Source organism: Paludisphaera borealis, from assembly GCF_001956985.1.
GTDB classification, from domain to species: domain Bacteria; phylum Planctomycetota; class Planctomycetia; order Isosphaerales; family Isosphaeraceae; genus Paludisphaera; species Paludisphaera borealis.
In genome coordinates this window covers 3,109,448-3,167,118 of record NZ_CP019082.1, presented here as the reverse complement: position 1 = coordinate 3,167,118, position 57,671 = coordinate 3,109,448, and the positions used below count along the sequence as shown (strand labels likewise).

Annotated in this window: 41 protein-coding genes and 2 tRNA genes (2 of these 43 running past the window's edge); 18 read left to right on the top strand and 25 right to left on the bottom strand. The window is 66.5% G+C overall.

Features of this window, described 5'->3' with window-relative positions:
* A protein-coding gene (locus BSF38_RS12220) for a fatty acid desaturase family protein (protein WP_076345961.1) crosses the window boundary here: on the top strand, positions 1-861 show its 3' portion. Its footprint begins 201 nt before the window's first position; 861 of the gene's 1,062 nt are visible here — the last part of the coding sequence; the start codon falls outside the window, past its left edge; its stop codon occupies positions 859-861.
* Between the two features lie 32 nt (positions 862-893).
* On the opposite strand, the gene BSF38_RS12215 is transcribed toward BSF38_RS12220, so the two are convergent.
* On the bottom strand, positions 894-2,279 hold the full coding sequence (locus BSF38_RS12215; RefSeq protein ID WP_076345959.1) for a PhoPQ-activated pathogenicity-related family protein: 1,386 nt from the start codon (positions 2,277-2,279) through the stop codon (positions 894-896).
* Positions 2,280-2,492: 213 nt separating this feature from the next.
* Complete coding sequence (locus BSF38_RS12210; RefSeq protein WP_076345957.1) at positions 2,493-4,250, bottom strand: rhomboid family intramembrane serine protease; 1,758 nt, start codon at positions 4,248-4,250, stop codon at positions 2,493-2,495.
* 114 nt (positions 4,251-4,364) lie between these two features.
* Here BSF38_RS12210 and BSF38_RS12205 point away from each other — a divergent pair, with 114 nt between their 5' ends.
* From BSF38_RS12205 to BSF38_RS12190, 4 genes are all read left to right on the top strand, one after another.
* Positions 4,365-5,150 carry an MlaE family ABC transporter permease gene (locus BSF38_RS12205; RefSeq protein ID WP_076345955.1) on the top strand — a complete coding sequence of 262 codons (786 nt, stop codon included), beginning with the start codon at positions 4,365-4,367 and terminating at the stop codon, positions 5,148-5,150.
* 131 nt (positions 5,151-5,281) lie between these two features.
* Entirely contained in the window at positions 5,282-6,397 is a 1,116-nt protein-coding gene (locus tag BSF38_RS12200) for an MlaD family protein (protein ID WP_076345953.1), read from the top strand.
* A 119-nt stretch (positions 6,398-6,516) separates the two neighbouring features.
* Positions 6,517-8,241 carry an ATP-binding protein gene (locus BSF38_RS12195; RefSeq protein WP_076350810.1) on the top strand — a complete coding sequence of 575 codons (1,725 nt, stop codon included), beginning with the start codon at positions 6,517-6,519 and terminating at the stop codon, positions 8,239-8,241.
* A gap of 400 nt (positions 8,242-8,641) precedes the next feature.
* Positions 8,642-9,319, top strand: a complete 678-nt coding sequence (locus tag BSF38_RS12190) for a tetratricopeptide repeat protein (RefSeq protein WP_145952091.1) — start codon at positions 8,642-8,644, stop codon at positions 9,317-9,319.
* A gap of 15 nt (positions 9,320-9,334) precedes the next feature.
* On the opposite strand, the gene BSF38_RS31340 is transcribed toward BSF38_RS12190, so the two are convergent.
* The 6 genes from BSF38_RS31340 to BSF38_RS12160 form a co-directional block, all read right to left on the bottom strand.
* Positions 9,335-11,365 carry an RNA polymerase sigma factor gene (locus BSF38_RS31340; RefSeq protein ID WP_076345949.1) on the bottom strand — a complete coding sequence of 677 codons (2,031 nt, stop codon included), beginning with the start codon at positions 11,363-11,365 and terminating at the stop codon, positions 9,335-9,337.
* Between the two features lie 422 nt (positions 11,366-11,787).
* Positions 11,788-13,989, bottom strand: a complete 2,202-nt coding sequence (locus BSF38_RS12180; RefSeq protein ID WP_076345947.1) for an RNA polymerase sigma factor — start codon at positions 13,987-13,989, stop codon at positions 11,788-11,790.
* Between the two features lie 127 nt (positions 13,990-14,116).
* The gene (locus BSF38_RS12175) at positions 14,117-16,018 is read right to left on the bottom strand and encodes an ABC transporter permease family protein (RefSeq protein WP_076345945.1); all 1,902 of its coding nucleotides are present in this window, start codon (positions 16,016-16,018) and stop codon (positions 14,117-14,119) included.
* Between the two features lie 257 nt (positions 16,019-16,275).
* Entirely contained in the window at positions 16,276-16,740 is a 465-nt protein-coding gene (locus BSF38_RS12170; RefSeq protein WP_076350808.1) for an acyl-CoA thioesterase, read from the bottom strand.
* Positions 16,741-17,024: 284 nt separating this feature from the next.
* Positions 17,025-17,097, bottom strand: a tRNA-Met gene (locus tag BSF38_RS12165).
* Between the two features lie 499 nt (positions 17,098-17,596).
* Positions 17,597-17,669 (bottom strand) — tRNA-Met (locus tag BSF38_RS12160).
* A gap of 343 nt (positions 17,670-18,012) precedes the next feature.
* On the opposite strand from BSF38_RS12160, the gene BSF38_RS12155 reads away from it, so the two are divergent.
* Both BSF38_RS12155 and BSF38_RS12150 read left to right on the top strand, forming a co-directional pair.
* Entirely contained in the window at positions 18,013-18,897 is an 885-nt protein-coding gene (locus tag BSF38_RS12155) for a tyrosine recombinase XerC (RefSeq protein WP_076345943.1), read from the top strand.
* A gap of 552 nt (positions 18,898-19,449) precedes the next feature.
* A complete protein-coding gene (locus BSF38_RS12150; protein WP_076345941.1) occupies positions 19,450-21,018 on the top strand; it encodes a sigma-54-dependent transcriptional regulator in 1,569 nt (522 codons plus the stop codon).
* Positions 21,019-21,072: 54 nt separating this feature from the next.
* On the opposite strand, the gene BSF38_RS12145 is transcribed toward BSF38_RS12150, so the two are convergent.
* The 5 genes from BSF38_RS12145 to BSF38_RS12120 all read right to left on the bottom strand — a co-directional run bounded on the left by BSF38_RS12145 (position 21,073) and on the right by BSF38_RS12120 (position 27,924).
* Complete coding sequence (locus BSF38_RS12145; protein ID WP_076345939.1) at positions 21,073-22,596, bottom strand: succinate CoA transferase; 1,524 nt, start codon at positions 22,594-22,596, stop codon at positions 21,073-21,075.
* Between the two features lie 138 nt (positions 22,597-22,734).
* Positions 22,735-24,504: a biosynthetic-type acetolactate synthase large subunit gene (gene ilvB, locus BSF38_RS12140; protein ID WP_076345937.1), complete on the bottom strand. Its 1,770-nt coding sequence runs from the start codon at positions 24,502-24,504 to the stop codon at positions 22,735-22,737.
* Between the two features lie 253 nt (positions 24,505-24,757).
* Positions 24,758-25,084 (bottom strand): hypothetical protein, encoded by a 327-nt coding sequence (locus BSF38_RS12135; RefSeq protein WP_076345935.1) that lies wholly within the window; start codon positions 25,082-25,084, stop codon positions 24,758-24,760.
* 1,379 nt (positions 25,085-26,463) lie between these two features.
* Positions 26,464-27,471 carry a GNAT family N-acetyltransferase gene (locus BSF38_RS12125; RefSeq protein WP_076345931.1) on the bottom strand — a complete coding sequence of 336 codons (1,008 nt, stop codon included), beginning with the start codon at positions 27,469-27,471 and terminating at the stop codon, positions 26,464-26,466.
* A 144-nt stretch (positions 27,472-27,615) separates the two neighbouring features.
* Positions 27,616-27,924, bottom strand: a complete 309-nt coding sequence (locus tag BSF38_RS12120; protein WP_076345929.1) for a Rieske (2Fe-2S) protein — start codon at positions 27,922-27,924, stop codon at positions 27,616-27,618.
* A 221-nt stretch (positions 27,925-28,145) separates the two neighbouring features.
* On the opposite strand from BSF38_RS12120, the gene BSF38_RS12115 reads away from it, so the two are divergent.
* Positions 28,146-29,702 (top strand): phytoene desaturase family protein, encoded by a 1,557-nt coding sequence (locus BSF38_RS12115; RefSeq protein ID WP_076345927.1) that lies wholly within the window; start codon positions 28,146-28,148, stop codon positions 29,700-29,702.
* On the opposite strand, the gene BSF38_RS12110 is transcribed toward BSF38_RS12115, so the two are convergent.
* Entirely contained in the window at positions 29,657-30,490 is an 834-nt protein-coding gene (locus BSF38_RS12110) for an RING finger protein (RefSeq protein WP_076345925.1), read from the bottom strand. The two genes, BSF38_RS12115 and BSF38_RS12110, sit on opposite strands and share 46 nt — an antisense overlap.
* A 117-nt stretch (positions 30,491-30,607) precedes the next feature.
* Positions 30,608-31,366: a 4'-phosphopantetheinyl transferase family protein gene (locus BSF38_RS12105; RefSeq protein ID WP_076345923.1), complete on the bottom strand. Its 759-nt coding sequence runs from the start codon at positions 31,364-31,366 to the stop codon at positions 30,608-30,610.
* A 157-nt stretch (positions 31,367-31,523) separates the two neighbouring features.
* Here BSF38_RS12105 and BSF38_RS12100 point away from each other — a divergent pair, with 157 nt between their 5' ends.
* On the top strand, positions 31,524-32,333 hold the full coding sequence (locus BSF38_RS12100) for a class I SAM-dependent methyltransferase (RefSeq protein WP_076345921.1): 810 nt from the start codon (positions 31,524-31,526) through the stop codon (positions 32,331-32,333).
* A 31-nt stretch (positions 32,334-32,364) separates the two neighbouring features.
* On the opposite strand, the gene BSF38_RS12095 is transcribed toward BSF38_RS12100, so the two are convergent.
* Positions 32,365-32,754: a hypothetical protein gene (locus BSF38_RS12095; protein WP_145952089.1), complete on the bottom strand. Its 390-nt coding sequence runs from the start codon at positions 32,752-32,754 to the stop codon at positions 32,365-32,367.
* Between the two features lie 292 nt (positions 32,755-33,046).
* On the opposite strand from BSF38_RS12095, the gene BSF38_RS12090 reads away from it, so the two are divergent.
* The 4 genes from BSF38_RS12090 (at position 33,047) to BSF38_RS12075 (ending at position 39,106) form a co-directional block, all read left to right on the top strand.
* Positions 33,047-34,405: an APC family permease gene (locus tag BSF38_RS12090; RefSeq protein ID WP_076345917.1), complete on the top strand. Its 1,359-nt coding sequence runs from the start codon at positions 33,047-33,049 to the stop codon at positions 34,403-34,405.
* 25 nt (positions 34,406-34,430) lie between these two features.
* Positions 34,431-35,642 carry a leucine-rich repeat domain-containing protein gene (locus BSF38_RS12085; RefSeq protein WP_083712892.1) on the top strand — a complete coding sequence of 404 codons (1,212 nt, stop codon included), beginning with the start codon at positions 34,431-34,433 and terminating at the stop codon, positions 35,640-35,642.
* Positions 35,643-36,051: 409 nt separating this feature from the next.
* Positions 36,052-37,077, top strand: a complete 1,026-nt coding sequence (locus BSF38_RS12080; protein ID WP_076345915.1) for a HEAT repeat domain-containing protein — start codon at positions 36,052-36,054, stop codon at positions 37,075-37,077.
* Between the two features lie 451 nt (positions 37,078-37,528).
* Positions 37,529-39,106 (top strand): hypothetical protein, encoded by a 1,578-nt coding sequence (locus tag BSF38_RS12075; protein ID WP_076350804.1) that lies wholly within the window; start codon positions 37,529-37,531, stop codon positions 39,104-39,106.
* Positions 39,107-39,189: 83 nt separating this feature from the next.
* Here the strand turns inward: BSF38_RS12075 and BSF38_RS12070 are convergent, their stop codons facing one another.
* A complete protein-coding gene (locus tag BSF38_RS12070) occupies positions 39,190-39,678 on the bottom strand; it encodes a hypothetical protein (protein ID WP_076345913.1) in 489 nt (162 codons plus the stop codon).
* 296 nt (positions 39,679-39,974) lie between these two features.
* Between BSF38_RS12070 and BSF38_RS12065 the strand changes: the two genes are divergently transcribed.
* The 3 genes from BSF38_RS12065 to BSF38_RS12055 all read left to right on the top strand — a co-directional run bounded on the left by BSF38_RS12065 (position 39,975) and on the right by BSF38_RS12055 (position 41,814).
* A complete protein-coding gene (locus BSF38_RS12065) occupies positions 39,975-40,220 on the top strand; it encodes a hypothetical protein (protein ID WP_076345911.1) in 246 nt (81 codons plus the stop codon).
* A 156-nt stretch (positions 40,221-40,376) separates the two neighbouring features.
* Complete coding sequence (locus tag BSF38_RS12060; RefSeq protein ID WP_076345909.1) at positions 40,377-41,489, top strand: DUF1559 domain-containing protein; 1,113 nt, start codon at positions 40,377-40,379, stop codon at positions 41,487-41,489.
* 106 nt (positions 41,490-41,595) lie between these two features.
* A complete protein-coding gene (locus BSF38_RS12055; protein ID WP_076345907.1) occupies positions 41,596-41,814 on the top strand; it encodes a hypothetical protein in 219 nt (72 codons plus the stop codon).
* Here BSF38_RS12055 and BSF38_RS12050 read toward each other — a convergent pair.
* From BSF38_RS12050 to BSF38_RS12020, 7 genes are all read right to left on the bottom strand, one after another.
* A complete protein-coding gene (locus BSF38_RS12050) occupies positions 41,811-42,566 on the bottom strand; it encodes a metallophosphoesterase (RefSeq protein WP_099091974.1) in 756 nt (251 codons plus the stop codon). The two genes, BSF38_RS12055 and BSF38_RS12050, sit on opposite strands and share 4 nt — an antisense overlap.
* Complete coding sequence (locus BSF38_RS12045; protein WP_076345903.1) at positions 42,563-45,205, bottom strand: DEAD/DEAH box helicase; 2,643 nt, start codon at positions 45,203-45,205, stop codon at positions 42,563-42,565. Before BSF38_RS12045 ends, BSF38_RS12050 begins: the two co-directional genes overlap by 4 nt.
* Positions 45,206-45,391: 186 nt before the next feature.
* A complete protein-coding gene (locus BSF38_RS12040) occupies positions 45,392-47,332 on the bottom strand; it encodes a YXWGXW repeat-containing protein (RefSeq protein WP_076345901.1) in 1,941 nt (646 codons plus the stop codon).
* 157 nt (positions 47,333-47,489) lie between these two features.
* Positions 47,490-48,293 carry an ExeA family protein gene (locus BSF38_RS12035; RefSeq protein WP_076345899.1) on the bottom strand — a complete coding sequence of 268 codons (804 nt, stop codon included), beginning with the start codon at positions 48,291-48,293 and terminating at the stop codon, positions 47,490-47,492.
* Between the two features lie 44 nt (positions 48,294-48,337).
* The gene (locus BSF38_RS12030) at positions 48,338-49,183 is read right to left on the bottom strand and encodes a CpsD/CapB family tyrosine-protein kinase (RefSeq protein WP_076345897.1); all 846 of its coding nucleotides are present in this window, start codon (positions 49,181-49,183) and stop codon (positions 48,338-48,340) included.
* Positions 49,170-49,574 carry a hypothetical protein gene (locus tag BSF38_RS12025; protein WP_145952088.1) on the bottom strand — a complete coding sequence of 135 codons (405 nt, stop codon included), beginning with the start codon at positions 49,572-49,574 and terminating at the stop codon, positions 49,170-49,172. The genes BSF38_RS12030 and BSF38_RS12025 overlap by 14 nt, the downstream gene beginning before the upstream one ends.
* Before the next feature lie 445 nt (positions 49,575-50,019).
* Positions 50,020-51,528: a hypothetical protein gene (locus BSF38_RS12020; protein ID WP_237170858.1), complete on the bottom strand. Its 1,509-nt coding sequence runs from the start codon at positions 51,526-51,528 to the stop codon at positions 50,020-50,022.
* Between the two features lie 2,009 nt (positions 51,529-53,537).
* Between BSF38_RS12020 and BSF38_RS12010 the strand changes: the two genes are divergently transcribed.
* Positions 53,538-55,022, top strand: a complete 1,485-nt coding sequence (locus BSF38_RS12010) for a matrixin family metalloprotease (protein WP_083712891.1) — start codon at positions 53,538-53,540, stop codon at positions 55,020-55,022.
* Positions 55,023-55,125: 103 nt separating this feature from the next.
* Here the strand turns inward: BSF38_RS12010 and BSF38_RS30685 are convergent, their stop codons facing one another.
* Entirely contained in the window at positions 55,126-55,539 is a 414-nt protein-coding gene (locus BSF38_RS30685; RefSeq protein WP_145952087.1) for a hypothetical protein, read from the bottom strand.
* 130 nt (positions 55,540-55,669) lie between these two features.
* Here BSF38_RS30685 and BSF38_RS12005 point away from each other — a divergent pair, with 130 nt between their 5' ends.
* Positions 55,670-57,671, top strand: the 5' portion of a protein-coding gene (locus BSF38_RS12005) for a hypothetical protein (RefSeq protein WP_145952086.1). Its footprint extends 41 nt past the window's final position; 2,002 of the gene's 2,043 nt are visible here — the first part of the coding sequence; the start codon lies at positions 55,670-55,672; the stop codon falls past the right edge of the window.

The following is a 57,671-nucleotide window of genomic DNA, read 5'->3' as shown; positions in this document are numbered from 1 at the left end:
TCGGCCTTTGCGGGCCTGGCGGTGGTGGGAATCGTGGTGGTGGCGGTGTTTCAGCACCGACTGTCGGGGCTTGGGCACGAAGGGTCGCACTACGCCTTGTTTCGCAACCGGCTGGCCAACGAGCTGGCGTCGGACGTCTTCTGCATGTTCCCGTTGATGGCGATGACCCAGCGGTTTCGGGTCACGCACCTGGGGCACCACCAGTTCCTCAACGACCCCGTTCGCGACCCGGACGCGGCCCGGCTGCATTTCGACGGCGACCGGTATCCGTTCCCGATGCCCAAATCGCGGTTCTGGTATCGCTACGTGGCGCTGTCGGCCTGGCTGCCCTCGCTGCTGCGATACCTCTACGGACAGGCCAAGAACGCCAACGTGACGGCCGGCCTACGCGAGCCGAAGGGGGTGTATCGGTTCCGCGTCGGCCGCTGCCTGCGCGGGGCGTACTGGCTGCCGATGCTCAGCTTCGTGCACCTGACGGGCTCGTGGCCGATCTTCTTCCTGTTCTGGGTCGTCCCGCTGGTGACGGTTTATCCGTTCTTGATGCAGCTTCGCGAGATCGCGCATCACAGCAACGCGACGGATGAAGGGGAGTTCACGCACTCGCGCAACTTCCACTGCAACCCGATCTTCAACTTCTGCGTCTTCCCGTACGGACAGGACTACCACCTGACGCACCACGTCTTCGGGCTGATGCCGCACTACAACCTCGCCCGGGCGCACACGATCCTGCTGCGATACCGGCCGTACCGCGAGCAGGCGGTTTCGTGCCACGGCTACTTCTTCCGAAGGTGGGGCAAGCCCGGGCCGACGGTTCTGGACGTGATGGCGAAGAAGCGCGGGCCGGAGTCGGCCCGCGCCTGAGCCATGGCAGGCGAGCGGGGGAGTGCGCCGTCTCAGCGCGACGCGCCCGCGCCGACGGGTTCGAGCACCTTTTTCTTGGGCTTGCTGGTCTTGGCCGCGGGAGCGCCCGGCTCGAAGAACGAGGTGGTCAGTCGATACGGGATGCCGTCGATCTCGTATTCCAGATCGGCGAAGACGGCCTTGTTGCCCATCTCCGGCGCGGCGACGACCGTGGAGACGATCGGGCCGGGCGCGAGCGAGGTCGACGTCCACTTCGATCCCCGGAAGTCCCGCTTCTCGGCCTCCGCGGTCCAGAGTCGGGCCGACTTGGGCGCGGGGTCGGCGTTGATCTTGAGGGTGTACTCGCCTTTCGGGGAGGATTCGAGCTTCCAGTCAAGCCGGGGAAGCTTCCGGCCGGTGACGTTGGCACGGAAGAAAACCGAGAGGCCGTTGATGGCCCATTCGCGGTTGGATTCGAGGCCGTGGCCCGCGTTGGGCAGCTCGACAAGGTACTTCGGCCCGACCAGGCCGTCCCAATAGAGGTCGAGGGCGTTCAGCGTCCAGTAGGGGTCGTTGGCGCCGTTGATCAGCATCTTGGGCTTGGCCAGCCGCTCGCGGAAGGTGTAGGGATCGACCATCTCCCAGAGCTTCGTGCCGGGCCCGGTCTGGGCTTGCTCCATCAACCCTCGCTGGACGTAGTCGTCGATCTGCTCGCTGTAGGCGCCCCAGACGTCGAGCTGGTTGGGCCCTTGCGGACCCATGTTGAGCATGACGATGACCATCGGCGCGATGGCGATCACGCGGTCGTCGACCGCTCCGGTGAGCCAGGTCGTCCAGCCGCGCTTCGACGCGCCGGCGACGACGAACCGCTTGACGTCGAACTTGCCCCCTTCCTTCGCCCACGCCTGGACGGCGTCCATGGCCTTGACGGCGCTTTTGACCATCGGGAACAGCAGCGGCCAGTTCTCGTCCTTCGAATCCAGGTAGCGGACGAAGGTCTCGGCGATCAGGCTGTCTTCCTTCTTGTCGCCGAGCAACGGCTGGTTCGGCACTTGGCTCAAGAGCGCGACCCGGGCGCCGCTGAGCTTGGCCAGCGTGAAGGCGAACATCTCCATGTCGGCGCCGGGCTTGTTCCCGGTGCTTCCCCCGGTGATGAACAGGAGGACGGCGTCGTCGTAGGTGACATTCTTCGATTCGTAGATCCGCAGGCTGTGCTTCCAGGTGATCTCCTGCCAGACCTGCGAGGTCAGCTCCAGGCCCGTCACCACGCCCATGGGCGTTTCCTGACGCTCGGTCTGCTTCCAGGCGAAGGCCGGGTCGGCCTTTTTGACGTATTCATCGAGATCCGCGCGGCAGGGCGCCGCCATGATCGAGAGTCCGACCGCCGCGACCGCGACGAGCGGGAATCCCAAGAAACCCCGCGAAGAGAGGAATCGCACCGATGTCGCTCCTGCTGATGGGACGAGGCGACCGCGTCGCGCGCCGCGCGCAAAAACGCCGGTCGTGACGGACGCCGGCTCGGACCGGCCCCGTCAGAAGCTGTATCACACGAAGTGTTCCAAGGCTTTTCCCGGGGTGAACCCCCGGCTCGCATGATCGTATCACGATGGACTGGATGCGGGCAATCCGCCTGCGCCTTTGATCCGACGCCGTCAGGGTCCGGGATCGCCCGACTCATCCAGAAGGTCATTATCGCGGAGGAATTTCAGCTCCACGGCCCGGCATTCCCGCTCGTGTTGGACCGACGCGCCCGCCCGGGCGATGAAGCCGTCGGGGCCTTCGAGCCAGGCTCGGTCCCTCGTCTTCTCGAACTGCTCGGCCGCGTCCATCGCCGCGATCTGCTCTTTCTGGGCCGATTCGAGGAGTCGCGCGGCCGTTTCCAGCTCCGGGGCCGTCGACCGGACCCGTGAGATCGTCGCCAGGTTGGTCTTGCCGAGCGCCGAGAGCGACTCGGTCAACTGGAGGAGTTCCGAACGTGCCGACGGCTCGTCGATCCGGGCGAGGAGTTGGGCGATTTTGGGGAAGTCCTTGGCCGATTCGAGGAACTTCTGATTCGCGGGGTCCATCCGCTGCCCGTAGTCCTTCACCTTGTCGTACGGGCTGAGCGTCTGCGATCGCCAGTGCACGGCCGCCGCCCCGACACCCGAAAGCACCAGGGCCGCCACGACGGCCAGGGCCGCCGTTCGCGCGGTCCTGCCGAGCGACGGTTTCGACGGCCACGAGGGCGAGAGGATCAGTCCCACGAGGAAGCCGGCCGCCAGTCCGCCCATGTGCGCCGACTGATCGATCATGGGGACCACCGCCCCGAACAGGGTGTTGAAGACGACGAAGCTCACGGCGCTCGAACGCAAAGGAGCGAGCACCGAGCTGGGGACCGACCGTCGCCGAAGCAGGAGGAAAGCCAGGAGCGCCCCGATGACGCCGAAGATCGCTCCCGACGCCCCCACGCTGGCGCGGCTCGGGGGCGTCGCCATGCTCGCGATCGCCCCGCCGACGCCCGAAGCGAGGTAGACGACCGCGTAGCCAAGGTTCCCGTAAAGCCGCTCGACGAGCGGGCCGATGTTCGCCAGGCACCACATATTGACCGCCAGGTGGAGCAAGCCGCCGTGCAGGAACACGCTCGCCGCCAGCCGCCAGTACTCGTGGCCCAGGACGACGGGCGCGGCGTCGTTCGCCCCCCATTTGAGAAGCTCGCCCGAAGTCGGCGTCATCGGGCTGATTCCGCTGGCGACCATCGCCACGAAGACGGCCACGCACGAGGCGATCAGCGTCGGCGTGACGAACGCCTTGGGCGTCGCGGTCATCAAATCGCGCCGGAACGTCTGCAAGTCGCCGCCGTAGATCCGCAGCCGGCTGTTGGCTTCGACGACCTTGGGCAGCACTCCGGCGATCCGCCTCGCCAGTTCGGGGTCGAGCTTCTCGATCGACGGGGCGACCCCGGTCCGGGCCGCGACGGAGAGGGTCTGGATCGCGTCCGCCATGGCCGCCGCCAGCGCGGGCTGGCCGTCCGGCAAGGCGATCGTCCGACCATCGGCCACGACCAGTCCGGTGCCGCCGGCCGTCGACCGCGCCTCGATCGGCGAGCCCATCTGGCGGTAGTCGATCCCTTCGCAATGGATCGCCTTGCGCCGGTCGCCGTCTGCCTTCGGGTCCGTCACCGAGAACCAGAACACCCGGCGGGTGGTCAGGAGGATCGGGCAGGAGAGCCCGTCCAGGACGTTGTCGACGGCCGCGACCAGAAGCTCGCCGGGCTCCAACGGCAGGTTGGCGTGGACCGCCACGCCGAGCGAGGCGCTGGTCAGCTTCGGCGCCAGGTGGACCTGGCTGAACGGGCCGAGTCGGGCGCACGTCGCCAGGACGAACACGTCCCACGGCTCGGAATTCTCTCGCGGGGCCAGAATTTCCGTCATCTTCGCTGGTGGCCTTTCCGGATCTCGGCCGATCATCCTGAACGAGAACGTGGGTTCGAGCAGTCTGTTCTGTATTGTGAGTATCCGGGAACACGGCGTAAAGGCGCGCTCCACATGCTGGGAACCATCGCCGGCCGGCTTGAAGACGTCGGCCGCTTCCTAGGGTTCGCGATCCGGACGCTGACGGCGATTCCCGCCGCGCTGGTCGGCCGGTTCACCGAGATCGTCTGGCAGTTCGAGCAGGTGGCGGTGAAGAGTCTGCCGATCGTGCTGGGCGCAGGGATGAGCGTCGGCCTGGCGACCTGGTTTCAGACCCACCGACTGCTGGCGGCGAATGGTGCCGAGGCGGCCTTGCCGAGCTTCCTGGCGGTCGCGGTGGTCGTCGAACTCGGTCCGCTGATGGCCGGCGTGCTAGTCGCGGCGCGGATGGGCGCGGGGCTCGCCGCCGAGCTAGGCTCGATGAGCCTGAACGAGGAGATCGACGCCCGCGAAGTCCTCGGCGCCGACCCCGTTTCGAGTCTTGTCGCGCCCCGGGCCGTCGCCTGCACTCTGGCCGTCCCGCTGCTCACGGTCCTGGTGGACGCCTCGGCCCTGGCGGGCGCGTTGGCCGCCGAGAGCGTCGCTGGCCGGCTCTCACCGCAACTGTTCTGGCGGCAGTCGCTTGTCTTCTTGAGGCTGTCCGACGTGATCCCCGCCACGCTCAAGACAGCCGTCTTCGGCCTGCTCGTCGGCGTCGTCGGCTGCTGGATCGGCCTGCATTCCGAACGCTCGGCCGAAGCTGTCGGCCGCGCCGCGACCCGAGGCGTCGTCTACGCCGTGCTCGCCGTCTTCGCCGCCAACGTCGTCCTCGTCCCTCTCATCCAATGGGCGACGGCCAGACTGAGCGAAGGAGCGTTCTGAGTCTACGGCGGTTTCTCTCGACTCCGACTCAACTTGCGGTATTCTGCGGCGAAGAGAATGATGAGGATGAACGTGCGGCGGCGTCGCGACCAGGGCGTCCTGACCGGACTGGTTCCGGGAGGCGAACTCGGATGATGCGTGCAATGGGACGGTGGCGGGTGCTGGCGAACGCCGGTTTCGCGGCGTTGGTGCTGGCGCTCGGGGCGTTCGGGCTGTTCCAGGTGGCGAACCGGCGGTGGCAGGTTCAGCCGACGTTCCACGTCCGGGCCCAGTTCCCGACCGTCAGCGGGGTCGAGGCCGGGCACCGGGTGCGGTATCAGGGGGTCGACGCCGGGGTGGTTGAGAGCGTCGTGCCGCCGGGCAAGCCGGGCGAGCCGGTCGAGCTGGTACTTCGCGTCGATGAGCGGCTTCATCATCTGGTCCGCGCCGATACGACGGCCCGGATCATCGCCGAGGGGATGATTGGCGCGCGCGTGGTCGACCTCAAGCCGGGCGAGGCCGACGCCTCGCCAGTCGCCGAGGGGGGGCTGATCCGGTCGGAACCACCGGTCGACCTTGCCGACCTGATCCACCAGGCGGGCGCCTCGCTCCGGGAGATCGACCGGACGGCCAAGGCGGCGCAAGAGGGGCTTGAACAGGTTGCGGCCATCGCCGGCCAGGTTCGCGGCGGCAAGGGGAGCCTGGGCAGGCTGATCCACGACGACTCGGTCTACGACAACCTCGTGGCGCTCACGAAGCGCGGCGACAAGACCGTGGCGGCGATGGAAGACAACCTCATGGCCCTCAAACAGACGTGGCCGCTGTCGCGGTACTTCGACGCCCGCGCCTATCTCGAACGGGATCACGTCCTTTATCACCCCGGCTCGCAGCGCATCTGCCGGACGCTCCGGGCGGAGGAGCTTTTCGAGTCCGGCCGGGCGTTGCTGACGCCGACGGGCAAGACCCGGCTCGACGAGGTCGCGCGGTGGTTCAAGAAGACCAGCCAGACGCGCTCGGAGGTGGTCATCGCGGCGTTCACCGACCCCGAGGTCGACGCCGACATGGCCGAGGCGCTCACGCAGGAGCAGGCCGAGGCTGTCAGCAAGTATCTGGTCGATCATCACGGGATCAATTCGGCCGGCTGGTTCAAGAAGCGCAAGGTGGCGGCGGTCGGCTTCGGCGGTCATTCTCCCCGGCTGGCCGAGGACGGCTCCGAGCCGCTTCCCTCGCGGCGCGTCGACATCATCCTGTTCACTCCCCAGATTTAAGCCGGGCCGCCCACCCGCGCCGGCGGTTGACGACGGCCCCGGCATGGGGTAGGTTGGGTCGAGATGGAGATGGATGCTTTCCGGGATGTTCCACGTACGCGCCGAGGAGATTGAACCCCGTGGCCTCCTTGTTCGTGATTCAAGGGGCCGATCAGGGTAAGCGGTTCGAGTTCAAGACGAGCCCCGTACCCCTGGGCCGCGACAACTCGAACGCGATCCGGCTCCACGACACCGAAGTCTCGCGCCGGCATGCCGAGATCCGCCTCGAGGACGAACTGTACCGGATCGTCGACCTCGGTTCGGCGAACGGCACGTTCGTCAACGGCCACCTCGTCGACCAAGCCCCCCTCCACACCGGCGACCGGCTCCAGCTCGGCCAGACGGTGATGCTTTACAATGAGGGCGCCCTGGGCGCGAAGCGCGACCTCACGGCCCGCGTCGACCTCTTGAGCAAGAGCAGCCCCGAGGACCGTTCGGCGATCCTCCGCAGCATTCCCTCCGACGAGGGTTCGCGGGTCTTGCAGCAGCCCGACGGCGCGGCCGGCTGGCTCCGCGACCGGCTGACGAACCTGTCGGTCATGTACCGGGCGACCCAGGCCGTCAGCCACATCCTCGACATCGACTCGCTGCTTCCCCAGGTGCTCGAACTGGTCTTCGAGTCGATCGGCGCCGATCGGGGCGCGATCCTGCTCAAGGAAGGGGGCGACGACCTCGTTCCCAAGGCGGTCCGCTGGCGGCTCCCTGAAGACTCTGACGAGAGGATGACGATCTCGCGGACGATCATCGACTACGTGCTCGAACAAGGGCAGGGGGTCATCACGACCGACGCCCCGGGCGACAAGCGGTTCAGCCCCGCGCAGTCAATCGTCGACTATCGGATTCGAGAGGCCATCTGCGTTCCGGTCCAGGGCCGGCACACCACGCTCGGCGTTCTCTACGCCGACATCCAGTCCGACGGCGGCCTCGCCCTCGCCGCGTCGGGCAAGGGGGGGCGGCGGGGCAAGTTCTCCCAGGATCAGCTCACGCTGATGGTCGCCATCGGCCACCAGGCGGGGCTGGCGATCGAGAACACCACGTTCTACAACGACAAGATCCATGCCGAGCGGCTCGCGGCGGTCGGGCAGACGATCGCGACGCTCTCGCACCACATCAAGAACATCCTCCAGGGCATCCGGGGGGGCAGCTACCTCATCGACCTGGGGCTCAACGAGAAGGACGAAGCCATCGTCCGACGGGGCTGGACGATCGTCGAGAAGAACCAGACCAAGATCTACAACCTCGTCATGGACATGCTCTCGTTCTCCAAGGACCGCGAGCCCGCCCTTGAGGCCGCCGACCTGAACGAGACCGTGGCCGACGTGATCGAGTTGATGCAGTCCCGCGCCGACGAGCTGGGCGTCCGTCTCGAATGGACTCCCTGCGCGTCGATCCCGAAAATCCTGATCGATCCCGACGGCGTTCACCGCGCGGTCTTGAACATCGTCACCAACGCGATCGACGCCTCCGAAGGCGCCTCCGACGCCTGCGTCGTGGTGTCCACCGAGTGGACGGCCGACGCGCCCACCGTCCGGATTCGGGTCAAGGACAACGGCCCCGGCATCGACGAGGCCGACGTCCCCGGCATCTTCCAGATCTTCTGCTCCACCAAGGGCTCGCGCGGCACCGGCCTGGGACTCCCCGTCTCACAGAAGATCATCCGCGAACACGGCGGGTCGATCTCGGTCACCTCGCAGATGGGCCAGGGCGCCACGTTCCTCATCGACCTTCCCGCCACCCGCCGCTCCGATCAGAAAGAGTCGGACGAGCCGATGGACCTGGACGAGCCGATGGACTCGGACGATTGACCGTGAGGCCGGTCCCATGCCGATGTGGAGTGCGGCGGCTTGCCGCCGCATGAGTATCAGGCGCGGGAGCAAGTTCCCGCACTCCAAATCGGAGGCCGATCCGGTCCCGCGTCCCGGGATCACGGAAATCGCGCCGAACACGTGCGCCATCGAGTGAATCGGATCGAACGGTCGACCGGAAATTCACTCGCTGGCGCTTCGGGCTTGTACACGGAGCCGGCCGACGCGATGTCCAATTTTCATGAGGCCGGGTGTCCCGACGGCGCATGGTGGTTTGTATCGGCGAAATCCTTGCGGTTTTTTGATTTTCCTGCAACTTCGAAGGCCCTGGTGCGGATCGTCTTTATGTGAGAGACGGTAACGATACGCAACGACGTTACGGCACCAGGAGCTTTTGACGATGAATCCGAATACGTTGGTACAGGCGCGGTGGGATCGTCTCCGGGCTGCGTACAAGGCGGACCTGCCGGCCTTGACGGTCGCCCGGGCGCGGGAGTTCGTCGCCGAGAATCCCGAATGCGGCCCCGCCTGGAAGATGCTCGGCTCGGCCCTCGTCGAGTTGGCCCAGCACCGGGAAGGGGAAGAGGCGTTGCGCCGGGCGATCGCGCTTTGCCCTCCTGACAAGCTCTGGATTCCGCTCGCCGAGATGGGCCACATGTACAAGTCGCGCGGCGATTTCCGGGCGGCGGCGGCCTGGTATCGCAAGGCGATCGACGCCGTTCCCGACGAGGCGAGCGCCCACATCTACCTCGGCGGCGTGCTCGCGAAGGCGGGCCGCTTGCACGAGGCCGAGGCCGCTCACCGCGCTGCGACGCTCTGCAAGGAAGGCTGTCGCGACGAGGCGTTCCTTAACCTCGGCCTGGTCCTCCGCGCCCTGGAACGCCACGACGAGGCCGCCGATTGCTTCGAGGCCGCCCTGCGGCTCGACCCGAAATACCAGGCCGCCAAGAAGGCCCTCCGCGACGTCCGCCGCACGCTCCAACTGTTCCGAGGCGAGCGCCGGCGGCGGCTCCGCAAACAGCCGCTCGCCGCAACCTACCACGACGGCGTCCGCGCGCCGGATGCCGCCGTGGCCTGAAAAATCGGGCGGCGGTCACATCATCCCCTGGCCGCCGCCCATGCCTCCTCCCATACCGCCGGAACCGCCTCCCATGCCTCCCATGCCGCCGCCCATCATCGGGAACGCTTTGGGGTTCAGGCCCATCTGTTCGCTCTGGGCTTCCATCAATTCCTGCTGGACGCCTTCGAGCGAGCTGATGATGAGCACGCCGTCGCGAATGCAGTACGCCAGGCCGAGCTGTTTGAGCATGAGCCGGAGCGAGAACTTGAGCGGCACGTCTTCCAGGTCGATGACGACCGGGACTTCGAGCGTCTTCTCCTCCTCCTCAAGCGCGACCGGGTCGACGTAGATCGGGATCTTCTTGCCGTCGGCGGTCTTCACCGAGTCCTTGATCTGCTTGAGCATCTGTCCGAGCGTCGTCTTCTCGGTCGACCGCAGCGTGATCGGGTTTTCGAGCGCCTTGAGCACGGCCTGGTTCATCGGGCTCTTATCGAGCGTGGACAGCGCCGCGGAGACGCGGGCGATCTGGAGGCGGTATGACTCGGCCGACGGCTCGTCGGTCGCGCCGCCTCCTCCCCCAAACCCGCCTCCGCCGTCGTCGCCGACCCCTAACCCACCTCCGCCGGCGCCCACCATTGGCGCCGGGGCCATCGTCGCGGCTGCTTTCGCGACGGTCGACTCCGGCTTGTCCGAAGGCCTCTCCACGCCAGTCCCCACGGTGCCCGCCATCTCCGCCAGGGCCTTCTTCGCGGCCTCCTTTTCGATTGGGGCTTCCTCCTCCGAAAGCCCGTGATCCTTTCTCAATTGCTTGACGAAAATGGACTTGAGGTTCAGCGAAGCCTCGTCCTTATGCTCCTCACCATAAATCACGTCGATGAGTGTCGCGACGCGCACGCGATGTCTTAGGTGGGCGCTGATCCGGTCGGCGTCGGTCTTGGCGTTCGCAAGGTCATGATGGAAAAGTTCCGTCGAGCGCCCGTGCATTCCCTCGATACTCGAGAGGAATTGGAAAGTTGCGGAGAACTTGCTTGCCGGTTGGGAGGCTGTGGCCGTCGGGTCGCTCGGTTTGACTGTTGCCTTCGATTTCGCCGCTTCTGGCTGAGCGGGCGCCGCTTGCTTGGCTTCCGGCTGGCCGTCGGGGTTTTGACGGGCGACGACGCCCGCGCCGGCGGCGAGGACGCCGGCGGCGACGAGGGTCATGGGTAGGGCGACGGCCTTGACGTGGGTGACGACCATGGCGTGGAGCACTCCTTGGGTAAGGGCGCGGACGGATGTGGAAATCGCCGAGGTGGTCATCAGCGAGGTGCCCGCCGTCGCCAGGGCGAGGCCCGAGCGGACGGTTGCCGAAGCGAGAGGGACGGGGACCGACGCAGGGAGGTCGGGCGAAGCGAGCTGCGCCGTGAGGGCGACGGCCGGGACCGCCAGGCCGCGACGTTCCAGCCGCTTGCGGAGCAGGTCGCGGGCGCGGGAGAGCCGACCCTTGACCGTCCCCAGCGGGCAGTTGAGGAGGGTCGCCGCTTCCTCGTGGGTGCGGCCCTCGAAGTAGCAGGCGACGACCGGCTGTCGGTAGCGGCGGGGGAGCCGCTCGACTTCCTCGTGAAGCCAGCTTCGCCCCTCGTCGCGGCTGAGCGTCTCCCACGGCTCCTCGTCCAGCGGCCGACGACGATCGACCGCCAGCCGCTCCGCATCGCCCGTCGGCCCGGCTTTCGCCCGCCGTTGAGCGACCGTCGAGCGCGCCCGGACCGCCACGCGGCAGGCGACGCCATAGAGCCAGTTGCCCAGCAAATCCTTCTGACGAAGTCCCCCCGCCTTGCGGACGAGCACGAGGAACACCGCCTGGAACGCGTCGTCGACGTCGTTGGGATCGTGCAAGAACCGGCGGCAGACCCCCAGGACCATCGGCCCGTGCCGCTCGACGAGCGCCGCGAAGGCCGCCTCGTCGTGGCGCGCGGCGAACCGCTCCAGGAGCTGAACTTCGGAGAGCCCGGAGACCGAGCCTTCGTTGAACAGCCGTTCGATCGCCTGGTGGTAATCGCCCTGTCGCGAACCCGCTACCTGCGTCATGGCGACTCGACTCCTCCGTCCGCCTCGTTGATGACCGCCCTGTACTGCGGTCGTCGCCGGCCTGGGATACGCGATTTCTCGAATTTCCCAAAAAAGCGGCCGCGCCCGTGGCCGTCCCGTTCAGTTTACGGAGCGACCGAGCATCGAGGACAGTACCGAGATCCGCCTCGGCGAGCGTGGAGGAACGGAGCGAGGAATCCGGATGCCGGCGGCGACAGGCACGGGCTTAGGGGCTGCTCACGAACAACGTCCAGCTCGAAGTGTGGAGTCGAAACGTGGGGGCGAAGAAAATCAGGTATTCACCACGGAGGATACGGAGCGGAAGTGGAGAGGAATGCAGAAGGATTCGGGAAGGTCGATCCATTGAGTCGTTCCCCCTCCGTATTCTCCGACTCCTCCGTGGTGAATTTCGAGGACAGCCTTTAGCGCATTCCGCCGCCCATGCCGCCCATGACTCCCATGCCGTCGGTGTACCATCGTCGCCCGTTCGGTCCGTAAAGGACCTTATCGGGATGCAGGCTCATCAGCTCGCTCTCGGCTTCCTTCAATTCCTGCTGGACGCCTTCGAGGGAACTGATGATGAGCACGCCGTCGCGGACGCAGTACGCCAGGCCGAGCTGCTTGAGCGTGAGCCGGAGCGAGAACCGGAGCGGCACGTCTTCCAGGTCGATCGCGACCGGCGAGGAGAGGCTCGCGCCGGCTTCCTCGATTCCAATCGGATCGACGTAGACGGGGAGCTTCTTGCCGTCGGCGACGCGTGCGGAGTTTTTGATTTGCTTGAGCACGTCGCCAAGGGTCGATTTTTCGGTCGTTCGCAGGGTGATCGGCTGATCAAGGGCCTCAAGCATGGCCTTGTTCTTCGGGTTCTCGTCGAACTTGGCCAGCGTGGCGGACAGGCCGGCGACCTCCTGGCGGATTTCTTCGGGCGTCGGGCCGCCGATGCCGCCCCCCCCGAAGCCGCCGCCTTGGGCGACCTTCGGGGCCGGGGCCTGCTCAGCCTGCTGTGTGTTCGCCGGGGCGGCGGATTTCGGAGGCTCGGCCTTCGCCTTCTTCGTTGCGGTTGGAGGCCGTTCTGAGGCGACGAATTGCAAGGTTTGCGGGTTGTCGTCGACCTGCTGGCGGAAGGCGAGATACGCGCGATAGAGATCCCGCTGCGGAGATCCCGGCTCGCTGGTGGACTCCGCCAGGGCGGCCAGTCTCTCCCGGTGGAGGTCTCGCGCCATCGCCTGCTCGTCGGGAGCTCGCAGAGCCGCCAGGTCCCCGAGCAGCTTATTCAACGAGACAATGTAGCTCTGGCCAATCTCTTGGAAACCAGGGAATACCGGAGGAGCGCCGAAGCCTCGATTCGGGTCACGTTCGGCGACCTTCGTATCAAGCCCCTTGTTCAAGAACCCCAGGAACGCCGTTTTCAGATCGCGACCGGCCTTCGAGGCAGGCTCTTCCTTCTCGATGTTCCGGATCATAGCCTCTACGCGGGCGCGATAGAGGATTCGGGCCTTGTCCTTGGCCGCGTCGGTCCTGACCCCGCTCAGATCGGATTGGAGTCGTTCCTGTAATCCTCTGTAAGCGCGGCCCTGCGCTTCGAGCCGATGTGTAAAGTCGCGGTCGGCGACCGTGAGCGCCTCTGACTCCGGGGCCGTCTCGGTGGCCTTCTCCGTGGGCTTTTCGGCCCCAGGTGCCGTCTGGGCGACGGCCGCCTTCGGCACCGGCTTGCCGTCGGCATTCTGACGGGCGGCGACGCTCGCGCCGGCCGCCAGAACGCCGGCGGCGACGACGATCATAGGTAGGGCGACGGCCTTGATGTGGGTGACGACCATGGCGTGGAGCACTCCTTCGGTAAGCGTGCGGACGGAGAGGGAAATCGCCGAGGTGGTCATCACGGCCGAACCAGTCGCCAGGGCGAGGCCGGAGCGGACGGTTGCCGATGCGAGCGGAACGGGGACCGCCGCGCGGAGGTCGGGCGAAGCGAGCTGCGCCGCCAGGGCGACGGCCGGGACCGCCAGGCCGCGACGCTCCAGCCGCTTGCGGAGCAGGTCACGGGCGCGGGAGAGCCGGCCCTTGACCGTGCCCAGCGGGCAGCCGAGGAGCGTCGCCGCTTCCTCGTGGGTGCGGCCCTCGAAGTAGCAGGCGACGACCGGCTGTCGGTAGCGGCGGGGGAGCCGCTCGACTTCCTCGTGAAGCCAGCTTCGGCTCTCGTCCGCCTCACGACTCGTCGGGCGACGGAGGTCCACGGCGATCTGGTCGCCGTCGGTCTCCGAGATCGTCGTCGCCGGTCGCCGGACCGCCATGGAACGCGCCCGGACCGCCACGCGGCAGGCGACGCCGTAAAGCCAGTTGCCCAGCAGGTCCTTTCGGCGGATGTCGCCCGCCCTCCGGACCAGGACCAGGAACACGGCTTGGAAGGCGTCGTCGACGTCGTTGGGATCGCGCAAGAATCGGCGGCAGACCCCCAAAACCATCGGCCCGTGCCGCTCGACGAGCGCCTCGAAGGCCGCCTCGTCGCGCCGCGCGGCGAACCGCTCCAGAAGCTGAACCTCGGAGAGCCCGGAGACCGTGCCCTCGTGGAACAGCCGCTCGATCGCTTGATGGTAATCGCCCTGCCGAGAGCCCGATACCTGCGTCATGGCCGCTCGACTCCTCCGCCCGCCTCGAAAGGATGACCATCAGGTACTGCGGCCATTCCCCTCGTTGGATACGCGATTTCGCGAAATCCCGAAGGAAAAGCCCGCGACCAGGTCCGTCCCGTTCAGTCTACGTGGCGATCGCGGGTCGGGAACAGGGCCCCGTTTCGACCTGGCGGACGACGTCGCGGCTGCGAACCGGACGGTCGACGGCGGCGTCGAATCCACGGACCGCGGCGCGCGTCAGCAGGACGGCGGCGACGGCCTGGGCCGTCACGCCGATCAGCCAGGCCGCCAGCATCAGCCAGGTGGCCGTCGCGCTCCGGACGCCGGCCACGGCGAACTGCGACACGCCGCGCGCGTGCAGCAAGTCGCGGACGTCGTCGTACGAGAACAGCGCCGACCAGAGCTGGAACGGCGGCGAACCGGCCGCCGCCACGCCGCTCACGGGCCCAGGAAGAAGGAACGGGACCGCGCCCAGGCAGAACGACAGCACCAGCGGCCCGATCACCCGGCCCGAGGCCTGGGCGCGGTCTTTCGACCACAACGACATCGACACGCCGAGGGCCGTCACAAATCCCCCCGCCGCCCCTGACGCGACGACCACGGCGGCGAAGCCCAACGGATGCACCGCGCCGGTCAGGAGGCCGAGCGTCCAGATCGAGAGAATCACGTACCCCATCACGCGGGTCTTCCAGATCGATCCGAGCATCTTGGCCCGGAGGATCTCCCAGCCGGTCAGCGGCGTGGTGATCAGTCCCAGCCAGGTGTCGCGATCGCGTTCGTTCGTCACGCTCTCGGCCGCCGTGCCGGCAAGCATCAGCAAGTAGACAAAGCCGAGGAGCCCCGTCGACTGTCTCAAGACGATGTTGAAATCCAGCCGCGCCTGGCCGGGCGTGACGATCATGGGGAACCTCGACGCCTTGGCGACGAGCATCCGGGCCAAGGGGTTCAGTTCGGGGAAGGCCGCGTCCGCCGGTCCCGGGCCGTAGCCCCGCTGGAACAATTCGGTGAACGCCGGCGCGGCGAACAGCCACATGACGTAAGCGAGGGCTCCGATCAAGCCCACGTTCACCAGCCGGGCGAGCAGGTCCGAGGGGTCGCCGGACGCCCGGGCCGAGTGCATCTCATGCCAGAGCACCGGGTCGTCGCCGCACGCCGGCCAGGGCCGCCACCGGGCTCGCAGCGATCGGAAGAACGCTTCCCGCCCTTCCAAGTCGTGAATCGTCCGCGAGGCCGGACGCAGCCGGACGATCGCCCAGGCCACGAGCGCCACGGACGCGATCGCATGGATCGCGATCATCTTCAGGACCGAGGGGACCAGCGGCCCGCGCGGAGTTACCCCCGCGAGACTCATCACCACCCCCACGGGGCTGCCGTCGAGCATCCGGACGGCGACCGGAACGATCCACGGCGCGACCGCCGGCCACAGCCGGGGAACCGCCATCACTCCCAGGAGCGGGAGGTACATCCAGGCCATCGCCAGCGAGACCGTGTACGAGACGGCATGCCGGGACGTGCGGGCGCCGGCCGAAATCGCCACCGAGAGCGACGCCGTGACGATGGCCGTCGAGACGAGGCCCGCGAACGCGAGCGCCGCCAGACGCGGGTCGATTCCACCGAGGAACATGATCAAGACCACGATCGGCGCCAGGGCGAGGAGGCGGTTCCCGTACCGCAGCAGGGTCGCGCCCAACGCGCCCAGGACGACGTCCGCGGCCGACACCCGCGTCGCCAGCAACGAATCCAGGCTCTTCTTGTCGCGCTCCAGGGCGATCGATGGAGCGGCCGTCATGGGGATGACCGCCAGCACCAGCGTCAACTCGGCGAGGACGAGCGCGCCGAACATCGTGAACCCGAACGAAGCGGCCCCAGCGACCGATTCGCGGTCCCAGTCCCACCAATACCAGACCGCGAAACACCCCCCGATCACCTCCGCCGCCATGCTCGCGGCGGCGCGACGATCGGAAAACACCGTCCCGCGCCGGGTCGAGACGGTCAACTCACGCTTGAGGAACAGTCCGAAAGGCATGCCGGCGTCCCACGGGGAAGATGCCTGAGACAGTTGTCGTATACGGGTATTAAACCGCCGCGGACCCCGTTTCCGCAAGAGGGCCGATCGCAAGGGGACGCTTCGCCGAGGCGTCACGGGGGCGAGTCGGAGGAAATCTCGAAATTCCAGCCGAGGCGCGTCCCGGTTCGAGAAATGGGTGCGTAGATATGGACGAAGCAAGACAGTGTGCATGCTGGCTCGCGATGCAATCCGTATCGCCGTATGCGAGGCCCGGATTACTGGCGGATGTGCAGGAGCTTGCGTGTCCGCTCGCGCAATTGGGTCCAGGGGGGATCGAGCGGGTCGACTTCGGTTTCGGGTTCTTCCGTCAACGGTTCCGGGCGGCCGAGAGGATCGACATGGACGAATTGCATGACGCCGTCCATCCACGGCGAGGTGTTGCCGTCGAGGGGGGCTCCCCAGAGTCCGACCACGATCTGGGCGCTGCCGCGATGGATCTGGCGGCCGAGGATCCGGATGACGCGGCCGATGGGGACCGGCTCATAGCATCGAAGGTCGAGGACGCGTTTGAGGACCAGGTTGGCATTGAGGCCGGCGGCCTGATAGGCCGTGGCGTAGCCGGCCTCGAGGGCGAGCGACAGGAGCGCGCCGGCATAGAGAGTGCCGTGGTGGTTGGCGTCGCGAGGCAAGACGAGACGATGGGTCACGGTCTCGGCGACGAGCGAAGACGAATCAGCCATGCGCATCATGTCCCAGGATCCAGGAGACGCGTGCCGGAATAGGATCCGACGCCGTCCTTACTGACTTTAGCACGGCTTTCAGGGGGTCGCAACCAGCCTCAAGATACGGGCGGCCCGGCCTTCGAGAAACACCATGACCAGCAGGAGGGATGGAAGCCGATGAACGAGAAGACTCAAGGGCTTCAACATGTTGGTGACGCGAGTTTCGCGTCGAGGCGACCGAAGGTCGCAGTCGCAGAGGAAGTCAGGGAAGAGGCGGGAGGACTGAACGAGTGTGGAGAAAATTGCGCCGGTAGGAATCGAACCTACGACCTCCAGGTTATGAGCCTGGCGAGCTAGCCGCTGCTCCACGGCGCACTGCCATAGTATCGCAGTCTCCGCCGAAAGGAAGCCCGACTCGATAATTTTGTCGAAACTTCCCGTCGGCCTCGCCGCCGGCACCCCGAAATCCCCAGGGTTTCCGGCGAATCGGAGCACGGCGCGGGGCTCGGAAAAAAAGAAGGCTCAAAAGGGTTTCGAGGTGATGGGATGGAAGCTCCAGCCACAAGCGATTCTGTAGCCGGCCACCCTGAGGCCGGTCCCACGCCCAGCGTACCGGGGGCACAGGCCCCGGCTACAATCCGGAGTCGGTCCCACTCCCAGCGAGCGTTTCCCGTCCACCACCCCGAAACCCATGTTCAGCGAAGAAACTAGGGAGACGCAAAGTTCGCGCCGCGGCGACCGAGGGCCGCTAGGGAGATCAGAGAACACCGCAGGGGGGTGCAAAATGGAGAGACGCGAAGTTCGCGTCGTGGCGACCCAGGGTCGCAAGGGAGATGAAAGAAGAGGCGGGCGGACTGAACGGGTGTGGATAAAATTGCGCCGGTAGGAATCGAACCTACGACCTCCAGGTTATGAGCCTGGCGAGCTAGCCGCTGCTCCACGGCGCACTGCCATAGTATCGCAGCCTCCCTCCCAAGGGAAGCCCGACTCGACATTTTTGTCGATACTTACCGTGGCCCGCATCGCCGGTGGCCAGGAGTGCCGACGATTTCCAGGGTGCTTGGAGGACGGCGCGTAGGTGCGAAAAATAAGACGCTCTGATGAGCAAGACTAGCTTCCCAATTAAGAATGTTGTAAAACGCGACTATGCACAAATGGTTGCAAAACATGGATCGTCGATGCATTAAATAATCCACTTGCCTCTCCGGTCGAGCCAACCGAATGGATTAAGAAACGGCTTTGTGAAGGGCTCGCGGCGAGCCGGTCAGTCCTCGCTCAAGGAGGTGATGTTTGCGTGCCTCGGTTCAGTCGTTTTTGAATCATTTGCGAGTCGAGCGGCAGTCGTCCGCGCACACGTTGCGCTCGTACGAAGACGATCTGGCGGTCTTCGAGCGATTCCTGAAGGACACGTTCGGCGACGCCATGGATCCGGCGGCGCTTGACGCGCAGCGGTTGCGGCGTTATTCCGCCTGGCTGACCGGCCAGGGGTACGCGGCTTCGACCGTGGCGCGGCGGTTGGCGAGCCTTCGGTCGTATTTTCGATTCCTGAGGCGGAGCGGCGACGTTCAGGCCGATCCGGCGGCCGGGCTCCGCAATCCCAAGCAGCCCAAGCGGCTGCCCAAGCTGCTCCGGATCGAGGACGTGGTCCAGTTGCTCGACGCCATCCCGCTGGATACGTCCCTGGGAGTGCGCGACCGGGCGATGTTCGAGACGTTGTACGGCGGCGGTCTGCGGGTCGGCGAACTCGTCGGCCTCGACGTCGGCGACCTCGACGTCGAGCAAGAGCTGATGCGGGTTCGGGGCAAGGGGCGTCGCGAGCGACTCAGCCCGATCGGCGCGATGGCCGTCTACTGGATCCGGCGGTACCTGACGTCGCGGGTCGCGCGCGACGTCTCGGTGCGCGCCTTGTTCCTCAACCGCTATGGAGACCGACTCACCAGCCGCAGCGTGGGACGGCTGCTGGAGGAGCATCTCGCCCGGGCGGGGCTTCACGGCGACGCCAGCCCGCACACGCTCCGCCACAGCTTCGCCACGCACCTGCTCGACCGCGGCGCCGATCTCCGGAGCGTTCAGGAGCTGCTCGGGCACCGCAACCTCACCACGACCCAGATCTACACCCATGTCACGCGGGAGCGAATTTTGGATATCTATCATGAAGCCCATCCACGAGCGTAGCGCGCCGCGGCGAAACTTCCTGAATCGACGGCGTCGACGGATCGGCGCGGCGTCTGGTCCTCCCGGCGATCCGCCAGCGATCGCCGTGGGAATCGCATCCCGAATCCCCGCGCGGACGGCGCGGATCGATCCGATCCGCGAGCGGCGTCCTCGCAACGCGGTTCTCGACAGTAGGGTGAGGCGACTCGCCGTCAGGGCGAGGGGCGTCGCCTACAGTAAGTAAGATCGGCGCTCGCGGGACGAGCCGAGATGGTGCATTGGAAGGACGTCGATGAGGCATTTTTTTTGACGATGATGCATCCATGACATAGACGTTCATTCAGAGGGACGTGCGAGTCTTCAGGTCGCTGCGACGGTGAAGACGAACCACGCCGAGGAAGGGTTTCCACAGGGAAGCAACCTGGCAAGGCAACTGCGTCGGTTGCGCTTCGTCTGGTTAAGGGTGAGGTGAAGACGTGGCGGGAGCGCCCGCCGTCGATTCGATCCATCCTCAGGGACGCAGACAGCCTCGTGTGTGCCGACACGAGCGCGATTGACCAGAGAATGAATCATATGAGTAAGTTCCGAATCCTCATCGTCTGCCCCGACGCCGCGGGGCTCGCCCTGCTGACTTCGATGTTGAAGTCGCTGGGTCACGACATCGAAGAAGCCGCTAACGACCGGGTGGCGGTCCGACAGATGGAGCGCAGCCCGGTGAACCTCGTGCTAGCCAGCGTCGACCCCGGCGACGGCGACTGCCTGGAACTGTTAACCTACGTGCGACGCAAGCACTCCGAGGCGCCGGTCGTGCTGATGTTCCCCCGACTCCATCCCGATCGCGCCAAGGAGGCGTTGCGGCAGGGGGCGATGGCGGTTTTGAAGTACCCGGTGCCGGCGGCCGAGCTTCGCGCGGCGGTCCTCCAGGCGCTTGAACAGTGCGAGAGCAAGCCGACCTTGCAGTCGACCAACGGCGTCGCTCATTCGGCCCACGATCCGGCCGCCGGCCCTCGACCCATGACCCAGGCGACGACCACGGCCTCGTCGGCGCCGCCCTTGACGGTCGTCGGCCCGCCTTCCTCCGCGTCATCGTCGTCCCCCCCGCCGTCGCCGCAGGCCGGGGCGTCTTCGCACGGCGCCGGCTCGGCTCGTGACGGCCTGGTCGGAACCGATCCCAGCCTGAAGCAGATCGTGGTGCTGGCCGGCGCGTTGTCGACGGGGAACTCGACGGTCCTACTCGTGGGAGAGCCTGGGACCGGCAAGTCCGAGCTGGCTCACTACCTGCATCTGGGCTCCGGCCAGAACGACCGCCCGTTCGTGACCCTGCACGCCGCCGAATTGGCCGATCCTGCGTCGCTCGGCGAGCACGGTACGTCCGCGATGGCGCCGCGCAACCTGAGCCTCGAATGGACGACCAAGCTGGCGCAGGCGGCGGGCGGCACGCTCTACATCGAGGAGGTGGGGAGCCTTGCCCCGGAGCTTCAGCTCCAGCTCCTCCGCGAGCTTCAGCTCCACGACATGGAAGCCGCCGCCGGCCATTCCGGCGGCTTCAACCGGGCCCTCGCGCGGCTCGTGCTCTCAACCAGCGAGACGCTCGCGAGCCTTGTGGAACAAGGCAAGTTCCGCCAGGACCTCTACCACCGGATCAGCCCGATCTGCCTGATGGTCCCCCCGCTAAGGCATCGAGGGGCCGACGTCGAGCTGCTCGCCGAGCACTTCCGGGCCCGGTTCACCCAGCAGTTCGGCCGCCACGTCATCGGCTTCAGCCGCGACGCCCTCGACGTTCTCGTGCGGCACGACTGGCCGGGCAACGTCCGCGAGCTGCAAGGCGTGATCCAGCGGGCCGTCGCCCTCTGCAACGCCCCCCGGATCACCGCCGCGCACCTGACGCCCATCATCAACCCCCACCGCGGCAACCGAGGCCCGACAGCAAACGCCGCTCCGCGCCCGCACCTGGAGATGGGCATCCGCCCGCTGAAAGAAGCCCTGGAAGAACCCGAGAAGCGGATCATCATCCACGCCCTCCAGGCCCTCAACTGGAACCGTCAGGAGACGGCCCGCGTCCTCGACATCAACCGCACGACGTTATATAAGAAGATGAAGAAGTACGGGTTGCTGGTCGACGAGCCGATGTGGGTCAACTGAGCCTCGGCCCGGTTGACCCACAACGTATGAGCTTTCGGCGATGTTTCGAGGAGTCTAGGCGCCCGCCGCCTCAGGCTCCTCGAACTGTTTCAGGTCGAGGTCGGGGAGCATGACGCCCCCTTCGAGGAAGTTGTTGTGCAGCTCGAAGCAACGTCTCAGGTCGTGCCGCAGGTGGCCCAACGGGGCCGATTCGAGATAGCGGCGGAGGTAGTCGCGGTAGGCCGGGTGGGCGCACCGGTCGATGATCCGCCGGGCGCGGGCGTGCGGCGCGAGGCCCCGAAGGTCGGCCAGGCCGTGTTCGGTCGCCACGACCTGCACCGAGTGTTCGCTGTGGTCGACGTGCGAGCACATCGGCACGATCGTCGAGACCCGCCCCCCCTTGGCGACGGATGGGCACATGAAGATCGATAGATAGGCGTTGCGCTCGAAGTCGCCGCTCCCCCCCAGTCCGTTCATGATCTGCGTGCCGTAGAAATGCGTCGAGTTGACGTGGCCGTAGACGTCGACCTCGATCGCCGTGTTGATGGCGACGATCCCCAGCCGCCGCGCGACTTCGGGGCTGTTGGAGATCTCCTGGGGGCGGAGGACGATCCGGTCGGCGAAGTCGTCGAAGTGATCGTAGAGGAAGCGGAGCTTCTCGTTGGTGAGGGTCAGCGAGCAGGTGCTGGCGCCGAGGATCGAGCCGTCGGCGATCAGGTCGAGCATGGCGTCCTGGAGCACCTCGGTGTAGACCTTGAACTTCGGGAACCCGGGGCTGTCCGCCAGGCCGGCGAGCACCGCGTTGCAGACGTTGCCGACGCCGCTTTGCAGCGGCAGAAACTCGGGAGGAATCCGGCCCGACGCGATCTCGTCGATCAGGAACCGCGAGACGTGCTTCGCGATCCGCCGGCTGACGAGGTCGGGGGGGGCGAAGCCGCGGCCTCCGTCCGGCTCGTGGGTGTGGACGACGCCGACGACCTTGCGTGGGGCGACTTCGGCGTATTGCTTGCCGATCCGGTCGAGTGGGTCGTTGATCAGGATCGGCGCTCGGTTCGGGGGGGCCGGCAGGACCACGACGTCGGCCAGCTCGCGAATCCTCGGCGCGTGGTACGAGTTGAGCTCGATGATGACCCGGTCGGCCTTCTGGAGGAAGGTGGGCGAGTTGCCGATCGCGGTCGTCAGGTAGACCCGGCCCTCGCGGGTGATCTCGGTGGCCTCGACGATTGCGACGTCCATGGGCCCGAGAATACCGCCGGCGACCATCTGGGCCACGTGCGACAGGTGCATGTCGATGAAGTCGAGCCGGCCGGTGTTCGCCAGCTTGCGCATCGGGGCCGAAGTCAGGTAGGGGGCTCGCCAGCTCACCGCGTGGGCCTCGGCCAGGGCGTCGTCGCAGGCTTCGCCCGTCGATGCGCCGCTGAGCAGCCGGATCTGGAACTCCTCGCCCGCATCGTGGAGCGCCCGGGCCCGCTTCGCCAGGGCCGAGGGGACGGCCTTGGGCGACCCCGCCGGCGTGAACCCGCTGACCCCCACCATCGCCCCGTTCGGGATCAACTCGGCCGCTTCCTCGGCGGTGAGCTTCGGAAAGTCATGTCCCATCGAGACGGCCCAAACTTTCTCGGGTCGGAGAACGGCGAGGGAGGTTCAAGGGCCCGCTGTCGAGACCAAGACCGAATCCTCGAAGGCGGCGGGCGAAAGGCCCGCGCCGTCGAGAGGGGTCTGGGAGTCGTCGTCGATTCAGGTCTTGATGACATCGCGCACAGTGCCGCCCGAGGGGATCATCGGCAGGACGTGCTCCTGGTACGGGACCAGGACGTCAAGGACGTACGGGCCCTTGTGGTTGATCATCTCCAGGAGCGCTTCGCCGACCTCTTCCTTGCGGCGGATCTGGCGAGCCTTGACCCCGAACCCCTTGGCGATCTGGATGAAGTCGGGATAAAGTTCGTCGGGCTGCTCGCCGGCCCCCTGGCCGATGGCCTCGGGATGGTGGATCGGTCCCAGGTAGGTGTGGGCCCGGTTGCCCTGGTGGAATCGGTCCTCCCACTGGACGACCATCCCCAGGTGCTGGTTGTTGAGGACGATCACCTTGACGGGCAGGTCCTCGCAGAAGACCGTGGCCAGCTCCTGGATGTTCATCAAGAAGCTGCCGTCGCCGTCGATGTCGACGACGAGCGCGTCGGGGAACGCCGCCTGGGCGCCCATGGCCGCGGGCAGGCCGTAGCCCATCGAGCCCAGCCCCCCCGAGGTGATCCACGACCGCAGACGATTGAACTTCGTCCACTGGGCGGCCCACATCTGGTGCTGGCCGACCCCCGTCGACATGATGAACTCGCCCTTGGTCAGCTTGGAGAACTCGTCGAGGACGTATTGAGGCAGAATCACGTCGTCGCGCTGGTCATAGGTCATCGGGTCGCTGGCGCGCCACTCGTCGATCTGATGCCGCCACGCCCCGTAGTCGCCGCTGACGACCTGCGGGTTGATCGCCTTGAGGAACGACTTGACGTCGGAGTGCACCGGGATGTGGGCGAGCTTGTTCTTGTTGATCTCCGAGGCGTCGATGTCGACATGGACGATCTTGCCGTGTTTGGCGAACTCGCTGAGCTTGCCGGTCACGCGGTCGTCGAACCGGACGCCGAAGGCCAGCAGCAGGTCGGCCTGGCTGACGGCCAGGTTGGCGTAGACGGTGCCGTGCATGCCGAGCATGTCGAGCGACAGGTAATGGTCGCTCGGCATCGAGCCCAGGCCGTGGACGGTCATGGCCACGGGAATGCCCGCCTTGGAGGCGAACTCCCGAAGCTCGTCGCCGGCGTTCGACGCCAGGACGCCGCCGCCGCAATAGATGATCGGCCTCTGACTCTCCTTGATCGCCGCCAGCACTTCGCGGATCTTCGCGGGAGTCGGCTCCGGGGGCAGGACGTAGCCGGGCAGGTCCATCTCCACGTCGTAGTCGGGGTTCGCGACGATCGTGTTCTGGATGTCCTTGGGCATGTCGATCAGGACCGGCCCCGGCCTGCCGGTGGTCGCGAGGTAGAACGCCTCCTTCATGATCCGGGCGATGTCGCGGGCGTTCTGCACCAGGTAGGCGTGCTTGCAGATCGCCCGACAGACCTCGACCGTCGGCGTCTCCTGGAACGCGTCGGTGCCGATCACGTGCGTCGGGACCTGGCCGGTGATGGCGATCAGCGGGATCGAGTCCATCTTGGCGTCGGCCAGGCCGGTCACCAGATTCAACGCCCCCGGGCCGGACGTCGCCATCACGACGCCGGGCCGGCCGCTGGCCCGAGCGAAGCCCTCGGCCGCGAAGATGCCGCCTTGCTCATGGCGCGGCAGGATCGTCCGGATGCGGTCGCGGTAGCGGGTGAGCGCCTGGTGCATGGGCATGCTCGCCCCGCCCGGATAGGCGAATACGACGTCGACCCCGTGCCTCGCCAGCGATTCAACCAGGACGTCGGCCCCGGTGGTGGGCCTTGCAGCAGTCTGAACCTTGCAATTTTCGATGGCGGACACGGTAATCCTCGTCTTCCTCGCCGGTGAGCGACCAGTCTCCAGTTACGCGACGCCCACGGCGCGGCGGCCACGTCTGGAACCGTCCAATTCTAAAAAGCAACCGTCATGGCGACAACCCGTTACGTTCGCGGATCAACAACCCGGCGCCGGTCGCGCCGGTTGAGCGGGACTGGCGGGGAGGGGCGTCGCGACGTTCAGAGCCTTGACGTTCCGCCGAGGTTCGCGCCTCGGCTCGGGTGGTGGTCGACCTGCTTCAGTCGGGCGAAGAGGTGCCCGAGTGGGGGATCGGTTCCTTGACCGACCGCAGGAAATGGTTCCCCTTGTTGCGCGCCTTGAGGTCGGCGATCTTGGCCTCGGCCGCGGCTTTCTCGGCGTACTCGAAGGTCGCGACCGTCCGGCCTCCCAGGTCGCAGACCGCCCAGACGATCTTCATCCGGGGCGAGGCGGCCGGTTTGGGACGGAGCGCCGGGGCGTCGGACTTGGCCCGCGACGGCCGCGACGGCCCCAGCGGTATCCCCCGCGCCGCAACCGCATCCGCTTCCGCCCGCAGATTCCGACGATTCAGAGGACGCTTCGACATGCACCGATCTCCCCGGCTTCCCTGGTTCCATCCCACCTGTTCAGTGTACTCAAAATCGGCCCGTCCTTCCCGTCGATTTCGGTCGAACCCGCAAAATCGCACGAAGCCGAACCGCGCCCCGAGGCCACTTCGTCGGCCCCGTTCCACCTGAAAACGCGACCTGGGAAATTGGGTCCGTTCGTCTCAAAAGTCGGCCCGGTTCGATCCCCGCCAAACCCGCTCGGAAGACTCCAAGCCGCTTCTGCTCCGCCGGCTGGAATTGGGTTCGTTCGACGCCCGAACGCTGCCAATTTGTTGCTGTAACATCTGTGTGAAAGGCTATTTAGCGTCGGCGTGCGGTTTGGCTTCGATCGCGCGATTGGGTGCCTGTGGCAGAATGCCACAGAGGCAGGGGCCGCCGTCTTCTTCACTGTGGCGTCGCTTCGCTCCTCCACAGCCACCCATCGCTCGAATTGGGTTCGTTCGACGCCCGAAATGGGCCTGGTTGTCCGTCATAACCTCTTTGGAAACAGTCGTTTGGAGCGGGTGGAGACATTGGCTTCGCTCGCGCGGAAATTGGGTTGATTCGGAGTCGGCTCGGCTTCCTCGAAGCGCGTTGGCGAGGCGTCCTGCTCGGCCCCCGGCCGACGCGATCCGACGGCTGTTCGGCTTCGCGCAATTGGGTTCGTTTGCGCGGAAACGTCGCCACCGTTCGTCTCCAGCAACCGCATGACCGAACCACGACCGGGAGCGATCCGAGGCGGCTCCGAGACCCCTCCATGATAAGTTTACGACGAGTCGCCGTCGTTGATCATCGATCTCCAAATTTGCATTCCGGCGGCCATGTTGGCTTTCGTAAACGTCGAGCCGCCGGAACGAAGGTAAGAATCAACTTCGGCGGAAGCGACTTGAACGACTCCGGTGTTCGTGTAGAGTGATGTCCTGTTGCACGGATTCGTGCGTGGGTGGCCGCGGTCGTGGTGGCCCAGAACCATAGGCGAATCCGAGCCGATGCCGTCCAGCGGCATTCGCGCGAGACCCAAGGTGGGGGTAGGTGTCGGGGACTGCATTTGAGAGCGTGGTGCGCGCTCGAAACTTGCGGTTCCCGACACCTTGATTTATTCCCAGGATCACATCACACCGAATCGCCCGAATCGCCCGGATCGCCAACCATTGGCGGTCGGAAGTCCCGACGCTACAAGCTCGAAGCGCCAGCGAGTGAATCGATTCCAACGGCCGATCGGAAACTCACTCGCTGGCGCTTCGAGCTTGTATTCGGACCCAGCCGACCGCGATCCCCATTATCCTGAGGCCGGACGTCTCAACGGCGTCATGATGGTTTGTAGCGGCCGCCCCCAGAAGATGGCCCGCGAAAGCTGACGGAGCCACGCGATTCGGTATCAGTCGAGTCGGTGGGGTTCGTGGGGCCGGGATCGGTCGGGGAAGGGGGCGGGGAGGCGGAAAACGGTGGATTGCTCGACGGGCTCGAAGCCGAGGGATTGGTAGAGGGTCAGGGCGGGCTGGTTGTCGGCGAGGGTCTGGACCTCGGCACGTTCGAAGCTGTCCTCGCGGGCGTGGCGGAGGATCTCTGCGACGAGGAATCGGCCGTAGCCCTTGCCGCGATGGGCGGGAGCCACCTCGACTCCGTAGACGCCGATCCGCGTGTGGCCGTCGCCCCGGCCGAACCAGGTCATGTCCCAGGTGTGGGCGCGGGCGATCTCGACCCCCTCGGTCCGCGATTCGAGCCGGACATGGGTCAGGTGGAAGTCACTCAAGGCGATGTTCTCCCACCAGTTCGATGGGACCGGGTCCTCGACGAACTCGACGGCCGCCTGGCGGCGAAGGAGCGGGGCGCGGGGGTCGCGGCTCTCCTCCTGGTCGAGGTCGTAATGCAGGTGGACCGTCGTGCTGATCGGCTCGTAGCCCAGCGCGCTCAGGGCGCTTGAGAACTGGGTGTGGCTCGATGGCACGCCCGAAGCCTCGCTGCCGCCGTACAGACCCCAGTAGAACGGGTTGAGCGGGAACTGCCCCCCGCCGTAAAGCACCTGGGCGCCCCGGCTTCGGAGGTAGCGTTCGGCTTCGACGATCAGGCTCTCGGCGGTCGCCTGCGCGTCCGGGCCCGGCTCGGCGGCCACCATGGCGACGACCCCCATCTCGGGCGTCAGCGCGAACGGATGCTCGCCCACGGGCTGGTCGGGGCCGAAGCCGGCGTGGACGAAGCCGACGGGCCGGCCGTCGCGCTCGGCGACGATCAGGCCGTCGCGGTCGAAGAACACCGACCCGAACGCGTGGTCGTCCAGTTCGTGGACGAGCAACGGCCGGACGCACGAGTGCTCGGGGACCGCTTGGTTCCAGAGTTTCACGAGCGCGGGGGGATCAGAGTTGCGAAACGGGCGAAAGTGGATCACCGGCCGGAGTCGCGAGGTTCGAGAAGAATTCGGCGGCCCTCAGAAGAGTCGAGTCTGCCGACGGGCCCCAGGATAGTCCACCATACGCATCGAGGTCGGCAATTCACCAGTCCCAACAGGACGCCGACCGCGAATCGACGGGCGTCAGGGGACCAGGACGAGGACGTCGTCGCCCTCGATTTTGACCTCGAACACGTCCACCTTGATGCGGGGGCCGAGCGGGGTCGCGCCGGTCTGGACGTTGAATTCCCAGCCGTGCCAGGGGCAAGCGACGAAGCATCCTTCAAGTTGACCGTCGGCCAACGGCCCCCCCTGGTGCGGGCAGATGCCGTCGATCGCCGAGATCGCGCCTTCGACGTTGAACAAGGCGTACACCCGGCCATCGAACTCGACTTCCTTCGCGCCGCCGACGGGAAGGTCCCCCAACGTGGCAAGTTTCACGAATTTCGGCATGCAGACCTCTCCCGGCGGAATCGCGCGATCGAGCCGACCGCAACCGATCGGACATCCACTTCAATTTATCACAACTGCGTGTGGTCGGAAATCGGTTCCGCCGGTTCACGAAGGCGTAGATCCTGGCCGACCGGACTACAACGATCATCAGGTCGTCCGCTGCGGTCTGCGGCTTGAACAACTAAGCCGAGCCCGCGTCATCGGCCAGGGAGGTAAGTGTCGTGCTCGACGTCGTGGTGATCGGGGCCGGGATGGGAGGCTTGGCTGCCGCTTCGCTGGCTCAGAGGGCGGGATTGCGGACGGTCTTGTTGGAGTCGCACTCCAGGCTGGGAGGCAGCGCCGGGTACTTTCAGCGGGGGCCGTACACCTTCGACGCGGGAGCGACTGCGCTCATGGGGCTCGACGCGGGCGAGCCCCTGCGCGCGATGCTTGACCTACTGGGCGTCGAATTCGAGAGCGTCCCGACGGCCAGCTATCGAGTCCATCTGCCGGACCGCACGTTGGACATCGTCGCCGACGCAGCCGTGTTCGAACGGAATACAACCCGCGCCTTCGGCGAGGGGAACTCCTCGGCGGCTCGCCAGCGGGCTTTCTGGAGGTTGCAGGCGGCGGTCGGCGGTGCTTTGTTTCGGGCGTCGTCGCAAGTGCCGAGACTGCCGGTGCGGGCATTGGGCGATCTGGCCCACGATGCGTGCATTCTCGGGTTTCGAGGCGTCCTCGCTGCGTCGACGTCGATCCTGACGGTCCTCGACGTGCTTCGGCTGCTCGGGCTGTCTAACGACGTTCCATTCCGGACGCTGATCGCGATGCTCTTGCAAGACACTGCACAGGCCGGTCCCGAGACGGTGCCGTTCGCCAACGCGGCGGCGTGCCTCCAGGCGTACCGCCTGGGGATGCGGCGGCCCGTCGGCGGCATGCGGAGCCTTGTCGAAGGGATCGGCCAGCGGTTCGCCGCCTTTGGCGGCGACCTTCGAGTCTCAACCATTGTCGATCGGGTCGACGCCTTGGAGCATGGCTTCGAGGTCACTACTCGGCGTCGCGAGCGGCTGCGGGCTCGGCAGGTGATCTTCAACGTTCCGCTCGACCTCGCTTCCAGGCTTCTCAGACGGTCGCTACAAGGCCGGCTCGGTGGGCGTGAGAGGCGGTCGCGGGCGGCTTGGAGCGCGTTCACGGGGTACGTCGCGATCAAACGCGCCGCAATCTCCGACGCGGGGCCCCTGTTTCATCAGGTCCTGCAAGCCTATGGCCGTCCAATTCAAGACGGCAACAACGTCCTGATTTCACTTTCTAGCCCCAGTGACACGGGGTACGGTCCAAGCGAGGTTCGGGTCGCGACGATGTCCACGCACACGCGCCCCAGCGACTGGCAGGGACTCGACCGAGTGGCCTACGAGGCAAAGAAGGCCGAATATGAAGGCCGGCTTCTGGCCGCACTGTCGATGGCGCTTCCTGACGCTCCGGCGAGCCTTCAGCACGCGGAATTCGCCTCGCCTCGGAGTTTTCAGAGGTACACGCGAAGGACGGCCGGCGCAGTGGGCGGTCCTCCGGTGTCGCGTGCTAACAGCAATTTCATGGCTGTCGGCTCCGACGTCTTCGGGCCCGGCCTCTGGGTCGTCGGGGATTCGGTTTTTCCAGGGCAGGGAACGATGGCCGTCGTCCTCTCGGCCGTCCGAGTAGTCGAGCGGATCACCGGGCGGTCGTGGGGGTCGCTGCGAGCCTCGCCCATGCCTGGTCAAGAGGCGTGTTTCGGCCTTCCCGACTTGCTGCCGCATCCGTAGATGGAGCAGGCGCCGGCGAATTCCCAGCATTCGCGATGGTGGGGGGTGTTGCAGGTCGAGCAGACGATGACGGGGCCGTTATCGATCGTCTCGCCGCAGACCTTGCACGAGGGGGGGCCGGCGTCGGGGTCGGGCTCGCCGGCGACGATCGTGACGCCCTCGGTTATCCGTCGGCGGACGCCCTGCAGCAGGCCGTCCTGGATGAGCAGGGTCTCCGACACTGCCATGAAAAGGGCGTCGCGGTTGTTGCTCAGGTTGCGGTCGATCTGGACCAGGAGCCGCTCGGGGCTGATCGAGACGAGCAGGCCGCCGGGATGGACGAGACGCTGAAGGGCGTCGATCGACCAGCGGACGGCGGGGTTGAGGAAGTCGCGGGCCATTTCCTCGTCGTTCGCCTGAACGACGAAACCGGCGTCGAATTCGAGGTCGCCGACCCGGACCCGCCGGGTCCCCTTGGGGGGCTGCGTCGGCGACGGGCGCGCCACGGGGGCGAGTTCGAGCCGGAACGGGATGCCGCGATGGAACCGGACGACGACCCGGGTGCGCGGGATCGACGCCTGGCCGGGGACCGTCGGCGCCAGCCCGACTCGGACCGAGTTCTCGCCGTGCGGGAAGCTCACTGTGGGAGGGTCGGAAAGCCCTCGACTCTCGTAACGGCCGCCGAACCGGGCGGCAAGCTGGCGGAACGCCCGGTAGCGGGCGCCCGTGGACCAGGCGCCCACCACGGCCAGGAACCGGATGACCCCGTAGACGATCAGCACAATCACGACGAGGACGAACAGTTCCATGCGCGGTCGTCGCTCCCGCCGTCGTTAAACTCCGGCCGAATTCGATCCCAGCCCCGCATGCATTCTATAATGAGCCGGCCCGCCGAGGCAATGCGCCGAGGTCGACGACCGCCGAGGTCAGCCCCGTTCGAGAGCCAGCGCCGCCACGTAGCCGGGCCGGGGCGAAGCCTCCCAGAGGGACCAGCCGAGCACGACGGACGACGGTGCGCAGGGGACGAATTCGCGGCCGAGATCCTCGACGCCGAACATGGTCTCGAAGCCGGTGGCCAGGCCGGCAAGGCCGACCCCCTTGGCCTTCAGAATCGCCTCCTTGCGGGTCCACCCCCGGATGAAGGCGTCGGGCCGGACGGCCTCGTCGAGTTGGTGGAACTGCTCGGTCTCGGTCTCGGTGAAGTACGACCGGACGATCCGGGCGGCCTCGGAGATCGGCCGCGTCTTCTCGACGTCCACGCCCAGCTCGCGGCTCCGGCTGACGGCGATGAGAGCCAACTCTCCCGAGTGGCTGACGTTGAAGTGCAACGGCGGGGGGCTCCCCGGTTCTCCCGCCGGGAGGATCGGCTTGCCCCCCGGGCCGGCCCGGAACTCGACCGCGTGGGGCGAGCGGTCGAGGAGGCGGCCGATGATCGACCGCAACGCCCCCCGGCACAGCACGAACCGGCGGCCGTCGCGCGGTCGGACGAGTCGCTCGGCCCGGGCGCGTTCCTCGGCCGTCAGCCAGGCCCACTCCGGCGCTTCGGCGAAGGCGTCGCCCGCTTCGCAGGCGTCGAGCGCGACGCGATAGACCCGGGTTTCGCCCTCTTCGGGCTCGATCGGCTCGACGCCGTGCTGATAGGTGCAAAATTTGGGGGGCGGCGGGGAGGTTTCAGCGTCGACCACGATCGGCGTCCTCGGTTTTCGGGTCCAAAGGGGCGAGACGCGCCGGCCTAAGCCCGGGCGAAGACTACCCCCTTGTATCAGAACGCGAGGATGCTATTAGTGAAAGAGGTTTGGCCCGGCCTTTTTTCGAGGTCGACCCTGGTTGGGAGGATCACGGATGAATCGGAAAAGGACGATCACCGGGCCGCTGGCCGCCGCGGTCGCGTGCCTGGCCCTGGCGCTTATCGGCCCCTCGGCGGTCAGTCAAACCGCGCCTTCCCAGACGAAACAGGCCGAAACCCCGAAGGGGAAGGTCGATCCGCGGATCAACGCTCAGTTCGAGAAGCCCGACGTCAAAGCGTGGATCGAGCGGTTCGAGTCGGAAAACCGCGAGGTGTTCGCCCGCCGCGCGGAGATCGTCTCGGCCCTGAATCTCAAGCCGGGGATGACCGTCGCCGACTTGGGGGCGGGGACGGGGCTGTTCACGCGACTGATGGCCGACAAGGTCGGGGCGGAAGGGCGGGTCTATGCGGTCGACGTCTCGCCCGGGTTCCTCAAGCACATCGCCGAGCAGTCGCGAAAACTCGGGCAGAAGCAGGTGACGACGGTCCAGGGAACCCAACTCGCGACCAATCTGGCGCCGGGAACGGTCGACCTGGTTTTCATCTGCGACGTCTACCACCACCTGGAAGACCCGGAGCCGGTTCTCGCCTCGATCCGCCAGGCGCTTCGGCCGGGAGGGGCGCTCGTCCTGATCGAGTTCGACCGCGTGAAGGGCAAGAGCACCGAATTCGTGCTCAAGCACGTCCGGGCCGACAAGAAGCAGTTTTTCCGCGAGATCGAGCAGGCCGGCTTCACGCTCGATTCGAGCCAGCCGAAGGTCAAGCTCGCCGAGAACTTCTTCGCCAGGTTCCGCAAGGACGACCGTCCGCCGACGACGCCCGCGCCCGGGAAGTCTCGCCGGCCGGATCGCGGTCCCAGGTCGTGAGCGATCGAGGACGGCGGACCTCAGCCCGGAATCAAGACTCGTCGGCGCGTTCCGACTCGGCCTCAGCCGGCGCGGCTTTGCTCGGGGCGTCGGACCGACGGACGCGATGCCAGACTTCCACGAAGGCCTGGGCTTCGGCGTCGCGCCAGCCCAGGCCCGTCTCCTCAAGCTCGTTGGCTCGACGGCCCCACTGCTCGCGATTCTCCAGCGACCAGCCGGCCACGACGCTGCGATACGCAAGCGGATGGAAGACGGGGACCGGCTGTCGACCACGACTCGCGCGCTTCGCTGGATTGGACGATTTGACGGGGCGTCGGAAGCCCTCGTCTCGACCGCCGGCCTGGGCCTGGAGCAGGTCGCCGGAATCGACTTCATCTTCGACCGCGATCGCGAGCCGGCCTTGCACGCTGCGACGACGCACGCCCGAAGAGACTCGCTTGGGTGCCCGGAGTTCGCCCATTGGGAAAATCCCCCTGGTGGATGCCAAGGCTTCAACGTACTTGACGCCGCGGACCCCTCCCTGGTCGTCTCTTATTCTAGGCGCTTCTTCCCTGGGTTCAAGTGTTCACTAGATATTTGCGGACTCTACTTCTAACTTACCCCAAGTTTCCTATCTCATCTAAATTTGCAACATCCTACCGATGTCTAAAAACGACGAAACCACCTGGAATGACGATTTTTCTCCTTCATCCGTCCCGCGCGAGAAGGAGGCGATGCCGGCCGAATTCGGCTTGCCGATGGCGGTATGCGTCGTCGTGGCGAGCATGGTCGGCACCGGGGTTTTGATGACGTCCGGCTACACGGTGGCGTCGGTCGGCAGCAATCAGTACATGCTCGTGCTCTGGGTGATCGGCGGCGTGACGGCCATCTGCGGGGCGTTGACGTTAGCGGAGCTGTCGGCGGCGATGCCGAGGACGGGGGGCGATTACGTCTTCCTTTATGAAGCGTACGGCCCGCTGGCGGCGTTCTTGACGGGATGGGCGTCGTTTTTGATGGGGTTTTCGGGCCCGAGCGCGGCGGCGGCGTTCGGCTCGGCGAAGTACGTGCTCGCGCCCTTGCAAATGGAGGGGAGCCAGGCGTTGTTGTGCCAGCGTCTGCTGGCGAGCCTGGCGATCCTGGCGTTCGCCGCCTTGCACGTTTCGGGGCGTCGTCAGACGGCGCACGTTCAAGGTTGGATCACGGGTTTGAAGGTCGCCGTCCTGGGGTTGCTGATCGTCGGCGGCCTGGCCGTCGGCTGGCCGAACTACGCCAACCTGCAAGATCCGAAGCCCATCGACGGCGGTCTGGCGACGTCGATGATGTTCTCGCTGGTCTACATCTATTACGCCTACACGGGATGGAACGGAGCCTCGTACCTGGCGGGCGAGATCCGCGATCCTCAGAAGACCTTGCCGAGGGCGATCCTGATCGGCGTCGGCCTGGTGACGTTGATTTATCTGGCGATCAACGTCGTGTACGGCCTGGCCCTTTCGGCGGCGGACGTCCAGGCGATCGTCGCCGGAACGGACGGCAAGCCGGACTTCGACCGGGTCGCGCCAATCGCCGAACTCGCGGCGCGGAAACTGTTCGGGGCGCAGTGGTCGAATCCGCTCAGCGTCGCCATCGGTCTGATGATGCTCTCGTCGCTGAGCGTGTATATGTTGATCGGTCCCCGGGTCATCTACGCGATGGCCAAGGCGGGCCAGTTTCCGGCCGTCGCCGGCCGGCTCTCGTCGCGAGCCGAGACCCCGGCGGTCGCCACGCTGTTCCAGGTCGCCGCGTCGTTGGTGCTGCTCTGGACGGGGTCCTTCGAGTGGATTCTGGTCTACGCGAGCGTGGGGCTGTCGTCGTTCTCGATCCTCGCCATGAGCTCGATCTTCGTGCTTCGGATCAGGCGCCCCGACATGCCTCGGCCGTTCCGAACGCCCGGTTATCCGATTACGCCGATCCTCTACCTCGTGCTGACGGTGTCTCTCCTGGGCGCGGCGTTCAAGAGCAAGCCCGACGTCTCGACGATCTCGGTCGTGAGCATGCTGGCGGGAATCCCGGTCTATTATCTCTGCGGGGCCCACAAGCGAGCCCGGCCGATCTGAGCCCGGCCTTGCCATGGCAGGTGTTATGAAGCCGTCCGACGGACGTCACTGGAGGAGTCGCCTGCGTCTGAGCGTCGCCGGCCTGATGATGTTGGTCCTGATCATCGGCGGCTGGCTGGGCCGGGTGGTTAACAGCGCCCGGGTTCAACGCGAAGCGGTCGCCGCGATCCGGGCGGCGGGGGGCCGGGTCCTCTACGAGTGGGAAGTGAAGAACGGCCAGTGGAAGCCGACGGGCAAGCCCTGGTGGCCGAACTGGGTGGTGGATCGCATTGGGGTCGACTATCTGGGGAGCGTTCTGCACGCCGACCTCGGCCCCGAGGGGACCAACGCGGAACTGGCTCACGCGGCGCGACTTCGCCGGCTGGAGGAGCTGGAGCTTCCTCACTCGCGGGTGACCGACGCCGGCCTGGCGCAGGTGAGGAGCCTGTGGTATCTCCGGGTGCTGAACCTCAACGACACCGCCGTGACCGACGCCGGGTTGGCCCACCTGAAAGGCATGGACAGCCTCCAGACCCTCTGGCTGGAACGCACGCCGATCACCGACGCCGGGCTGGCCCACCTATCGGAAGTGTATGGTCTCCGGTGTCTGCGGCTCGGCGAGACGAAGGTCGGCGACGCGGGGTTGGCCGCTCTTGAGGGGCTGGGACTCATGGAGGTTCTCTGGCTCCAGAAGACGCGCGTCGGCGATGCGGGGCTGCGCCACATCGAGCAATTGACGTTGCTCCGCGATTTGAATCTCGCCGACACGGCGGTCTCCGACGCCGAGCTGGCGCGGCTCGCGGCGTTGCGCGACCTTGAAACCCTGAACCTCAACAAGACGAGAGTCACTGACGCGGGGATGCCCTCCCTCAAGGGGCTGGCGGGCCTGGAGAAGCTGTATCTCTCCGGCGACAAGGTCACCGGCGCCGGGCTCGAGCACCTGGTCGGGTTGACCGATCTGCACCTGGCCGGGACGCCGATCCGGGATGACGGACTCGCCCACCTCGCGGGCCTGAAGCGACTTCGGGTTCTGGAATTGAACGGCGCGGCGATCACCGACGCCGGGCTGGCCCACCTGCCGGGCCTGACCAACCTTGAGGAGCTATCGCTTCAAGCCGCCGAGATCACCGACGCAGGTTTGCGTCCGCTGGCGGGCCTCACGCTGCTCAAACTGCTGGACCTGACCAATACGAAGGTCACCGACGACGGGATGGACGCGATCCAACAGGCGGTGCCGGGCGTGCGATTCTTTCCTTGATCAGCCAACGCAAAACCATGCACTCGCTGGCGCTTCGGGCTGTTGCTCTGAAAATTCCGGTCTGTGGTTTGCTGTAGGGGTGCCCCTTGTGGGTGCCCGGTTCGTTTCACGTCGACCGCTCACGCTCGGCGATCGGGCACCCATAAGGGGCGCCCCTACCGGGCCTGGTCGCGACGCCATGCGAAAGCCCCCCATTTTCATGAAACCGGGTGCTCTGACGGCGTCATGCTGGTTTGGAATGGGGGAGCGCTCACTTGCGGAAAGCCTGTCAGGTCGTCAGGGCGCTTGCCTGAGACCGGGGGGATCTCTACACTCGGAGGTGTGGGGATCGCGGTCCGCTCGCGACTCTTTCGATCCGCCGGACTCGCGCGAGGCGAGCCGGCCCGCCCTCTCGTGACGAAATATCAGCATGAGCCCATCGAACCCGCCCGACGCCCCCTCGTACGAACAGGCCGATTTCTCCGCCGATCCCGGAAAGCTTCCCGACCTGCCTCCAGTCGAAGTTCCGTCGGCGAGCTTCGTGGTCCAGTTGTTCGTGATCCCGGCGGTCGTGGTGCTGGTGGTGATCGTGGTCTGGCTGCTGTTCGGCAAGCTCGCCGGCGGCGAGCGCGACGCGATGGAGTACGTCCGCCACATCCAGTCGAACTCCGGGAGCTGGCGGTCGGCCTACGAACTGGCCAGCCTGATCCAGAACGATTCCAAGCTGGGCTCCGACCCCCGGCTGCTCGGCGAGCTGACCGATCTGTTGGGTGCCGAACTCGACAAGAAGGGCGACCCCAAGCTGATCCAGTACCTTGAGCTGACCCTCGGCGCGTTCCAGACGCTCGACGCGACCACTTCGAGCGGCCAGGCCGTCGACCCGATCGCGGTGCTGGCGCGGGCGCTCGAGCCCAAATACGAGACGCCGATCCGGATGGCGGCGGCGGCGAGCCTGGCCAAGCAGGCCGCGCGGTTGAACGGCAAGCTCGACGACGCGCGGGCCGTCAAGGCGCTCGCCAGCGCGGCGACCGACGAAGTCGTCGAGCTGCGGCAGGTCGCGGTGTATGCGCTGGGCTTCTTCGGCGGCGACGCGGCGGCCGAGGCTCTCCGCGAGCGGCTTCAGGGCGATGAAGACCGGTTCGTCCGCTACAACGCGGCGGTCGCGCTCGGAAGGCGAGGCGACCAGGCGTCCGCCGCCACCCTCCGCGAGATGCTCTCGACCTCCAGCCTCGATCGACTCATCGATCTGCCGACGTCGACCGAGAAGGAAAACAAGATCGAGGCGATCCAGCACGAGGCGCTCGAAGCGGTCGACACCTCGGTCTCGGCGGGGGCGACCGGGTTCGCAAAGGGCTTCAACCCCGAGCTGGAAGCCCTCACGCGCTCGGGCCTGGCGGGCGTCCGCAGCCAGGCCAAGGAAATCTTGCAAAAATTACAATCCACGCCCGCCTCCTGAGCGGACGTCGAGCGCGGGGGCGAGAACGCCCGGATCGATGGAATCCGCGGCGGCGGCTCGCTTTGCGCGCATTGCGGACGGTGCCGCCGACGGCGGCGTCGGCTTTGGCCCACGGCTTGCTCAGTCTTTCTTGAGGAAAGTATTCGTCTGCGCCGGTTGATTCGATGTGACCGGTACAGAAGGAACCCGGTGCCCGGGAAATCCCACCATTTTCTCAAGTTAGGAAAAGGGTGGGTGATATACTGACCTTGTAGCCTCTCATTGGGGCCTCGATCTTACTGGTTTCGGCAGTTGTGGTCTGGTTCCTTGAGGGAATTTCGAGGAACCGAATCAAGTTTTCTTTGGGAGGGCTTTCTCAAGGAGGAGACAGCGCACTCCCTCGGGTCTTGCCGTCGGACGAATGCGTCTCGACGGCGAGCTGGAAACCCGAGGCACCGCCAAGGAGTTTCGCATGTTCAAGTCCTTGAGAGCCGTGCGACTGGGCGCCGGCGCCGCCGCGGCGCTCCTGGGTGGGCTCTGCACGCCCGCCTGGGCCACCTACGGAGGAGGGGCCTGTCATTCCTGCGCCCCCGCGCCGGTGGTGGCGACGCAGTTGAGCGTGGTCGCCCTGGCCCCCCAGGTGCAGACGTCCTATCAGACGGTGTATGAAACCGTCTACGAAAACGAACCCGTCACCGTGATGGAGACGCGGTATCGCACGGCCTACCAGACGGAAAACTACACCGTCATGCGGCCCGTGACCGAGACCTCGTTCGTCCAGCGCAAATACACCGTGACGAAGCCGGTCTACGAGACCGTCAACCAGGAACGCAAGTACTCGGTGATGAAGCCGGTGTACCAGACCGAGCGCCGGGAACGACGGTACACTGTCACGAAGCCGGTGTACCAGACCGTCAACCAGGAGCGACGGTACACCGTCATGAAGCCGGTGGTCCGCACCCAGCAACTGGAACGCCGTTACACGGTGGCCAAGCCGGTGTATCAGACCGAGCGTCGCGAGCGTCGGTATTCGGTGATGAAGCCGGTGTACCAGACTGAGCGTCGCGAGCGTCGGTATTCGGTGATGAAGCCGGTGTACCAGACGGTCAACCACGAGCGACGGTACACGGTGATGAAGCCCGTCACCGAGACCGTCATGGTCGAGCAGCCCTACACGGTCTGTCGGCCGGTCACGTCGGTCCGTCAAGAGACCGTCGAGTGCGGTTACTTCGAGCGCCAGTTCACGTCGGTTCCGGGACCGGTCGTCGAGCGTCGGGTGCGCGTTCCGGTGACGGAATGCGACGCCTGCGGCAATGTGGTCGAGCGCCGGGGACTGCTCGGCTGCCTTCACAAGAAGAAGGTGACGGCGACCGTCGCAGTGCAGACGCCGCCGCGCGTCGTCAGCCAGCGCGTGTTCGTCTCCCGTCCGGTGACGCGCGACGTCTCTGAGACTCGATACGTCCGCGAGACGATGGTCCGCCAGGTGCCGGTGACGAAGTGCCGCTACGAGACCGAGGAACGGGTTCAGACGACGCCCGTCACGACCTGCAGCTACGTGGCGGAAGAACGGGTCGAGCCCTACGAGGTCCAGACCTGCCGCTACGTGGCGGAAGAACGGGTCGAGCCCTATGAAGTTCAGGCGTGCAGCTACGTGAACGAGGAGCGGGTCGAGCCTTACGAAGTCAAGACCTGTGAGATGGTCGCCGAGCCGCGCGTCGAGACGATTCCCGTCACCACGTGCAGCTACGTGAACGAGGAGCGGGTCGAGCCCTACGAGGTCCAGACCTGCCGCTACGTGGCGGAAGAGCGCGTCGAGACGATCCCCGTCACGACGTGCAGCTATGCGACCGAGGAGCGGGTCGAGAACGTCCCGGTCACGCAGACCCGGATGGTCGCCGAGACCGCCAGCCGTCAGGTGCCGGTCTGCACGGCCGAGCAAGTGCCGGTGACGACCAATCGGGTCGTGGCCCGGTACGTCCCCCGGACCGTGGCTGTGCAGCACTACACCACGGTGCCGGTGCTCGTCCCCACCTGCCTGACTTGTAACTGATCGATCGCAAACGCATAATCAGACCATCGCGGCGAGCCCCTCGACGAATCGGAGGGCTCGCCGTTTTTCGTTCGTGCCCGGGATCAGTCCCGGAGCGTGATCTCGACCTGGATCGGCATGTCGCCGAGGTTGATCGAGAAGACCGGATGGGCGAAGTCGAGGTACTTCTCGGGGATGTCGTTCTTGTGAGCGGCGGCGGCTGAGCTCTTCAGGGTCGTCCCCTCGTTTGGGAGACGTTCGTCGTTCGAGGGCTTACCATCGTTGGCTCGGGTGAACGTCACCCCATAAGTGCCGGCCGCGAGTGGAACGGCGCTGCGAGCCGACTCGACGACGAAGCTGCCGTCGTCGCGGATGACTCCCGCCCCCCACGCCCCGGACATGCCCGATTCCGGAAGGAGGAAGACGGATCCGCCTCGAACCGGTTCGCCGTGGTAGCTGACCTTCCCACGGACCTGCTTCGTATCTTCCTCACTGAATTGACAACCCGTCGAGACGAGTCCGACGACGCCGACGGCCGCGAGCCGGCTGGCGAGGTTCCACGAGCGTCCGATTCCACCAGTCTTGATTTTCATGAGGTCGCTCCGAGCGGGCGAGCTTCCCGCCGTCCCCGTGCGCTTGCATCTGGACCTGACAGTTTACGAGATGAGTCGTGTCCTAACTCTAGTGCACGATCGGCAAGCCGACCCACGCGGAAATCGAGCAGGCGAGATTCGTCGACCCGGCGGTCGCGGCAAGGAGCCGTCACCGAACAACGCCCGTCGCCGATCGGCTCAGGTAGAGCTCTCAACGGCCCGGCGGAAATTCGAGTTGTACATCGTGAACGAGCCGGCCGCTGCTCCCTGTCAGGATAAATCCGGAAGCCCGCTCGATGCAATGGATTGCGGCCGCGAACCTCAGGGCCTTCGAGGTCGCCGTCGACCACGGCCTGGAGGTCGACCTGAAGGGGACCGGCCTGCACCCGATCCCTTCGGTGGTCCGCGTCTACCCGAGAAAGCTAGTCGTGGGGAGGGCGTCGGCCGCCGTTCCTCTTCAATTCAACTTCAACCACGCGTGGACGATCCGGTCGATTTGCTCCTCTCGGACCGAGGGCCCTCTTGAAATCTTCACGATTTAGTCTTAATGTCTTCGTCTGCCCTGGCACGTTTGCTTCGGCGACGATCCGAGACTATCGGCAGACGTCCCGAGACGAGCGGCCGGCCTGCTCATTCTTCCGGCTCTCCCTCCTTCTCCCCGCCGGCCGTCCATCCCTCCTCCTAATCGGAGCCAATGCATGCCCTCCGGACAACGATTGAGCCGAGCGCGGTCAGGTTTCACGCTGATCGAGCTCCTCGTGGTGATCGCCATCATCGCCGTTTTAATCGCACTCCTCTTACCGGCGGTGCAGGCCGCGCGCGAGGCCGCCCGCCGGTCTCAGTGCGTAAACAACCTCAAGCAGTTGGGCTTGGCGGTTCATAATTATGCTGATCAGAACCAATGTTTTCCTTTGGCCGATATGTACCCCAGCGCCTCGGGCACGAGCTGCGGCTGGACGCTCTCCTGGCCGATCGGCCTGATGCCCGGGATGGAGCAGATGCCGTTGTTCAACGCGTTCAACTTCGCGTTCACGACCGGCGGCGCCGACTACGACGCCGCCTGCACGGCCGGCGGCGGTTGGGCCAATTCGACGGTGGGAAGAGCCCAGGTCGCGACGCTCCTCTGCCCCTCCGAAAGCCTGCAACAGCACCCTGACGGGACGTTTGCGACCATGAACTACTATGGGAACCTCGGCGGTCCCGGCGTGATCGCCACGTTCACCGGGATGATCATTCCGACGGACGCAGGGGTCCAGGCGGTGCTGGGCGGCACCTACGGTCGCGGGGGGCCGGTCAGTTTCGCGTCGGCCACGGACGGGACCTCGAACACCGCGCTCTTCAGCGAGAAGCTTTACGGCGTCGGCGTCAGCTCCAGCATGCTGAATCAGATGACGCCGGGATCGATCTCCGGCAAGCGGGGGATGTTCAACCCCACCACGACGGCGAGCCACGATACGGGGAGCCAGACGGCGGCCCTCGCCTTCATCGCCGGTTGCAATAGCATCCCAGCGACGACCACGGCGACCTCGAGCATCGCGGGGTTGAGTTGGATCAAGGCGTATCCCGCTTACTCGGCGATCAACGGCTACACGCACTTCGGTGCCCCGAACAGCATCGCCTGCGCCACCGACAACACGTACTGGGGCGGCCCCGCGGCCTCGGTGCCCCCGAGCAGCAACCACTCCGGCGGCGTCAATATGGGCATGGCCGACGGATCAGTCAGGTTCATCAAGAATTCGGTCAGCCTTCCTGCCTGGTGGGCCATCGGCACGCGAGCCTCCGGCGAGGTCGTCAGCGCCGATGCGTTCTGATCGAAGGACCAACTCGGCTTCGTGATGTCTCATTCGAATCGCCGTCTCGCCCGATCGAGCGCCGCTCGGGCGGGCGGCAGTTTTGACCCCATCCGAGGATTCGTCGATGCGCATCCCCAAATTGTGCTACGCGGTCGTATTCGTCCTTCCCGCTCTTTTCTCGGGGTGTGCTGACGATCTGCCCCACAAGACCGAGATTGATCCGGCTCTCGCGAAGGACCTGCCGCCGCCGGGGCCCGAGCGACCCAACCCGTTTGCCGCCAAGGGCTCCAAAAAACAAAAGGATCATGTCGGCGATCTGTCGCCGATGATGCCGCCTCGCTAAGCGATGCGGGGACGCGGGGCGGGGGCTGGCGACCTTCCTCCGATCCGGGCCGCCAGCGTCGAGAGCGGGCCGAAATCGAGCAGTTCGACGCCCGCACTCGCCACGCACGTCAGATCGTGGCTCAGCCACGGTTTCGCCCCCTTCGCCGTCGCGACGTTCAAACCGGCCGCGTTCGGCGAGAACGCGGGCAGGATCATGAGCCGGGAGCCGACCAGGAAACACGGCGCGGCGAAGCGGTCGACGACGAGCGCTGGGTGATGATGTCCCATGACGACGCGGTCGCCCCGCGACGGTTGATGGCCGTGACAGATCGTCCAGCCGGAGACTGTCAGCTCGGCGGGAGCTACGATCGGCCCGGGCGCGGCCGACTTCGGCCGCCGCGCGCACATCCAGAAGAGGCTGCGGTCGTGATTTCCCGGAACCACGACGAGTTCCACCCCGCGCTCGCGCAGCCAGTCGTTCAGGCGGAAGACGTCGGCCGCCGTCCGCGCGCACGGACGCGCCGATTCGACGAGGTCGCCGGCCACGACGAGCCTGCTGATTTCAGCCCGTGCGAGCAGCCGCCCCAGCCGATCGACAGTCTCGGCCAGCGAATGAGCCGGGACACAGTCGCCGGCGTTCCCTCGCGCCCACTCGTAGCCGAGATGGACGTCGGCGACGACGGCGGTCGCCTCCTCCGGCCGGATCGCCGCGGCCTCGGGCGTGAGCAGCCAGCCTTCGTGCGCATGGCACGGCGACGCGCTCGTGGTCACGGCGTGTCTCCCGTGGCCGAGGCCGTCATTCGCGCGTGGAGCCGCCGCAGCGCGTCGGCCGGGGTATCGAAGTGGAGCGGCTCGTCGGCCCCGGGGGCGATCCAGGCCAGGGTGAACGGCGACGGCGCCGAGAGTCGACGCAGCCGGAGCGTCGGCTTCGTCGCCAGCCAGCGCGCGGCGGCGTCGACGTCGAGGATGTCGCGGAGCACCTCGCGCCTCGTCTCGCGGAGCAAGGGATGGTTCGGGCAGGCGGCCTTCACCAGCGGATAGAGTCGCGAGCTGACCCAGAGCAGCCCGCCGACCCGCACGCGCTTGCCCCGCTCGGGATTGCGCAAGACCATCAGCGCCGTGGCCGCGACGTGGCGGAACCGACGGGCCGCGAGATCGCCCCGGTCGACCCCTTCGAGCACGTCGTCGGCCAGGCCGTCCATCGCCGTCAACGCTTCGAGGTCCTCGTCACCGATCCGCGCGTCCTCCGGCAATCGGATCGACCAGCCGAGATCGGCGGCCTGAAGCGCGAGGTCGCGGCCGAACCGGCGTCCCAGGCGGGCCGCGAACGCCCGGCCCAGGGCCTCGCACGCGGCGCGGTTGAGCGGCGCGTGGAACGCGTAGGTCAGGCCGGGCTCGTGCTCCGAGGGGAACTCCTCGACGAGCAGGGCGTTCACGTCGGGCGTCTCGCTGTAGCGGTCCTGGGCCTCGATCAACTCAGCGACGACCGCCGCAACGCCGGGCTTGAGTTCGAGGGCCTCGGCCAGCCAGTCGCGAACCGCCTCGGGGCCTTCGCCCACCGACTTTCGAGAGGCTTCGGCCCGGAACTCGGCCAGCTCGGCGGCCAGCTCCGACGACAGCGCCTGGCGGTCGCTGTGCCAGACGGGGAGCGCCCCGGCCTCGCCGCCGACGACGCGGGCGTGGAGCATCAGGCCGTCGAGCCGTCGGAATTCGAGCGTCCGGCCGTCGAGCACGAAGCGGTCGCCAGCCGACAGCCGCTCGGCGTACTGGCCTTCGATCGTCCCCAGCGCCTTGCCGTCGGCCACGACCGATACGGACTCCTCCGATGTGATGGTGCCGATGTTCGTCCATAACCAGCGCTGGACGCGCCGGCTGCGGACGCCGAACCAGCCGTCGTGCTTCCAGATGCGAGGCGACGTCCAGCGCGGGTTCGCGCCGGGCTCGGGCTCGAACGCGCCGGCGGGGCTCGCAAGGTCGCCGGCCAGGAAGTCGAGGCAAGACTGGAAGTCGTCACGGTCGAGATTCGCCGTCGGCCCGGCCTTGCGGAACAGCGCGAAGGCCGACTCGACGAACGTCTCTTCCGCGCAGGCCATCCCGAGCAGCTGCTGGCAGACGACGTCGAGCGGCGATTCGATCATCGCGAGGGGCTCGATCGCTCCGGCGCGCCCGGCCCGTGCGGTGACGGCCGCGCCGGCGACTTCCGATGCGGTGGCCGCCACGATCACGCCGCGCGGCGCAGCACCGACGCGGTGTCCCGATCGGCCGATCCGCTGCAAGCAGCGGGCGACGCCGCCGGGCAGCCCGATCTGGACCGCCAGGTCGGCCGTCCCGATGTCGACGCCGAGTTCAAGACTCGTGCTCGTCACCACGGCCCGGAGCTGGCCCGCCTTGAGCATCGCCTCGACCTCGCGGCGTCGGCCGGCGTCGAGGGCCGAGTGGTGCGCGGCGATGGCCGTTTCGCGGTCGTAACACGGTTCCTCGCCGCGCTGGTCGCGGCCGGGAGACTGATGGCGGAGGTCGTGGGTGATCCGCTCGGTCATCGGCCGGGTGTTGGCGAACACGACCGTCGTGCGATGAGCGTCGATCGCGCGGCGCAATCGCTTGAGCAAGCGGCGATATGTCAGTCCGCGATGCGGACCCTCGCCGGGACGGAGCAGCGAATCGACTTCCAGCTCCAACTTCGGCGAATCGGCGGGGCGGGGAACTTCCACCACGCGACACGATCGCGACGGCCCGACCAGGAACCGGGCCACGGGGTCGGGGGGACGGCAGGTCGCCGACAGCCCGATGCGCTGGGGGGCGTGGGCCGAGGCGTCGACCAGGCGTTCAAGTGAGACGGCCAGGTCGCTGCCTCGCTTGGTGGGAACCAGCGCGTGAACCTCGTCCACGATGATGTGCTCGACCCCTCGCCAGCGGTCGCGCCAACTCGCCTGGCTCAACAGGAGCGACAGGCTCTCGGGCGTGGTGATCAGGATGTGCGGCGGATGATCGCGGAGCTTGCGGCGGTCGTAGGCCGACGTGTCCCCCGTCCGAACTCCCACCTGCACGGGGCTTTCGGCCAGGCCCAGCGCCGCCTGAAGTCCGGCGAGCGGGATCGCCAGGTTGCGCTCGATGTCGTAGCCGAGGCTCCGCAGCGGTGAGATGTAAACGCATCGCGGTCCGGGTTTCAGCTCGCCCGCCGCATGATCGCGCAAGAGCCGGTCGACGATCGCCAGGAATCCCGCGAGCGTCTTGCCGGTCCCGGTCGGCGAGACGAGGAGGACGTGCTCCCCCTCGGCGATGAGCGGCCAGGCCGCCGCCTGCGCGGGGGTCGGCCCGCTTGGAAAGGCCGATGAGAACCATCGCCGGACCGGACTCGACAAGAGCCCCAGCGCGTTCCCGGATTCAGCCGTCGGGTCGATCGTGGGCATCCCAGCAAAGGACGGGGCGTCCTGAACCCGTCCACTCCTCTCCCCTGGATCGCGATCGTCATGACCGCCGACCGGATCGTGGTCGACCGGGGGGCGGAGGTCTTTGATGATATCCAGATGGGCACTAGCTGGGAACAGGACGGGCGGACGATCACGGCCAGGTGGGGCACCGTTCGTCGGGGATGATCACGGTTTTTTCTCGTTCTGGAGACGCTCGCGGCGCGCGGCGGCGGCGGCTTCTCCAGGACGAGGAGGCGCGGGTCGGACGGCGGGAACGGGACGCGGAGCGGGGGCGGCCCGGGGTGCCTCGCGCCGCGCGGCGGCCGCCGCCGCCGTGGGACGAGGCAAGGGCGGCGGTTGGCGATGGGTGTATTGAGGCGGTGCGTGCAGGTTGGGCCCAGCCGCATCCGCCTGGGTGGCGTGGCGAGGCGCATCGGGCTTCGGCGACGATGCGTGAGGTGGCTGCTGCTGAGCGTTTCGGACGGCGGGGCGGGCGTCCTGGTGGGCGATTCTCGGCTGCGCGGGGCCGGGACGATCCGCGTGCGGAGGGCGCGCCGGGCTGGCCGCCTGGGCTTGATCCAGATGGCGGGGAATTGCGGGCTGTGCCGGGCCGGCGGTGGACGCTTGATGCTGGGGACGCCTCTGCGGGCCGAGATTCTGACCGGCCGAAGCATGGTCGTGGAGCGGGGCCGCGACGGGGGAGTTCGGCATCGTGAACGGGCGCGGACGCGGCTGCGCCTGGGCCGTCCGCTCGCCGTTCGGCGGGGGCCCTTCCTTGCGCTCGAGACCGGCTCGCTGCGCGCGGAATTCGGACATCTGCTGCGACCGCGCTTGCCATTGCCGTCGCGATTCGGCGTTCAATCGCTCCATCCGCGCGTTCCCGAACTCGGCCTGCCGCGCGGCGACCTGCGAGATCGGCCGGCCGATCACCGGGTTGGTGCCGCCCGGTCGGCCTCGATTGATGACGGTGACGTTGTTCGTGATGTTGATGTTGTTCTGGACGATCCGCGTTTGCTCGATGTACGTGCGCGGAGGCCGCATGGCGATGTTGTCGCGGCGGAGGTTGTAGTCTTCGCGGCAGTGCGCGGCCCAGCCAGGGTCCCGGCGCACGTTGACCGAGGCGTAAAACGTGAACAACGGGTCGTAGTACGCCGGCGGACGCGGACCCGAGGTGTAGGTGAGCGAGAACCACGGGAAGATTCCGGCGGTCAGAAACCGCTGGTCGTAGTAGTCGCCGAAGCAGTAATGGTTGTAGCTGGGCTGGACGAACAGGTTCGCGACCAGGCCCGGCGTGGCGATGGTGATCGTCGGCGTGTAGACGTAGGCCGGTTGAAGGTAGACCGGCTGGGCGTAATAGACGGGCGCGAAGAGCATTCCGCGGTCGGCCAGCGGAAGGTCCCAGTAGCCTTCGACGAACAGGCAGCCGCCGGGGGTCCAGACGTAGTGCGCGGGGACCCAGACCCACGTCGGTTGAACGGCTGCCCAGAAGCCGGGCCGCCAGACGTAGCGGGTCTGCTGCCAGTACCAGCAGCCGGGGCTCCAGAAAACGTCGGCCGAGGGAGACGGACTGTTAGGGCCGAGTTCCAGGCTGGCAGGGGGCGCGGGGAGGTACTCGGCCTGCCCTTGCGCCAGGGCTGAGCCGGCCTGAATGCCCGCCGCTCTCTGAGGACCGACGGGAATCCAGGCACCGGGAATCCACTGGAATCCGCCCGCCACCTGGTTCCAGTAGCCGGGGACCCACTGCCGGCCCGGGGGAGGCTCGCGCCAGATTCCGCTGATCCAGATGAAGTCGTTGCGGGCGTCGTCCCAGCTCCAGTAGCCCGACATCCACTGCACGTTCGGGCCGCTCGGTTTCTCGTCAGGGGGCATTTCCTCGACCGGCGCGGGGGGCGACTTGGGGATGACCAGGCCCGCCTTGGGATCGTTCATGACGGGGACCGCGAATGCCTCGTGCACCGGCCCACGCGTCAGAACCTGAACGCCGCCATCGGGATCGGCCCCGGCGTTCTGGGCCGTCGCCCGCAAAGTCGCGAGTCCGGCGAGCCAGGCGAGGGCCAGGAGCGACGGGCCGATGAGCCTTCGACCGACGATCCGCGCGCTCTGTCCCCTGGAATTTGTTCGATCCATCCCTGCGCTCCTGGTCGCGTATTCTCGGCGAGCCTCGCACGGCGTCCCGACGTGTCTATCACGTATTACGCAGCGTCCGTGCCGCGTGAGAGCCCGACTTTACCAGAAAGCCGAAAAGCCGTCGCCGGCTGTCAGGGTTCTTCGTGATTGCATCGTATCAGGCCGCCAGGGGGTCGCAGTGGAACTCCCGAGCGGCGATCGCGACGATGCGGGGGTCGACCTGGGGCCGGCTCTCGGCGTAAGCGATCAGGAGCGACAGGTCGGCGAGATGGTTGAGGCGGCGGGGGACGCCGAGGGCGGCGAGGTGAAGGTCGGCGAGGGCGTCAGACGCGAACAGCGGCTCGCGCGCGCCGGCGGCCGACAGCCGGCCCTCGATGTACGTCGCCGATTCGGCCTCGGTCAAAGGCGCGAGCAGGCTGCGGGCGGTCAACCGGTCGAGAAGGGCGGCGGGGGCCTGGAGGAGCAGTTCGGTCGTCCCGGCCAGCAGCAGCGACAGGTCGGGCGTGCCGTGGGTGTTGAAGTTGAGCAGGAGCCGAAGGACCTCGAAGGCGGCGGGCTCGTGGATCGCCTGGGCCTCGTCGACGATCAGCAGCGGTCGGACGCCTCGCGACGCATGATCGGAAAGCGCCTCGCGGAGCCGGCGGAGGACGGCCGACATCGTCGGGACTTCGAGGACCGACGCGCCGAGACCTTCAGCGAGCAACGTCAAGAGATCGACGGCCGGCATGGCGGGAAACGTCAGATGGACCGTCGGCACGCCCATCTCGAGCGCGAGCCGGCGCGTCAACAGCGTCTTCCCCGATCCGGAAGGTCCGTAGAGCAGGGCGGGCCCCAGGCCGTGTTCGAGGCCGTAGCGGAGCCGGCGCGACGCGGCGTCGCGGGTCGGCAGCGCGACGTACGACCCCGGGCTGACGGTCTCCCCGAACGGTCGGTGCTCCAGTCCGTAGTGCTCTTCGTACACGGAGTCTCCAACTTCCGCTCGTGGCCCGGGGCGGCTCGTTCAGGTCAGACGAACGTCTCGGCGAGCCCGAGCAGGGGGACGCCGCCGGCTTCGAGGACTTCCTGGGCCCGGAGAATCGCGCGCTGGCCGGTCGTCGCGCTGTTGTGAACCAGAACCGCGGCGTCGACCGAGTTGTGCAGAACCGCCGCGCTCAGCCCGGTGAACAGCGGACTGCCGTCGATCAGCACCAGGTCGAACTCGCGGCGCAACCGGGCCATCGCGCACGACCACGCGGCGCTCGACAGAAATTCGCGGGGGCGCGACACGGCCGACCGCATCGGTAAGAGCCAGAGTCGTTCGTCGGGGCTCTCGATCAACGCCTCGTTGAGCGCCTGGCCGTCTTCCACCACGTCGTCGAGGCCGACGATCGGCCGGACGCCCAGGCTGCGGGCCAGCATCGGCCCCGAGAGATCCGCGTCGACCAGAAGCGTCTTGAGCGGCCGACGCGCCAACACCCGGGCGAGCGTCAAAACCAGCGTGGTCCGACCCTCGGCCCGATGGCAGCTCGTGAAGAGGATGACCTTCAGGTTCCGCCGGGCGCGGACTTCGAGAAGCCGGTCGGCCAGGCTCTCGAAACGATCGCCCCACGCCCGTTCGAGTTCCTCGACGACGTCGGGCCACTGGATCTCGATCCCCGAGCCGTGACCGAGGCCAGGAGCGGGCAGCCCGAGCGGCTTGGTTGCTCGGCTTCGCCCGCCGCGTTCCGAAGAATCCTGCCGGTCGGCCGGCGCGCGGTCGGAGTCGGCGGGCTTTCGCGACGTCCAGTGAGGGGACGGGGGAACCCCGGTGGAGGAGTTCGCCTGAGTTCTCTGGGAGTAGGCCCGGCTCAGCGCCTCGTCAACTTCCTTCATGGACCGGCTCCTCGCGATGGTCGTCGGGCAGGAGGTAACCGGGGAAGACCACCGGCGTCTCGGTCTCGGACTCGTTCGCGCTCACGGTCGGTTCGATCGAGATCAGGACCGCGGCCGGCGTTGAATCGGGCTCGTCGATCGGCCGGGAGGTCGTCGCAACCTCGGCGGCGGCCAGCGGTCGCGACGGGTGGAGGCACCACACGCTCGCCGCCAGAATGATCGGAGCGAAGGCCAGACCGGCGAAGGCCGCCACGCGGATCTCGCGCTTGAGACGTCGGCGGGGCCGTCGGGTTCCGACGGGCCGGCCGAATCCGTGGGGCTGGTTGCGGCTTCGGCCCGGCTCGATCCGGGCGCGGTGAACGCGGACGTCGGGGACCTGGATCAGCACCATGTCCGAACGGCGTCCGTCCCGCTCGGGCCGCCTTGTCGTGGTTTCGGGAAGGAGTTCGGTTTGAGTCATGGCTGACGACCCCGCGAATCATCGTTGGCTGTTGTGCGTGGAGAGCAAGATCCGAGTCTCGGTCGGAGCGTTCCAGCCGTTCTTCAGGACGTCGCCTGGTCGGCCCGCTCTTTCTCTAGTAAGGAAGATCGGCGGACGCGGCGGGGGACTTGAACAGCAGTGACGAAAATAACGAAATCGAAGAGACGGCCGGATTCGAAGGAGTTCCGGCGCGGCGGCTGGCCGCTAGGGCGTCGAGGCGGGCGCGAAAACACCCGGTCGAGCCGTGGTCATGGGACCGACGACTCGACCGGGTGAAAGGAAGGCGCGGGATTCAGGTCGGACTCAGCTAACTCCGAGGGGAGGGGGGGGCGCCGCCGCGATCCGTCGCGAAGGCTCAGCGTCCGAACATGGTCCGGAAGAACCCGCCGGAGCGTCGGGGACCCTGGGAGGGGTCGGGCTGCTCGTTGCCGGACGCGAACATGGGGGTGTTGCCGCCCAGAGGCGCCCGTCCAGCCTCGTACTGAGCGACCGGGAGGAAGTCCGGACGCTTGCCGGCGAACCGCGCGTCGCGTCCGCCGCCGTTGGCCAGGTCGAGCGACTGGACGTTGGCGAGGTTCACGTACGGGTTGTGGCCGGCCCACTGCGAGTCGAGAACCTGAAGCACGTTCAACGGCGCGTACAGGGCCTCGCCGCCGACGGAGATCCAGTCGGCCGCGGCGGGATTGGACTCGTCGACCTTGCCGTCAAGACCGTAGACCAGGCTGTACTGATACTGGACCACGCGGTCCTTGTCGTCCTGGCCGTTGAGCGACGAGCCCGAGTTGGTGTGAACCTGGATGTCGATCAGCACCGCGCGGGGGCCGCGGCCGGGCATCGCCTTGACGTTGGCGGTGTACTTGTAGATCGCCTGGTTCCAGACCTCGCTCGGGGTTCCCCGGGGCGGAAACGCCCGCATGTTGGCCAGAAGCGCGATCCGCTCGCCGCGGATGTGCGTCTCAAGCATCGCGTGAACCCGCGAAACCTTCCAGTCGGTCTCGTCCGGACCGGGACGGGGAGGACCGGGAGGGATGTCGGTGGCGTAGTCGCCGATCCGGTGGTTGAGATGGTTCTCGCCCAGCTCGGCGTACAGCGCCTTCAACTCGTCTTTGGTCATGCCCGAGCCCGGGGCCGGGACCGGATCATTGAAGGCGATCGACGCCACGGCGCCGCCGAGGCAGTGGCCGGGCCACCGGCTGATGTCGTTGTTCTGGCTGTAGCGCGCCTCCCACTGGCGAGCCGACGTGCCAAAGAGCTGGTCGTACTTCAGCATCGGGGAAGGGGTCTGGAAGAGGGTGTTCTTGGGCCCCAGCCAGTACAGATCGTCGTACAGATTCGGAAACCAGGTGGCGTCGTCGCCGGCGGCCGGCAGCGATTCCAGTAGGCCGTTGGGGCCGGCCAGGATGATGTCCTTGCCCGGCTCGATATAGCTCCCCGGAGCGTGCAGCAGGACGTCGTCGCCCTTGACCTCGACCGTGTCGACCCGAGCGTTCCCCCCGGCCCAGGGCTCGTGGAGCGCATCGGCCTTCGTCGGCCAGTAATAGAAGTTCCAGGGCTTTTTCGCGCTCTGCGCCGTCTGGATGAACTTCGTCTCCACCGTGAACGGCTTCTTCGCCCCCACGATCCGGAACGTGAACCATCCGTGCTGATCGACGCCGACGTCTTGCCCGTTGGTCCGAACCACGCCGTTGGGACCTTTGATCTCCTCGACCTTTCCTTCGGTCGCCTTGATCGTCAGCTCGCCCCCGAACCGCGTCGGAACGTAGACCCCATAATGATGGTCGCCGCTCTGCGATTCGAGTGAGCCTCCTAGCGGGATGGCCACGACTCGCTCAGCGGAGTCCGCCCGGGCAATCGTCCCCATCATGGTGACAATCATTCCGAACATCGCACCGCCAAGCCGGATGCCGATACGCATGCTGCCTCCCAATACCGGTGTAGTGTTGATGACGCTGAATCCTTGTGTGAGATCGAGCCGCCGAGTTGACCACCTTGTCGGTCCGACGGCCCAGGTTCCACCGCCCCCTCGCAAATGCTGTGGGCTCCTTAACGGCCTCATGATGGTTCGGCTTCGAAGCCGTCGGGGGACGATCCAATTCGCGATCTGTAAACACCCAGCCTCTTGAAACTCGTCAAAGCCCCTAGAGTTCCTCAAGCCAGCATGCTCTCGATTTTCCCAACTTGAGTAAACGAGTGGGTAGTGGATGCCGATAACCTGCAATGGCCACCCCTGGGGTGGAGAGCTAGAGTCGGCCAAGATGACCGGCTTGAGGCTTCCGCCACCGTACCGAGGGCCTTCGTGCCTTGTCTCCTGACACGGAAGGGGGGCAAGATTCACCACCCGTCCCTTTTAAAGGGGAAGGGGAGTGAAGAACGACAGGGCGGTGGTGTTGGCAATCGGACGTTGTCACTCATCGGCCGTGACCAATCCATCAGGGGAATGTTAGCTCACCGAGTCGATCGAGACGTCGACCGACAACCTCACTCATCACAGAGGACTTCGCGATGACCAGTGCGGTTCTAGTTGTTGCCCTGAGTGTCTCGGGCCAACTGTTCCACAAATCGACTCCGGTCGCCACGGGCAAGGTCCTTCCTGCCGCCCAGGCGCCGTCCAAGATAACTCCTTACGTTGTGGCCCCGGCCCCTCAGGCTCCGGCCAAGATCGCCCCGGCCCCCCAGGCTCCGGCCAAGATCGCCCCGGCCCCCCAGGCTCCGGCCAAGATCGCCCCGGCCCCCCAGGCTCCGGCCAAGATCGCCCCGGCCCCCAGGCTCCGGCCAAGATCGCCCCGGCCCCTCAGGCTCCGGCCAAGATCGCCCCGGCCCCTCAGGCTCCGGCCAAGATCGCCCCGGCCCCCCAGGCTCCGGCCAAGATCGCCCCGGCCCCCCAGGCTCCGGCCAAGATCGCCCCGGCCCCCCAGGCTCCGGCCAAGATCGCCCCGGCCCCCCAGGCTCCGGCCAAGATCGCCCCGGCCCCTCAGGCTCCGGCCAAGATCGCCCCGGCCCCTCAGGCTCCGGCCAAGATCGCCCCGGCCCCTCAGGCTCCGGCCAAGATCGCCCCGGCCCCCCAGGCTCCGGCCAAGATCGCCCCGGCCCCTCAGGCTCCGGCCAAGATCGCCCCGGCCCCTCAGGCTCCGGCCAAGATCGCCCCGGCCCCTCAGGCTCCGGCCAAGATCGCCCCGGCCCCCCAGGCTCCGGCCAAGATCGCCCCGGCCCCTCAGGCTCCGGCCAAGATCGCCCCGGCCCCCCAGTACGCCCCGGCTCCTCAGGCTCCGATCAAAGCTGCTCCTCAATATTGATTGAGGCGTGCACAAATTGACGTTTGCCGCGAACCGGTCGACTTGACCGACTCGCGGTGAGCGTTTCATTCTATGTCCAGCATAGAACGGCCGGCGGCGTCGCTCAACCAGAGCGGGGCCGCCGTTGTCGTTTTTGCCCATTTCCGACTTTGTCGAAAAATCGCATCAAAGGGTTCTCACCGGCCCGCGCGATGTTCTACAATTTGCTCAGGAGCTTCGCGCTCCGTTTCTACTTCCTGCCAGTCGACGATTCAGCCATTACCAATCGCAATTTCTGTTTCAAGAGCCCATGACGATGGCGTCCTGAGGCCGTCGTTCGTTTTGTCGCCGCCACCACCGATCAACACCATCAGTAAGACTAAGACTGTCGACTCCGAACGTGGAGTCGAGCATGGCTTTTTTGCATCGCCGCTCGCAAGCCAATCAATAAGACCTAGGTTTCAATTGAAAGCTTCCAGGTCGAGAGGGTTAGGGGTGCGTAGGGGCTCATCGGTGGGGCGGTCGTGCAGAGAACTCCGAAGGCTCGTTAGAGGTGGAAGTGTGCGATCGGTCTGGGCCCAGCACCTAAGGGAGTGAACCCATGATAGGGCAGTCACGCGGTCGGAAACCATCGGCCCGAGATCGAAGATCCCGCCCGCAGCTCGAAGGGCTGGAGAGTCGGCTCCTGCTTTATGCCACGATGGGGGCCGCCTGGACCTACGGCAATCGGATCACCTTCAGTCTTGTGCCCGACGGCACCTCGATCGGCGGCACGCCGAGCACGCTTTTCCAGTCGCTGACCGCCGTGATCCCCAACATGTCCGACTGGCAGAATCAGTTCCTGAAGGCCGCCGCGGTCTGGCAGCAAGTCGCCAACGTCAACCTGGTGTGGGTCAGCGACAACGGGTTGCCGCTCGGGGTGAGCGGTAACCAGCAGGGGGATTCGCGGTTCGGCGACATCCGGATCAGCGCGATTCCGCTGGCCGACGGCACGTTGGGCGCGGCTTTCTCGCCGCCACCGATCAACGGCGGCACGGCGGCCGGCGACATCGTCATCAACTCGACGGTGCTTTGGCGGATCAATTCGAGCTTCGACCTCGAAACCGTGGCGATCCACGAGTTCGGCCATGCGCTCGGCATGAACCATTCGCAAATCAGCAACGCCGTGATGTACGCCTACTATAACGGGATCAAGCAGAACCTGACGAACGACGACACTTCGGGGATTCAGTCGGTGTACGGGGCGCGTCAGTATGACGCGTACAACATCAACAGCAACAACAACGCCTACTACTTCTGGGCCGCCTCCCTCGACTCGTCGATGGGGTCCAATGGCCAATTTACGCTCTCGAACCTCAACCTCACGACGTATGGACAAACCGAGTGGTTCTGGGTGACCGCTCCGCCCACGAACACGGGAAATCTCACGGTGGTCGCCCAAGCCGGGGGCTTGAGTCTGCTGAGTCCGAAGCTGACGGTGTACGACTCCTCGCTGAATATGCTCGGCCAGTTCGTAAGTCAAGGCTTCGGCGGCACTGCGTGGCTGGCGAATTTGCCTGCCGTCACTGGCCGCGGTTACTTCATCCAGGTCAGCGGGAACGCTGCCAATACCACGACCGGCAGCTACGCACTTCAGGTCAATTTCGGATCTCAGGCGCTGGGTGCGGTTCCTATACCCTACTCGACCGTCGCCCAACGGGCCGACGTGGGGGGAGGGCTCTCGTCGATGAAGTCGTCGGCTGGCTCGCAAGAGCTGGTAGTGCTGGGAGGGATCGTGGGTAGGGGGGACGCCCTGACCCTACCGGGGTATGGAACGGACCACGGACACGCGCAAGGTGGATCAGTACTCTCGATACCTCCGCCCTTCGCCTGGATGCGCTTCATGGTGGGGCCGACGTCCGACCCGGCGCTGCCGGTCGTGCCGTCGTACCCGGCGGTCCTCGTCACCGTGGCGCGGGTCGCTAGAAAATCGGTGTTCCACCCGATCAGGGCGATCAATCGGGCGACGATCAACTGGGATCTCGAGGCCGCCCCTGCGACAACGTTGAGCGGGAGGATGAGATCCCGGAGCGGCTCGAGAACGTGACGACTGATCGCACTCTGGCGTCGGGGCCTCGATTTTGTAGCCCGGTGCCAGGCCGAGACCTCGACCTGAAAGCGGCGACCTGAAACTCACTCGCTTGGATTTTTCATCCTTTTGCCGTTGGTGACGCCATGAGTCGTTCTTTCATCACGATGCACCTTCGAGTCGTTCGTTGCGACCTTGCCTTCGAGACGCTCGAACGCCGGCAAGTCATGTCTATATCGGTTGTCACACCGACCGCTCCCTCGCAATCGGGGAATACGGCAGCCGAGACGTCGACCGTCAGCTCCACGGCGGCCGAGATCCAGCCTCTCGACAAGATCTCGGTTTCTCCCAGCGACGGCCAGGCCTTCTCGGTCAGCTCAGCCCCCCAGACGATCATCGTCGAAATGAAGGATGCAAGGCTTTCCACGTTGTCGGTGGACACCTGGTGGCGCGATGGAAGCGTCTTCCTTGTTGGGGTCGGCTCGAACGGCGAAACCTTTCCTATCCAAAACTCCTCAAACCCTTCCGTGGTCATCCAGGATTCCACGGCGCACACGGCGACGATCTCGTTTGCGAGCCCGCTCGCGCCGGGCCGGTATCGGATCGTACTCGCCGGGGGGGATAGGTCGCTCTCGCGACTTCTCGATGATGGATCGTGGAACTACATGGAGGACCAGACGCTCTCCGAGTTTCAGGTCATGGGCAAGGCGCCGACCCTCGACGACGCCGTCGACCTGGGCGCGATAGGGTCGAACATCCAGACCATCCCGGGGTACTTGGATATACGAGGGGGCACTGGCGTCACGCTCTACAAGATTACACTCGGGACGAATCAGCCGCTTTGGCGGCTGGGATTGCAACTCGACGCCCAGAGGATCGGAAGCACGCTCCAGGCCGCGATCACGCTCTTCGATCAACAGGGGCGAGCGCTGAAGGCCAGCGACTCCGGCACGGGACTGGGAACGCTTGTGGGCGATCCCTACATGTTCTCGGCGCTCAAACCCGGCGTTTACTACGTCGGGATTTCCGGAGTCGGAAACCTGGGTGGGCAACCCGGGGGTTACGATCCGAGGACCGGTGAACCCGGCATCTCGTCCCGATCTCAGACCGGCGGGCCTTTCCATCTTGAAGTCGTCGCCGATCCGCTCACTTCGTCTACGGAGGTCACCGGGTTCGAATTGCAGCGGGACGACTCGACGTCGGCGAGCCCGACCGGGTTCACGATCTCCTTCTCCGACGCTATCGATCCGAATAGCTTGCAGGGAGATTCTCTTTACGTCCGGGATCAGCAGGGGCAGCTCTTCCCGGTGTTTCTTGGGCCAGTGGCGGATGCCCGATTCGGCAAGCTTACATTCTACTTTTCACAGCCGCTCACGCCTGGCGAGTACAGCCTGGTCGTCCCGCGGGAGGGTGGGCTGACCAACCTGATCGGCCTGACGCCCGTCGCCGCCGACCTTCCGGCTGATGTACTGGCGACCTGGACGATCCAGGCACCTCCCGCCGGGACGTCTGGGGATGGCGGCGGAATCCCGTTGGGGCTTACCAGGCTCCACGACAACGTCGTCGGCGCGGTTGGAACGGCCGTCCTTGCCAGCGGCGGCGACATCACCTATCGGTTCATAGTTCCCCTCGGCGGCACCGCCTCGCTCACAACGGACGTCTCGATAGGCACGCTTCGGGCGCAATTGGTGAAAGACGATGGTACGGTGGTCATCGAGTCCGACCCCGACGGTCGTTTCAACACGCCCCTCGCACCGGGCGTGTACGTGCTGAGATTGAGCGCGGTCGGTCCGGAGTCCGTGGCTTTCGGCTGGCAGCTGCAAGTCGACCTGAACGAGGCGTTCCAAATCGGCAACGCCGTGGGGTCGGCGGGGGCGCTCAGCTTGCGGATGGGTGGAGCGGTGACGCCGGACGCCTACGGCAGTCCGATGGGCTCGGGAGGGCCGGCTCCGTTCTCCACCGTGGCGGGACCGGTCTCGATCAGCACGCTGCCGTCGAGTTTCACGGTGACGGTCGGCGCGGCGTTGGTCGGACGACCTTCGGCGCGGAATGACGCGTTCTCGGTCGTCGGTCCGACCGTTTCCGGCGGGCTCCTCGCCTTGGCCGACAGCAGCCGGGGCCTGATCGCGGGAATCCTCCCCGCCGCGGCGTATGGCGACGATGGTCAGATTCGCAGTCCCGACGGCTTGCTCGTAAAGAAGGATACGAGCGAGAAGCAGTCGAACCTCACAGAGCCAGGAACCTTGGACGACGAACTCCGGCGCACCGACGGCGAGGAGCAAGGCGTACAGGCCGACGCTCTGGCGTTGCTCGAAGCCGATCGCCTGGCGGAAGCCGCGCGGAGCGTCAGCCCTTGGCTGTTCCGAGGCGTCGAGGACGGTCTGGAAGCCCTCGCGAACGGCAGCTGGCTCGACTCGATGGTGCTCGCCCGCACCGGGGGGGGCGATGGCGTTCCGGACGAAGCGGCCCGAGGCGACGACGAGCACTCCGGCCAGGTCGAGCGCGCGACCTTGGGCGTACCGATCAGCCTGGTCGTGGCGGCGGCCGCGGCCTTCCGTTTCCGCCAACTCTCCCGCAAGTGGTGGTGCCAGTCTCCGTCCAAAGCCAAGCCGACGAAGTCGCCCCAGCCGTCGCTCTGGCGCGGGCCGAGGTTCATGGTTCCTCCCC

Coding starts and splice junctions, on each gene's coding strand:
- BSF38_RS12135 (WP_076345935.1), bottom strand. CDS start 25,084: ATGTCGAAGCGTCCTCTGAATCGTCGGAATCTGCGGGCGGAAGCGGAT.
- BSF38_RS12175 (WP_076345945.1), bottom strand. CDS start 16,018: ATGCCTTTCGGACTGTTCCTCAAGCGTGAGTTGACCGTCTCGACCCGG.
- BSF38_RS12150 (WP_076345941.1), top strand. CDS start 19,450: ATGAGTAAGTTCCGAATCCTCATCGTCTGCCCCGACGCCGCGGGGCTC.
- BSF38_RS12070 (WP_076345913.1), bottom strand. CDS start 39,678: ATGAAAATCAAGACTGGTGGAATCGGACGCTCGTGGAACCTCGCCAGC.
- BSF38_RS12190 (WP_145952091.1), top strand. CDS start 8,642: ATGAATCCGAATACGTTGGTACAGGCGCGGTGGGATCGTCTCCGGGCT.
- BSF38_RS12120 (WP_076345929.1), bottom strand. CDS start 27,924: ATGCCGAAATTCGTGAAACTTGCCACGTTGGGGGACCTTCCCGTCGGC.
- BSF38_RS12020 (WP_237170858.1), bottom strand. CDS start 51,528: ATGATGGGGACGATTGCCCGGGCGGACTCCGCTGAGCGAGTCGTGGCC.
- BSF38_RS12210 (WP_076345957.1), bottom strand. CDS start 4,250: ATGACGGAAATTCTGGCCCCGCGAGAGAATTCCGAGCCGTGGGACGTG.
- BSF38_RS12200 (WP_076345953.1), top strand. CDS start 5,282: ATGATGCGTGCAATGGGACGGTGGCGGGTGCTGGCGAACGCCGGTTTC.
- BSF38_RS12060 (WP_076345909.1), top strand. CDS start 40,377: ATGCCCTCCGGACAACGATTGAGCCGAGCGCGGTCAGGTTTCACGCTG.
- BSF38_RS12010 (WP_083712891.1), top strand. CDS start 53,538: ATGATAGGGCAGTCACGCGGTCGGAAACCATCGGCCCGAGATCGAAGA.
- BSF38_RS12205 (WP_076345955.1), top strand. CDS start 4,365: ATGCTGGGAACCATCGCCGGCCGGCTTGAAGACGTCGGCCGCTTCCTA.
- BSF38_RS12110 (WP_076345925.1), bottom strand. CDS start 30,490: ATGGAACTGTTCGTCCTCGTCGTGATTGTGCTGATCGTCTACGGGGTC.
- BSF38_RS31340 (WP_076345949.1), bottom strand. CDS start 11,365: ATGACGCAGGTAGCGGGTTCGCGACAGGGCGATTACCACCAGGCGATC.
- BSF38_RS12085 (WP_083712892.1), top strand. CDS start 34,431: ATGAAGCCGTCCGACGGACGTCACTGGAGGAGTCGCCTGCGTCTGAGC.
- BSF38_RS30685 (WP_145952087.1), bottom strand. CDS start 55,539: ATGACCACGGAAGGGTTTGAGGAGTTTTGGATAGGAAAGGTTTCGCCG.
- BSF38_RS12180 (WP_076345947.1), bottom strand. CDS start 13,989: ATGACGCAGGTATCGGGCTCTCGGCAGGGCGATTACCATCAAGCGATC.
- BSF38_RS12080 (WP_076345915.1), top strand. CDS start 36,052: ATGAGCCCATCGAACCCGCCCGACGCCCCCTCGTACGAACAGGCCGAT.
- BSF38_RS12030 (WP_076345897.1), bottom strand. CDS start 49,183: ATGAAGGAAGTTGACGAGGCGCTGAGCCGGGCCTACTCCCAGAGAACT.
- BSF38_RS12065 (WP_076345911.1), top strand. CDS start 39,975: ATGCAATGGATTGCGGCCGCGAACCTCAGGGCCTTCGAGGTCGCCGTC.
- BSF38_RS12040 (WP_076345901.1), bottom strand. CDS start 47,332: ATGGATCGAACAAATTCCAGGGGACAGAGCGCGCGGATCGTCGGTCGA.
- BSF38_RS12055 (WP_076345907.1), top strand. CDS start 41,596: ATGCGCATCCCCAAATTGTGCTACGCGGTCGTATTCGTCCTTCCCGCT.
- BSF38_RS12045 (WP_076345903.1), bottom strand. CDS start 45,205: ATGCCCACGATCGACCCGACGGCTGAATCCGGGAACGCGCTGGGGCTC.
- BSF38_RS12145 (WP_076345939.1), bottom strand. CDS start 22,596: ATGGGACATGACTTTCCGAAGCTCACCGCCGAGGAAGCGGCCGAGTTG.
- BSF38_RS12075 (WP_076350804.1), top strand. CDS start 37,529: ATGTTCAAGTCCTTGAGAGCCGTGCGACTGGGCGCCGGCGCCGCCGCG.
- BSF38_RS12090 (WP_076345917.1), top strand. CDS start 33,047: ATGCCGGCCGAATTCGGCTTGCCGATGGCGGTATGCGTCGTCGTGGCG.
- BSF38_RS12100 (WP_076345921.1), top strand. CDS start 31,524: ATGAATCGGAAAAGGACGATCACCGGGCCGCTGGCCGCCGCGGTCGCG.
- BSF38_RS12170 (WP_076350808.1), bottom strand. CDS start 16,740: ATGGCTGATTCGTCTTCGCTCGTCGCCGAGACCGTGACCCATCGTCTC.
- BSF38_RS12025 (WP_145952088.1), bottom strand. CDS start 49,574: ATGGTGCTGATCCAGGTCCCCGACGTCCGCGTTCACCGCGCCCGGATC.